The organism is Bradyrhizobium sp. B117, assembly GCF_038969555.1.
In the GTDB taxonomy this organism is placed as follows: Bacteria; Pseudomonadota; Alphaproteobacteria; order Rhizobiales; family Xanthobacteraceae; genus Bradyrhizobium.
In genome coordinates, this window is sequence record NZ_CP152414.1 from 3,166,903 (window position 1) to 3,221,956 (window position 55,054).

Genomic DNA, 55,054 nt, shown 5'->3' on the forward strand with positions numbered 1-55,054 from the left:
AAGTGGGTCCGGTCCAAAGCCGAAAAGCCGATTCAAACCGGCTCCAACGAGATTTCGCCCGACGGAAAGACTTTCACGGTTACTACCGAGGGCACCGGCGCCAACGGTCAGCCCATTAGCAGCGTTGCCATCTACGAAAGGCAGTGAGGAACGTGCCTGGCGCTGCATCGGGCAAGCCGATGCAGCGCATCCGCAACTTCCTGGGCCATTGGCAGGCAAGTATGATCGTGCGCACGAAGTCCAGACCGGGGCAGCACCTAAGTCTGCTTAGGGTCAAAGGCTGGCCCGGCGTCTCCAGGATGACTTTCCGCTCAACCCTCGGAAGCGGACGGTGCGAGGCCGAGAGCGGTGGTCAGCAACGGGCCGATTTTGTTGCAAAAGGCGGCTGTAACCGACGGATGTCTTTCGGCCATTCGGTAAGGCGGACCGGCTTTGATCCGCCGTCCCTGACGCTCTCAATGCAACTCCTACGCTACGCAATGCACAGGGCATGAGCGGGTGGTGGTCGCGCAACGAACAACGCGAGGCGCCTCAGATTTTGAGCGATGGCGGCCAGAACAAACTCGTCCTGGGCGCCCCGTGGGCCACGAAGCCGAAGTCGACCGAGCCTCAGGATGCGCTTCAAGTGTGCAAACTGCATCTCGACCTTCTTGCGCTGACGTCGCGACGTCTCGAAGCCCTCGGTGCCAGCGAACGACCGGGCGACGTCCCGGGCGTGCTCATGTATGTCGCGCGGGATCTTGCGCGATGGTTCTTTTGGACAGCACTGCGGTTTAAGCGGGCATGCGTCGCAGTCGAGCTTGCTCGCACGATACAGAAACGTTTTACCCTCGTGCACGGTGCCGCTCGTCCCGAGCCGCTTTCCGCCCGGACAGTGGTAGACGTCGCTGGTCGGATCATATCGAAAGTCACTGCGTGAGAAGGTGCCGTCATCTCGCTTCGACTTGTCGAACACGGGGATATGTGGCGCGATGCCCTTCTCCTCGACTAGCCAGTTCAGCATCGGAGCAGCCCCGTAAGCGGTATCCCCGACAAGCCGCTCCGGCTTGAGACCAAAGCGCTCCTCGGTTCGTTCGATCATGGTCTTTGCTGCACCGACTTCGGCCTGGCGAATGGCGCGGGACGCCTCGACATCAACGATGACGCCGAACTTCACGTCGATGAGATAATTGTCGGAGTAAGCGAAGAATGCTGGTCCCTTGTGAGCTCCGGTCCACTGGGCCGCGGGATCGGACAGCGAGATGAACTTCGGGACAACGTCGCTGGCCGCGCCCCACGCCGTATCGTCGAGGGTTGCCAGATACTCCTTCACCGCGCGGCTTGACCTCGCCGGATCGCGATCCTTGCGCCAATCCTGACCCGCAATCGAGCGCTGCTTGTTGGCGTCGGCAGCAATCAGGCTCGCATCGACGGCAAAGCCTTCGCCACCAACCAGACCCGCCAAAATGCACGCCTCGACGACGCGTTCAAACACGCGACGGAAAACATCCCCCTCGCGGAAACGCTCGTTGCGGGCCCGCGAGAAGGCCGAATGGTCTGGGATGGCATCTTCAATGCCGAGTTTGCAGAACCAACGATAGGCGAGGTTCACCTGTACTTCACGACAGATCAGCCGCTCCGAGCGGAGCGCAAAGACATACCCCAGGACCAGCATCCGGATCATCAGCTCCGGATCGATCGACGGACGACCCATGGACGAATAATGAGGAGCAAGTTCGCTGCGAAGCCAAGACAGATCGAGAGCAGTGTCGATCTTCCGCACCAGATGATCTTCGGGAACCGCGTCGCTGAGATGAAACTCGTAGAACAGTTGACCTTGGTCACTCTTCAGACGGCCCATCATGGATCGACCTCGTCGCGATTCGCGTCAACACAACGGAATCACGCTTGCCGGCTCGTCTCAACTGACTTTTGCAACAAAATCGGCCAAGGGGAGACATTTCGAGGTGGCCCCTCGCCTGCTATAATTCCGCGTTAATCAGCGATCACGATAAGTCCCGAAGAGGTGTTTAACCCTTATGTAGGAGGCAACAATGAGCGATCCGAATTCGGTGATTGTGAAGATTTTGCGCAAGGAAACATTCCTTCCGTATTTGCGGTCCTCGACGCGAGCATCACCTGGCACGTTCCCGGTCATAGTCTGCTCTCAGGCAACTATACCGGCCACGATCAGGTCGGAGGCTTCTTTCAACGCACGATGGAGCTTTCCGGAGGCGCGTTCGGAATTGATGTTCACAATGTGCTGGCTGACCACGGTCTCGTTGTCGCCTTGGTCACTGTGAAAGCAGAACGAAACGGGCTTTCCGCGTCGTTTCCGGAGATCCACGTCTGGCGGATGAAGAACGGAAAGGCGACCGACTTCCGCGAGTATCAAGGCGATGAGCAGCGGGAGGACCGGTTCTGATCCTGAGACGCTGGCTCTCCTTTCCGGCCTCCCTTCGGAGTCAAAAGCAGCGGTCGGCCGCGAATTCTTATGGTCTGGTTGACCCTCCACAGGCGACGTTGCCACGGCCAGTCGGGTGTTCAGTTGCGAGCCACAAACGGACTTTGAGCTTAGTCGCTAGCAGTCGATCCAGACACCAAGAACTCATTCAGCAGGTGCCGCTTGATCCTAATCGGTTCACGCTCCCCTTGCGAAGCCAGCCAGAGGACGCGCTCGGCCACTTCCACGGCAGATCGCTGCTGCTGACGAGTGAACGACGGGTGGGAAAGAACATCATCTAGAACGTTGCGGAGCATATCTACTGTCGCTGTGTCGTATGCCATGCGCCAAATATCCCGGTCGTCGAAACAATATGCGCCGTAGCGATGGCGCGAGGGGAAAGGAAGTGAAGCGTCGCCGGGCTCGAAATATGCGTCCCGGCAGCGCCTATTCTCTAACTGGGTGCCGAAATACCAGCTACCTCGAATTGTGCAACGGTCATGCCACAGGTTTGTGACGCGTCTGCCGTGCCGCAGCGCTAAGTCGGAGGTCAGCTCGCAATCTCCAATTCAACCCGCTGGCTCTTCAAGGTCCGCGGTTTTTCATTTCCCGCGATGTACACGTTGGCGTGCATTTGGTTCCCCGTAAGTCGTTAATAAAATTAAGAAATTCTTGCCCCGCATTCGACTCGAGTGTTGCGCCTCGGTTACATCAACCTGCAGGCGAAGCGGGTAGCATTGATTCCTCGCGTGGGCCTCGTGCCTTTTTCGAACTTCTTTCTGGGGAGATTTCTCGTAATGAAAAAGCTCTTAATTGCCGCCGCGGGGATGATGGCAGTGGGTCTATCTGCTCCTGCGTCGGCGGCTGACATGGCGGCACGCCCCTACACCAAGGCGCCCCCGATGGTCTCTCCAGTCTATGACTGGACTGGCTTCTACATTGGCGCCAACGGCGGATGGGGCCAAAGCCGCGGTTGCGTGGATTTCGTAACTGCTCTCGGAACAGTCGCAGGTCGTTGCGCGGATCGCTCCGGCGGCCTTGTCGGCGGACAGATCGGGTATCGCTGGCAAACCAACCAGTTCGTTTTCGGATTGGAGGCGCAGGGCGATTGGGCCGACATCACGAACACGCGCGTGAGCCTAGTCGATCCGCTCATTTCGACCACAGGGAAAACCGACGCTATTGGGCTGTTCACGGCTCAACTCGGTTGGGCGTGGAACGCCTCGCTGCTCTACGTGAAGGGTGGTGCGGCCGTGACCCACAATCGTCTTGATGTCTTCAACAACTTCACCGGAGTGGGCCTGGACTCGGCAAGTCATACGCGCTGGGGCGGCGCCTTGGGCGTCGGCTGGGAATATGGCTTCACGCCCAACTGGACGGTTGGTGTTGAATACGACCATCTCTGGATGGGGAATGACACCCGCACATTCGTGGGTGCAGGCTTGGTCACGCCCGGTGGTGTCACTCTCGTTGGCGAAAGGTTCAGCCAGGACGTCGACATGGTCACCGTCCGGTTGAACTATCGCTTCGGCGGTTACGGCTCTCCGACCAGATACTAATCGCTTCGTCTGCGCCAACCAAAGCCCCGGCGCGCCGGGGCTTTTTTGGTTATGAACTGCTCGCGATTGCTGCATTTGCGATGTCTGAGTTGGGTCAAAGGCTGCCTTCGAAGCCGGTCCGACAGTGGTCAGCTTTCCTTCGGCAAGCAGACGTCGCTACGCCCTGGGCTTGGTCAGTCGGGCCATCAGGAAACATTCGAAAGAACGAAGCCGCCCGCTAGGGCCGCGCGGCCTCCAAGAGGCCAATCGAAGTCGCGTTTGAGACGCTTTACTGCATTCTCTTTGAGCTTATGACGATGAAGTAGACCGGCCGCCGGGCTTCGTCGGCAACTTCGAGTGACCACTCCTGCCCAGGTCGAAACTTTCCGTCCACGTCGTGGAAGATTGCACCAGCAAACTTTATTGCTTCCCGCCAAGCAGCCTCAGCATCCGGCAACTCTTCCCCTTCGGTGTCGATGATTGGTTTTGTATCGTGGACGTTGAAGAAGTATCTCGGCATCAATCGGCCCTCGTTCGGGTCATTACTCACTGAGGGGGTGGAGCGCGACCTTTTGCGCCTCGAGGTCGGCTACCATTTCCATTGCCGCCACCTCCAGCTTCCGGTCGAGCAGGCGATAGCGAGCAATCTGGATGTCGAGTTCTACGCATTTGTCGCACATGAAGTTCTCCCAGCGGGTGTGCAACAGAGCAGCAGTTAAAGTCGTTCCTACACTACGCTCGACCATAGCAGACTGAGGCGGCTACTCGTCCTCTTCCGTCTTAGGCGGTGGGTGCAGTTTGTTGCCGAGAAACGTGCTCGGAATGGGCAACCGGAGAAGCGCCAGCGACTGCGCACATATTTCCCTGGTTCGCTCAATCTCTTCGGCGATGAGGGCGGTCTGAACTGAAATTTTTCGAGAATACTCCGATATAGCAGCACTCCCCTGTTAGCAGGCGGGAGCGCGCTGGGTCTCTCAGCCACCGACACCTACGGGCAGAGCCGAAGCCGGTGATGAGGACCAGCCGCGTCGAGGAAGTTGCTGGGCTTCAAGCCTCTGTCGGCTGGCTCCGCCGGTTGCGGTTCCAGCGGGAACGGCTCTTGTGTCTTCCGGCCTAGGAAAGTGTCAGGCTTGTGGAGCTTCAACGTCTCAAGGCTCTCCCGGTAGGCCCTAACGTAGCGAGCGTAGAGCAGTGCGTACCGCCCGTGATCCACACGGTGAGGCAGGTATACTTTCCGGGAACTGTGGTCTGCCATGCGGTCGATCCTAGCACCAGGGCGGCGCTCGGCGCCCCCCAAAAACGCGAAGAACTCAGAGCGAGCAAATCCACTCCGCTTATCCGCAAGGAGCGGGCCTCCGCCAGACGAGGCACAACTTCGCTGAAGGGCCATAAGCTGTCTTTCAAGTATGCGAACTACAGCATTGGTGTCATATCGCACACAAGATCCTCCCGAATTCCTAATTCACTTTAGGAACGACCAACCCGGCGGCCGATTGCAGATGAGCGACGTCAGTTCCGCGACACGCTGGCGTGCCGACACGTTAGTGCCGCAAGGGTACAGCCTTGCACGACATGCAAACCCACCTAGAAAAACTCCTCACCGAAGCGGAGGAGTGCGCGCTTATCAGCAGACGCCATGCAGCCGACCAATCGAAGAAGGAGTTGTTTGCTGATCTCTCCTCAAACCTATTGTGGCTCACCACCAAGGTGGAACTCGCCATCGAAGAGCGTCAGGACTGGTCTAACTGGTAGTGTGCATCGGCGAGCCTTTCCCGCGTCTTGCATTGACGCTCGGAGAGTATGTCTAATCGCGACAGGCGATCTGTAGTCAATGATCAGGTTCTTCCCTTCAATCCGACCATGATCGCGCAAACTTCACTGTTCGGCCCCTCTGCCCACGAATGCGCGGCGAGACAAGCAGTGCCGCACTACCCGCGATAAAATCCCGCCGGTTCATTCGATCCTCATCAAAAACTGAGGGTCGTCGGTAGTTGCACAGGTGCGAACGCTGCAACGCGAGTGGGTCAGGACTGCTTCGGGTCACGAGCGCCCCTCGGAAAGGAAGACTAGTTGCGTCCGATCTACCCCAAAAAGCTGACCTGAATTTTCAGCATCTTCATTGGCCGGACAGCCCTAACAACCTTACTACTATTTCCGCAGATTGCATCGTGCGCCGTAATTCATCACTACATTCCCGGGTTCTGACTCGGCTTACTGTACGAATTTTGAGGCAATTCAGCCACTCGTGTTCCACCAACCTGGCCGCCGACAACCGCTGCGACGAATATGACGGCGGCCAGTAGGCATCCGCCCACAAATCCGTAAAAGCGCCAGTCCTGATGATTCATGATTGCTCCTGACGGCTAACGCTGCGACGGGAGAAATGTTCTTAAGCACGACGGTGGAGCATCGGCCCAGCCACGGGTGGTCTGGCCCTAATTTGACTGCTTTGGGTCAAGTGCGAAGAACTCAGATTGAGCAAATCCGGTCCGCGCGGGCGCAGTTAGCGGACCTTCGGCAGACGAGGCGCAACTTCGCCGATGGGGCACAAGCAGAACTTGGTCCGATGGCCAAGCAGCGGGCACAATTCGATGGCAGGCACGGCAGCCCAGGCACTTTTCGCGCTGTGCAGACGGGTATTTATTTGGTTAGGCTGAAGCAGCGTTCAGACTGGAACAAAGAGTTCGTGTGCGTGGGGGACTGGATGGAATTCGAACATGACATCACGAAAGTCAGCGGAATTGCCGCTGTCTCGACCATTCTTGACGTGGTGAGTCGAACGACGGGCATGGGGTTTACCGCAGTTGCCCGCGTCACCGAGGACAGATGGATCACCTGTGCATCGCGAGACGACCTCGCCTTCGGGCTGAAGCCGGGCGACGAGCTGAAGATCGAGAGCACGATTTGCCACGAAATTCGCCAAAGCCGCGAGGCTGTGATCATCGACAATGTCAGCGAGGACTCAGAGTACTGCAACCACCATACTCCGGCTCAGTACGGTTTTCAGAGCTATATCTCGGTCCCGATTGTTCTTCCGGATGGCTCATTCTTCGGAACGCTCTGTGCAATCGACCCGAAACCGCGCAAGCTAAATACCCCTGAAGTCGTTGGCATGTTCAAGCTGTTTGCGGAGCTGATTGCAGCTCATCTCGACGCAGCCGAACGAATGGAATTGACCGAAAGCAAGCTTGCAGCGGAACGGAAGAATGCGGAGCTTCGTGAGCAATTCATCGCCGTCCTCGGCCATGACCTCAGAAATCCACTTGCCTCGATTCAGGGCGGCCTGCGGCTCTTAAACAAGAAGGTCGATCAGGAAGGGAAAGATTGGATCGCGCTTTTGCAGGGCAGCGTCAATCGGATGGCGGGTTTGATAGACAACGTCATGGATTTCGCCCGCTTCCGCCTGGGTGCCGGGATGCAACTGAGGTCCGAACGCCAGGACTTGCGACCCATCATAATTCAGATCGTATCCGAGTTCGAAAGCGTGCACTCAGAGCGCCGCATTTTGTTGGATGTTGACGCACCAGCGGCGGTAAACGTTGACGCGGGTCGATTGAGCCAGATGATATCCAATTTGCTCGGCAACGCGATTACCTATGGTGCGCCCGACGAGCCCATCAATATTGTTGCGAGGTCCAGTGATGCGGGCTTTAGGATCCAGGTGATCAACAAGGGACCGCCGATCCCAGCGCAAGCGATGCCGCACCTTTTTACCGCCTTTCACCGAGGTGACGTTCTGCCTAACCAGAAGGGATTGGGGCTTGGTCTCTATATCTCACAGGAAATCGCAAGGGCGCATGGTGGACAGATCTCTGCCACTTCGACGGACGACAGCACGATTTTCACGGCAACCTTTGCAGCACGCACCGACCAACAGAAGCGATGAAGGCGCAGCCACTCTCGTCGCAGAAGAGTGAGCATTCACCCAATACTTCCCCTCGGTCACGAGGGGGCTTGTGACGGTACGCTGCCCTGCGTCCGGCTTTGGGCTCAGGCCAGCAGCAGACCACCACGGCGCACGTTCTCAAGGAACCTCTTTGCTACGCTTTCGTTGTGCCGTCTTAAGAACGGCAAAGGAACACGATCATGGACCGCGAACATGTGAAGGGCGCTGCCGACAAGGCAAAAGGCGCGATCAAAGAGGGCGCTGGCAAGCTTACCGGAGACAGGGACCTCGAAGGCGAAGGCAAGATGGATAAGGCTAAGGGATCGGCCCACCAGGCTGCAGGAGATGTGAAGGACGCAGCGCGGGACGCCGCTGACGCCCTCAAGAAATAAGTAGAAGAAGGAAGATCGATCTTGGACTAGCCGCCTCGGGGCGGCCTTTTCTTTCGCCCTAGATCAGAACTGATCCTGCACCCGGCGGTAGGCGGGATGCTTCGGGTTCTTGCTCTTGATCCAGTGGTCGCAGTGGCCCTCGCGATAGGCGCGATCAACCTGCTTCGAGACCATGCCCTCCAGCCCCATGATGCAAGCGTGCCGGAACAGGTCGGGTCCGATCCCGCCCTGCTCGAACGGAGCGGCGGCAATGCCCTCGGCTCGGTTGCGCAACAGCCGCGCAAGGTTCGTCTTGCGGAGTGAGAGCGGCAAGCGGCGATAGTCGTCACCATCGGCGCTCAGGATGTCGAAGGCGTAGAACTGCACCTCGTGGTCGTGCTTGCGCGAATGCAGCGCGCTGAAGTCGGAATTGCCATCGACGCCGAGCACGACCGCCTCGCCATCAAGAATGAACTGCTCGCTGCGGAGCGTCAGCGCGGTCTCGACAATCCAGGGATAGCGGTCGGTCCAGTCGTTGCCGCCCGGGGTGATGAGGCGCACGCGCTTGCCCTCCCGCATCAGTTTGATGCGGTAGCCGTCGTGCTTGATCTCGTGGAGCCAGTTGTCACCAGTCGGGACTTTGATGCCCTTGACCGGGAGGGCGAACTCAGTACGCGATACCATAAGCCGCGATCTATGTACCGGGGCGGGACATCGCAACGCGCCCGGCCGATCCGCTCTTTGACGAAGTCGGTCAGATCGAACACGAAGTCCTGCACGTTGCAACGGTAGTGCCGCGCTGGATCGATCATTGGTGCGGTTCCCATTTTTTGTGTGTGCCGGGACGAGTACATGGCGAAAGTTGCCTATGGGTCGCATCAGCAACGAATTTCTGCACCGCCGACAAAACGCACGTAGCTGGATCGAGCTATCTCGTCTCACGGCGTCACCATCGAGCGCAGCTCCCATCACGGCGAGACAGGCGATGGGCAGGTCAGAGGCCCGCAGGAAGGCCGCACTGCGCGCCGGGAGCGCTGGACTACTGGGTGAAGGGATTTCTTCACCTTGATCTATGAAACACGCGAACTGGCCATAGTCGGGACCGTTTCGCGCTGAAGAATGAGACCGTCGCCGCTGGGGGCCAAACGGAGACAATCCGATGTACACTCGGACACTTGCTGCAGCGCTCGTGGGAGCAACTCTGTTCGGCTTTAGCGCCGCGCACGCCGCGCCTAAACCGAAGGCGAAGGCGAACCAAGCGGGCGCGGTCACCGTCACAGTGACGAACTCGCGCAAAGCGGATCTGATCCAGCTAGAGGCGACCAAGTCCGGCTCTGCAGACTGGAAGGAAGTGCTCGGCCCGCTGAAACCCGGCAAGCAAGCGTCGGCTAAACTGCCACAGGCCAGCGATTGCCGCTTCGATCTGCGCGGGAGGTTCGACGACGGCCAGTTGGCGGATGCTTCCGGCATAAACGTCTGCGCCGATAAGACGCTTAACCTGACCGATTGACACGGCGCACCGCATCAGCAGCACGACGCTAGGCATCCCGCCAATCCAGGACGGGCGCATTCGCATCGAGAAGCTCAACGCGCCGTTCCTCTACCAGCTGAAGGCGAGCGGCCCGGAGTTCGGCGCTGGGATCAAGTATGCGGTCGAGAAAGGCTGGCTCGAACTCCACGAGAGCGGCACCTATGTGCGCCTGCTGACGCCGGGCGACGAGCTGCTCTCCGGAAAATAGGAACGACGGATGACGGACCGCATCTTTTGCTCAAACTGATTCGCCGCTGAGCCAGCAAGTGCGGCCCCGGACCAACAGACCCCCTCCAGTCGCTGCGGTCGGGGCCGCTTCAATCTCACCAACACACGTTCACTGGCCTGAGCCTCCAACCCCAGCCAGTCCAGACGCGACGCCATCGCGTGCAACCGCCATACGCTGCGTAACTCCAACCCGGCGTTCCCCAGCCGGGTCCCCAGCCAGGTCCTCCCCACCCCCAGCCAGGTCCCCAAGCTGCCGCGCTGGCGAGCCCAAGGCCGAGACCTATGCCCACAGCTGGTGTACCCCATCCGCCGCCGCGCCAACCGCCGCCATGCCAACCGCCGCCGTGCCATCCTCCATGAAAGCCGCGTTGGGCGGACGCTGCACTGGGCGCCAGGGCAAGCACCGCTGCGACGCTAAGAGCGAAAAACGCCTTCTTGATCATGACGACCTCCGGATTGAGTTGCGCGACTTAAACGCTTCGCGATCCCCTTTGTTCTGATCGCGCCCAACGGCGAACCAGCAGGAACAACACACGGGGGGTGAAATTTGGTTGTTAGCCCTTCACACGGGCTGGCATGAAGGGTTGGCAGGACGGGTCCCCCCGGGTCAAACGGAGCCGTCTTTCATCTAGCCGGTCGCCTCGAATTTAATCTCCAATCCGGTCCATTTCGTACAGACGAAGAGAAATCTCGGGCTGAGATTACTGCCAGCGCATGCGTTGGGTTAGCGTGCACGGGCCCCGGCTCGTCACCTGCCAGCCCTGGAGATGGGCTTGGGGCCGTTCCGACCTATGCTCTACACGTGCGAGCCGGGCACAGCATTTAAGGGAAGCACGTGCGCCGCTATTCGAGGCTAAAACGGTCGGGCAGGTCGCATTCAACCGCGATGAGTTTATGAAGATCGCGCTTGAGGAGAGCGAGGCGGAAGGGAAAGCCTAAATGCCGGTCCGAACTACCAAAGCGCCTGCTACTTGAACAGATCGAGCTGCCTTGTGTCGGGCGGCCCCCCTGAGGGGCGCGGTGGCGGCCTGAGTGTTTTGGTCGCCTCTCGAATAAGCCGCACGAACACCTGAGTGTCGAGAAAATAATTAGGATAGGCTTTCCGCACCGCGTCAGAGGAAACAACCGAGACAAGGACGGCCTCCGCGCCGGGGATGCCTTTCAGCCTGCGCTCGAAGTCGAGATATCTTTGATTCGCCAGCGTCGATTCGCCGAACTTAAAGGTGGTGACCTGGACCGACATCAACGCGGGGGTTCATCTCCAACAGGAAATAGTGATTGTCGCCTCTGTTGTGCTGCGGGCTGGACAACAGGTTCATGGCGTGCCCGTAGGCCTCCAGCCGCTTCGCCAGATCGAGCCGACGCACGTAGTCGCGCATTTCGTGGACGAGTTCACGATAGACGTTGGGCGTTCCCGGAACGGGCGGCGTGCCTTCCCGCAATGCAAAGGCGCTGCTGGCCAAAAGCAAAGAATCGCAGCCAATCTTTCTCGCCTTGGCTGGACTTGAGCGCCCGCTGCTGGAGTGTGCCCACGGTCTCGACGGCCGTTGCCCACGCATGCTGCAGTTGCGACCGAGTCTGGACTTCGATCTTTAGCGTGTTGTAATCGACCGGGTCCCGAGGTCTTGCGGCGGCCTTGGAACGGCAGTGCCGGCCCGCACGTTTTTGAACTCGTTGCTGACAGGGTAGGCTGCCCGTCGTCGGATTTTTTGTGAGTTGCGTAGTGGCGAGGCGTACCAAAGCACCTGCGATGCCGGGCTTCATCAAGCCCCAACTTGCCACGCTCAAAAGCAAGGCGCCCTCAGGAGAAAATTGGCTCCATGAAATTAAATATGACGGTTACCGCATCCAGCTCCATATCGACGGCGATGGCCGCAAAGCATTTACCCGCACCGGCCTGAATTGGATCAAGCGTTTCTCCGTCATCGCCGGCGCTTTTGACCTTCCCGGTCAGGCGATCATCGACGGCGAAGTCGTTGTCGTGCATGACGGCCGGACCAACTTCTCCGAGTTGCAGGCTGACCTCGCCGGAGGCAATCAGGATCGCCTGTTGTATTACGCCTTCGATTTTCTATGGCTCGATGGCAAAGACTTGCGAAGTGCGTCGCAGCTCGCACGCAAGGAGCTGCTGCAGGAATTGTTTGATACTCACAAAATCGAGGCACCTGCGCTCTACAGTGAACATGTGATCGGCGATGGTAACGAGCTGTTCGAGGCCGCAAGCAAGCTGCACTACGAAGGTATCTTATCCAAGAAGGCCGAGGCTCCATATCGCTCGGAGCGCACCGAGGCTTGGCTTAAGGTCAAAACTATACACAAGGGTACATTCCCGGTGGTTGGGTTCATCAAAGACCCGTCGGGAGTAGCCGCGCTGTACCTTGGCAAGCAGCAAGGCGAAGAGCTGGTTTACGTGGGCAAGGTCGGCACCGGCTGGTCCCGCACGACATCTGCTCAAATCCGCAAGGCGCTGGACACGGTGGTGAGCCCAAAAGCCAAGCTAATAAAGCCTATCAAAAAGCCTAAGGCGACGTGGGTCGAACCGGCATTCTACGCCGACATCGAGTATCGGGACATCACCTCGGAAGGCTTGCTGCGCGCAAGCTCGTTTAAGGGACTGAGTAAAGGAACGCGCCGTTCCTAGCTGAGTTCTCCTCTTCAAATAGGGAGGACGAGCGTGACCGATAACCTAACCAAGCGTGGTCAGCCCGACCGCAGCAAGATAAACATGCATGAGGCTCACGAGGTGAAGTACTGGACCCACGCGCTTGGCGTGACCCGCGAAGAGCTTCAGAAAGCAGTCGATAAGGTGGGCAACTCCGCAGCTACGGTGCGCAAGGAGTTGGGCAAAGAGGCAGATGCGCGATGAGGACCGCGAATGGCTGCTATTCTACATCGACATCGCGATAGCCGTTTGCATGTCTAGCCTTATGATATGCTTCGCTCGCATGGTCGTGGGGCTATTCTTTGGCTGACGATGATGGCGTGCATTGGTGGGATGCGGGCTTTGACCCGTCGCTAGGTCTCGGAGTTCAAATCGAAGGGAAAGAGCCGCATTGCGCGGCGCAAGCTGAAGAGGGCTTAATAACCGTCTTCGTCCATGTCGTACCGCCAAGCAGGTCGGTGAACGCATCAAAAAAGCCCACCATTCGCGGCGGGCTTATTTGTTTAGATCGTCCGCAATCACCCGATACGTAGGTTCTCCGCTGAAGCCTTGCCGGAGCGGCGGTCCGCCACGACCTCGTAGCTGACCTTCGCGCCCTCCGCCAAGCCGGTGTATCCGGCTCTTTCTACTGCAGAGATGTGGACGAACACGTCCTTGCCGCCATCCTCTGGCTGAATAAAGCCATAGCCCTTGGTTGCGTTAAACCACTTTACAGTACCCATCGCCACTTACGCTCTCCAAAAACGTTAGAAAGGAGCGAAAGCTAATCGGCTTTTTATGAAGGTTCAATGACGGCTGCAGGTATTAAGAAACCCGATGCGGGTGGCCCTAAACGCTCGGCCGAGTTTGGAGCTAGTGGCTGTCGGTCGCCGGGTGCGCGGTATCGAACATCAGCAAGCTCGTGAATTGGCAATTCAGTGCTGCTGGGTGCAAACCTAAGGTGACAGTATCGACCCTCCGGCAGGGCAAGCATCGATAGGCATATGCAGCCGGCAAGTTTGCGATCTCTGGGAGCATCGCAAGGTAATCCATAGGCTGCCTGCATAGCCTGCAAATAAGGATCGGAGGATTGTCCCGCGTCATCGCAATGCCCGTTTGAAAGCGGGCAGCATAAGTTCCAACGGTGCCGGCCGCACCTCCGGTGGACTACTGATGCCTATCGAAATTCGGCGGGGCTTAACTGCGAGGTTGATCGCCACGTTGTTAAGAAATTGGTCATTAGTGACTGGCACGATCACTGCGCTGGCCGCCATTTGCGACAGCGCGTTCTGAAGACAGTTTGATATTTCACCTCGCCCGGTTGGCGGTCTCTTGTAGGAGACACGCGATGTTTAAGGGCTTCGCGGCAGCGGTTTTTGCGGTCACGATTGTGGTGCAGCTAGACCAATACCTAACCAGCGGTCGTTATACCGAGGGGGCCTCGGCGATGCTGCAACAGATCAGGTCCGCGTTCGGGTTTGGATAAGTCCATCTGGGACTACTTTGGGGCACGCCATGGATGGTATCGCATGGGATGATCTCGATGAGGATGAGCAACGCGCAATTGCGGTCCTCGGGGCGGGGCTCTCGATCGAGCTGTGTGACCCTATGGCTCTCCTGACCTTGAGGCGGATCGGCCTGATCGTGGGATCGCACTTGACGGCTGCCGGACACAATTTGCGGAGAGGCGTTCTAACAGACCAGCTCGACGAGGGTGATCGGCCTTCATCACTTGAACTGCCAGCGAGCCGCGCAGGAGATTGCGAATGCGCTGAAGCCCTTAGCTCCTAATAAACTGGCATCCCCTCGGTCGAGAACCGTTCGTGTGGATAGGGCACCGCCCATTTTGGCAGCCGCGCAGCCTCAAGTTGGTCCCACACAAGTATTCCGATCACCGGGTAGCGACTTTCACATGACCAGCCCTGCTTCGCTTCTCAGCGGTGAAAATGCCGTCGCCTTTAGCCTCCAGCTCACGAGCATATGCCTGTGAGAGATGGGTATCGCCGCGCGTTATGCGATAGTCGATTTGGAGGTCTCGTCCGAGCTTCCAGCCCTTTTCCCCAAGAGGACCTTCAAGAAGTTAGCCTGCGCTGGCTCCGCAATAAGGGCTCCGACGCGTCGCACGCGGCCTTGCGCACTAGCTGGGTAGAAGTTGGATAGCAACGAAATGCCTATAATAAAATCCCGCCTCTTCATACATGCCCCGCTCTAGGCGCTTAAATAGTACCGAGAAACAAAAATGGCGGCTAGGGGCTCATGTCCGCTTCAAGTCAAAAGGCGACGAACTCAGGTTGAGCAAATCTGGTCCGCTCGGGCGCGATTAGCGGCCCTTCGCCAGACGAGGCGCAACTTCTCAGATGGGCCAAAAGGGGCATTCCACACCGCGCGGTGATGGAACTGGAATGAGATCAGAGTTTGCCGTGCACGCGCTCATAGGGGTAGGCCCATGATACGACAGGCTCTCTCTATCCTTTCGAGGTGTTCCGGCGTGTAAATTTTAGCAAGCTTGGGAACGAGTGTGGAAACACGCACAGCCGGCCTCGCTTCCGTCAGACGTGCGCCGATCATCCGGGCTTCCTCGACCCTGCCAGACAAAGCGTGACATGCCGCCAGAATGAATTGAGCGTTTAGATAATTGGGCCGGTGCAACACAGCCGACTTGGCCCAGGATGACCCGTCCTCGTATCGATCTGTCAGCAAATGCGCACACGCTATTCCAGTCTGCATCAGAAAGAGAAACGGATCCTTGGGGCTTAACCGCACCCCGGCATGGAATTGCTTGAGCGCGGCATCGACATTGCCGCGGCGTATGTGTTCCCAGCCGATAGTATACCGTGCAACAGCCAAATTTGGATCGAGCTCATGCGCCTGGAAGACGAGGGCCACGCCCTCGTCGATCTCATACAGCACGGCGGCAATAGCCTGCCCGACCCTCACAAGGACAGTTGGATCATCCTTATCGAGCTCAATTGCGCGTCTTGCCAACCGTCGCGTCTCGTTGCGTTTCTGCTCCGCATCGCCCCTCCAGCCGAAGACCTTTCGTTGCAGGTAACAATAAGCACCAAGCGCGTATGCTGCGGCCAGTCCAGGATCGATTTCGACAGCAAGTCGGATCAGCCCGAGCGCTTCAATGTTTTGTTCGCGGGTGAATTGATAGAAGCTCGAGAGTGCACGAAGATAGTAGTCGTAGGCCTGAAGATTTTCCGTCGGAACGCGTTTCGCGCGCTCTATCTCGGCGCGCTCCAATTGAGGAAAGAGTGCGCCAATCACGCTACTCGTCACTTGGTCCTGCAGATCGAAGATATCGTCGAGCTGGCTGTCGAAGCGGTCCGCCCAAAGATGGGCGCCCGTCGTGGCCTCGATCAATTGCCCGGAAATGCGCACTCGGTTGCCGGATTTGCGCACACTGCCTTCGAGAACATACCGAACGCCCAGCTCGCGTCCGACCTGCCTGATGTCGATAGACTTACCTTTGTAGGTAAAAGTGGATTGCCGCGCGATGACAAACAGTGATTTGGAACGTGAAAGGCCGGTGATGATGTCCTCGACCATGCCGTCGGCGAAATACTCCTGCTCCGCATCGGAGCTTAGGTTAGTGAATGGGAGAACGGCGAGCGACGGTTTGTCGGGAAGTGTGAGGGCAGGCTTAACCGTCTCACTTTCGATTTCGGAGACTGCCTCGCGGCAAGCGCTGTGGGCTTCCTGCACCGTACCAATAAAGCGATAGCCCTTCCGCGGCAGCGTCTTGATAAGACGCTGTTTCTCCCCAGAATCGCCAATCGCGGATCGAGCGGCGTTTAGTCGGGTCGTGAGCGCGGCATCCGATACGCACCGCCCCCTCCAAATGGCTGTGATGAGCTCGTCCTTGCCAACTACTCGCTCGCGGTTGCGAATGAGATAGTCGAGCAGGTCAAAGGTCTGTGGCGTCAGGGGGACGACGTTCGTGTCGCGGTATAGCTCGCGGCGGCCGCAATCCAGTTCGCAGTCTTCGAAGAGATAGCGCAAGACGCGAAATCCCTTTAAGCGGCCTTCGGTTCGGCCAGGTAACACCCGGAAGGTAAAGAATAGGCTGCCCGTAACGAAAATGTAAGCGGCAGGTAAAGCGTGTCGGGCCGGTTCTTGCACCTTGTCCGGTGGAAAACAGGGCACCCGAGGATGCGGCAACCTAAGTGATCGGGAGCTGACGGATATCGAGATCACGTATGGCGAATCAACTACGTGCCCTCGAGCTGTAATATTGCGCCGCGAGGCATACGATTAGTCAGATGATATCGACCTCCGGCGGCGGTACATGGTGCGTCTGAAATTGTCCAGTGCGGGCCGAGATGTAGCCGGGATATCGACTTCCGCTTTGGGTCTTGGCCGTGTAAAAACGATCTCAAAGGGCGTCGGTCCCGGAAGCGGGGAGCCGCGTGTGTCTCAGGCCCCGATCGCAGCGATCAGCGGCTTGATCCCGACGATGTTCATGACCCGTGTCAGATTATAGGCCAGCACCGAGAGTGCCATTTCGGCGGCTACTTTTGGAAGCGTTTTGGTGAGGAAGTGTGTCGCTCCCATGCGGGCCTTCATCGTGCCGAACGGATGCTCGACTGTCTCTCGACGCTGGCGCATGGCTTGTGGGTTTGCATCGAGACGCTGCTGCACAGCCTCGAGCAGATGCTCATGCTCCCATCGTGGAATCCGCCGCTCTGGCCCTGTCGTGCACTGCGATTTAAGCGAACAATTTTGACAGGCCGTGGTCCAGTAGCGCCGTAGCCGCTTCCCGTCTTCCTCGCTCGTGAAGCGATAAGGCAGTTGCTCTCCAGCTGGGCAGCGATAGGCGTCCTCTTCAGGCAAATAGACAAAATCCTGCTTGCCGAAGCGCCCATCTGACTTGGCACCCGACGTCTGTGGCTTGGGCAGAGTTACCGTGATGCCGGCCTCGTGGCACGCGAGGATCTCCACGCTGCTGAAGTAGCCGCGATCGGCAACGGCCTCGAGCGCATCGGTCTGGAGCACTTCTTTCGCCTGCTTTGCATATTGGCCAATTGAGCCCGATCTGAGCCGCTGTTCGTTACCTCATGGGTCACAATCAGATGGTGCTCGGTATCCACGGCGACCTGCACATTGTAGCCGACGACGCCGGAGCCGCGGCCGCTCGTCGCCATCGAGCGGCTATCGGGATCAGTCAAGGAGATTTGCTGGTCAGGCGATGCAAGCATCTGCTTCTCGTAAGCGGCAAGCTTGCCCATTTCCTCCTTCAGCTTCGTCAGCTTTTCGGTAAGCCTCTCACCTTCGTGGCCAGGGCCTCCGTCGGCTCCTGCCGGTCGGCCGTGTCAAGTTGGCCTAGATACCGCGTGACGCTCTCCTCCAGCTGGGAGCGTCGCCGCTCCACCTTCGCCCGGGTGAAGTTCCTGTCCCGGTTGTTCACCGCTTTGAACTTGCTGCCGTCGATGGCAACGCTCGCCGTCGTCAGGAGACCCATCCCACGGCAGAGTTCAACGAAGCGCGTACACACCCTGCGCAGCGCCAGGCCATTGTCCTTGCGGAAGTCGGCAATCGTCTTGTGATCGGGAGTGAGCCGACCCAGCAGCCACATCAGTTCGACATTGCGTCCGGCTTCTCGTTCGAGCCGCCGGCTCGACTGCACCCGGTTCAGATAGCCATAGATGTAGAGCTTCAAGAGAACCGAGGGATGGTACGATGGCCGACCGGTCGCCGCCGGCTCAACCTCGAAGCTCATCTCGGCCAAATCGAGCGCATCGACAAACGCATCGATCACACGGACAGGATTACTCTCGTCAATGAAATCATCGAGGCATTCCGGCAACAGCGTGCATTGCCCACGATCCGCCTCCTCAACGAAGCGCCTCATCGATTCCCCCAAAAAGAATCACCGGAGAATCATAGCAGCGGCACAGCGTTTTCACACAGCCAGGGTCAAAAGCAGCGGTCAGCCTCTCAGTTGGACGGCGTCCGGTTTCTCTCGGAGAGCAGGCATGGCAACGGCTTCCGTGGTGTTCAGCTCCGGGCCATGTGTGGACGTGCCGTCGCGCCGTCCGAGCAGCCATGTGCCTTATTTCACAGTCGGGAACGATGTGCAGTGCTAGTCTCGTCTACGAGGACCGGCAGAATGCTTGTGGAGGATCAAGCCATGCAAAGCAAAAGCGTCGGTGAACACGATCCAGAGGTGGTCTTCCGCGATGGCGTTGCATATTTCCGCAACGCTTCTTCTGCGCAAGAAAGAACTTCGATGCCCCGGGATCTCATCCGAGACCCCCCCGAATGGGTGCAGGCACTTGTTGGCAAGTCTGCCTCGGTCGCGGAGTTTCTGGCGGTTCTGGGCGATCGGGCGCGAGACGCCCGTACCATGGATCAGCGTAAAGAACTCTTCACGGTGTTCGAGCAGTTCGCTCTGTGGCGAGAAGGTCGGGACGCCGCTGACCTCATTCTCGGCCCAGACTTCGCCTACAAACTGACGCTCGACTACGAACCGCATGTCGCCGCGCCCGTCGGGTTAAGGGATCCGGCCATCATTGTTTCCCCCGCCGACGTTCCAGTAATATTTCCAGGCGCCAATCCGGGCGTCTGGCTCAATCCCTGGCAAGATGAATTCGTCTGGCCCGAAAAAGAGCTGCAGCCGCGCCACATCGATCGTCGGATATCCCAAGTGTGGCTTAACAATTGGCGGCCCTTCGTCGAGCTGTTCCTGTTCGACGGCCCCGACCTGCAAGGCCGGATGGCGCGCTTCGCCCGGATGTGGACTCCGAACGCCGATTTGCCGATCGAACTCGACGAGCAGTCGTTGCGGGGTCAGGCACGCAGCCTGCTCGGCGGCGAGTTCAACACGTCCGGTCGTCGCTTCAGCGCATCCGCGCGGCTCGCTCAAGCAGCAGAGCAGTGCTTCGTAAGCGCGGCGGCAGCTTCCGCTTACGGCACGGCGACCTTGACGCGCGCCCCCCAATTCTCTTGGGACTACGACCACTGGCTGAGAGAACCGCCGGGCACCCCCACAAAATATTCTATTAATAAGAGAGCCGCATTGCGCGTTCGATGGGATTTCCAAATCGACGACATCGATTACGGAATCACGGTTGGAACAATGACTGCCGAAAACACGTTTTGGTGCCCTGGCGATTTGCGTCCCATCCAATGGGACGGAACCTCGATCTCGAATGATGTTCCACCTCCTTGGCGAGGCGGCTCTCATGATTTCCCGCCGCCACACCGCTGGGGAATGCTGCTGATTTACGCTGTCGGGCTCGAGTTTGCTAAGCAACTCCAGGGCCTTCTTCTTGACCTTGCCGGTTCACCCCCGAATTCGATGCTCGTCTTGCCGGGCCAATCGACGGCAATTCCTCAGGCACCTCAGCATGACCTCAGAGAGGTCGGGCAGACCACCGACGACGCGACAATCGTGTTCTTTTCTTAGGAATGACTGTAAGCGACGACACAAGATGATGACGGGCTATGTCCGGTTCGGGTCAACATGCGAAGAACTTAGGGTGAGCAAATCTAGTCCGCTATGCGCCGATAAGCGTCTCCCTCCGGTGAGGGCCGCCTTGTCGGGTTAATACCAGTGCTGTGTAACAGCCCTTATGGACAGCAATAAGTTCAGTGCTCAGATTGAACGGTTCGAGGTTGTCGAGACTGGCCGTCGCCGTCGCTGGACCGATGATGAGAAACTCAAGATCGTTCTGGAGAGTTTGCAGGCCCCGCGCGCGGTCTCGTCGACAGCACGACGATACGGCATCTCGCGCTCGCTCCTGTTGACTTGGCGACGATCGTTTGGGACGCGGACGAGCAATACTGAACAACCTCAGCCAGCGTTTGTGCCAGCGATGGTGATGCCGGACCAACCGCCGGCGCCGCCAGTAACTTTAGCGGGGCCAGCGAGCGGACGCATGGAGATTGTCGTCGGCAAGGCCTGTCAGGTGATCGTGGACGCCGGCGTTGATATGACCGCGTTGTCTCGCGTATTGGATCTGCTGGAGCGGCGATGATCCCGATCGCGGCAGGGGCGAGGATCTGGATCGCAACCGGTCACACTGACATGCGCAAAGGCATGCAGGGTCTGGCATTGCTGGTGCAGGAGGGGCTGGGGCGGGATCCTTTTGCCGGCGACGTCTTTGTGTTCCGTGGTCGTGCTGGCACCCTGATCAAAGCCCTTTGGCACGACGGTATCGGGCTGTCGCTCTACGCCAAGCGACTGGACCGTGGCCGCTTCATCTGGCCGGCGACGGTGGATGGCGTGGTATCGCTGACCGCAGCTCAGATGGGCTATTTGCTGGAGGCGATCGACTGGCGCAATCCCCAACACAGCTGGCGGCCGCAGAGCGCAGGATAGGTTGCGCAATAGTCCCGTGAGATTGCAAAAAGCGCACGCCAAATCGTCGCTTTTGTGATTCCATCGGTGCATGGGTGACGGTCCCCAGAAGCTGCCGGAAGACATTGAGGCGCTGCAAGCGGCGTTGCTGGCGACGCGCGCCGAACTCGCCAGCGTTCGCGCCCAGCAGTCCGACGACCATGCTCTGATCGCTCACCTGAAGCTGCAGATCGAAAAGCTGAACCGTGATCGTTATGGCCCTCGCTCGGAGCGTACCGCAAGGCTGCTGGATCAGCTCGAACTGACGCTGGAGGAGCTCGAGGCCTCAGCGACTGAGGACGAACTCGCTGCCGAAATGGCCGCGGCCAAGACGACGAAGGTGGCCTCGTTCACGCGCAAGAGGCCGTCGCGCCAGCCGTTCCCGGACCATCTGCCTCGCGAGCGGGTGCTCGTGCCGGGACCTGTGGCGTGCGCCTGCTGCGGCGGAGCGAGGTTGTCCAAGCTCGGGGAGGACATCACCGAGACGCTGGAGGTGATCCCGAAGTCCTGGAAGGTGATCCAGCACGTCCGGGAGAAGTTCAGCTGCCGTGATTGCGAGAAGATCAGCCAGTCCCCGGCGCCGTTCCACGTCATCGACCGTGGTTGGGCCGGCCCCAGCTTACTGGCGATGGTGCTGTTCGAGAAGTTCGGCCAGCACCAGCCGCTGAACCGTCAGGCCGAACGCTATGGCAAGGAAGGCGTGCCGATCAGCCTGTCGACCCTCGCCGACCAGGTTGGTGGCTGCACTGTTGCGCTGACGCCCTTGTTCCGGCGCCTCGAGGCCCATGTGCTGAGTGCCGAGCGATTGCACGGGGATGACACGACGGTGCCGGTCCTGGCCAAAGGCAAGACCGACACCGGCCGCATCTGGGTCTATGTACGCGACGACAAGCCTTTTGGCGGGCAGGCCCCGCCGGGAGCAGTGTTTTATTACTCGCGCGATCGCGCGGGCGAGCATCCCCAGGCCCATCTGGCCGGCTACAACGGCATCTTCCAGGCCGATGCCTATGGCGGCTATGGCAAGCTTTACGACCCGAGCCGCAACGTAGGTCCGATCCTGGAAGCGGCGTGTTGGGTCCATGCCCGACGACCGTTCTTCGTGATGGCTGATCTGGCGGAGAATGCGCGCCGCAAGGTACAAGGCAAAAAGCCAGCGGTGATCTCGCCTCTGGCACTGGAAGCAGTCCGTCGGATCGACGCCTTGTTCGAGATCGAGCGAGGCATCAACGGCGAGACGCCCGAACGGCGCCGGGCCGTCCGCCAGGAGCTGAGCGCGCCGCTGATGGCCGATCTGAAAGTCTGGATGCGTGAACAACGCGCCAAGCTCTCCCGGCGCAACGACGTTGCCAAGGCGATGGACTACATGCTCAAGCGCTGGGATGCGTTTACCCGCTTCCTCGACGATGGCCGCATCTGCCTGTCGAACAACGCCGCCGAGCGAGCCCTGCGCGGCATCGCCCTGGGGCGGAAGTCTTGGCTGTTCTGTGGCTCCGACCGCGGCGGCGACCGTGCCGCGATGATGTACAGCCTGATCGTCACAGCCAAAATGAACGACGTGGATCCACAAGCTTGGCTCGCCGACGTCCTGGCACGCATCGCTGCACATCCCGTACAACGGCTCGACGAACTTTTGCCCTGGAATTGGCGCGACCGAAATAAGCAAGTCAACCAAGCAGCCTGAGTGACCGCTACGCGGTCCTCACCGGATGCTTACCGATAAGCAGACCTCCGCCACTTGGCTGATGGGCCAATTGCTGCCGCTCCAAACGTGCATTCGCGGAAGGTGCCAGGCACCTCGACGCCCCCGAATTCCGGCTCAGCAACAACGGGACGTTGGCGAGCTTAATGTTGTGAACGCGTAAAGGGGACAAAGCGCACGAGGGCGACGGCGCGCGTCGTCGTCTTGTCGGGCGCGATTTTTTCGACGACCGTGAGCTGCTGAGTGGTGTAACCGGGCCCCACCGGCATAACGAGCCGGCCACCTACTTTAAGCTGTTCAATCAGGGGCGGCGGTGGCTGCCCGAGAGCGGCAGTCACGACGATGGCGTCAAAAGGACCGCATTCGGGCCAGCCGTCGTATCCGTCGCCAAGCTTGACGCTCACGTTGTCATACGCAAGGTCCCTTAATGTTTTCGCGGCGGTCTCGGCCAATTGCGGGATGATCTCGATGGTGCAGACCTTTCGCGCCAGGTGAGCAAGGACGGCGGCCTGATAGCCCGAGCCCGTCCCCACTTCCAGCACAACGTGATCGGGCGCGACCTCGACCAACTGGGTCATCAAAGCCACGATGTACGGCTGCGATATGGTCTGCCCGAGGCCGATCGGCATCGGTCTGTCCGCGTATGCGATGGAGCAAGGTTGCTCGGGGATGAACAGATGGCGCTTCGTTTGCGCCATGGCCTTAAGGACACTCTCCGACAGGCCTTGCTGTCCCAAGGCACTGGCGGCGGAACGGGCGTATGCCCGGATGGTTTCGACCATGGCGGCGCGCTCGCGGACGCATTGCGCGTCCTTGGGTGCGTCTTGAGCGGTCGCTTCCCGGGCCACGACAACCACGGCAAACACGAGCGGCAGCAAGGCTCTCATCGTGCGCTCTCCGAGAAGTAATCGGCTCACATCGACCGATCGAGCGCAATGAGCCGATTCGACGCATCACCTCAGCGAAACACGGCGTCCGGCGAACGACCGCAGTGCGTCATGGGCCCTCCAGCGGTCACGATCCATCACTGCATCTCGCAGGACACGCATTGCCGCCTCACTGCTCTCAACCGGATTCCTCACGTAATGTCCGTTGCGGGTCAAAAGCTGCCTTGCCCGCTCACATCGCCGGTTCAGGTCACCTACGGGAAGCAGACCTCTAGGCGCTTTGAGCTAAGGTCAGGCACGGGCCGATTTTGTTGCAAAAGTCAGTTGAGACGAGCCGGCAAGCGTGATTCCGTTGTGTTGACGCGAATCGCGACGAGGTCGATCCATGATGGGCCGTCTGAAGAGTGACCAAGGTCAACTGTTCTACGAGTTTCATCTCAGCGACGCGGTTCCCGAAGATCATCTGGTGCGGAAGATCGACACTGCTCTCGATCTGTCTTGGCTTCGCAGCGAACTTGCTCCTCATTATTCGTCCATGGGTCGTCCGTCGATCGATCCGGAGCTGATGATCCGGATGCTGGTCCTGGGGTATGTCTTTGCGCTCCGCTCGGAGCGGCTGATCTGTCGTGAAGTACAGGTGAACCTCGCCTATCGTTGGTTCTGCAAACTCGGCATTGAAGATGCCATCCCAGACCATTCGGCCTTCTCGCGGGCCCGCAACGAGCGTTTCCGCGAGGGGGATGTTTTCCGTCGCGTGTTTGAACGCGTCGTCGAGGCGTGCATTTTGGCGGGTCTGGTTGGTGGCGAAGGCTTTGCCGTCGATGCGAGCCTGATTGCTGCCGACGCCAACAAGCAGCGCTCGATTGCGGGTCAGGATTGGCGCAAGGATCGCGATCCGGCGAGGTCAAGCCGCGCGGTGAAGGAGTATCTGGCAACCCTCGACGATACGGCGTGGGGCGCGGCCAGCGACGTTGTCCCGAAGTTCATCTCGCTGTCCGATCCCGCGGCCCAGTGGACCGGAGCTCACAAGGGACCAGCATTCTTCGCTTACTCCGACAATTATCTCATCGACGTGAAGTTCGGCGTCATCGTTGATGTCGAGGCGTCCCGCGCCATTCGCCAGGCCGAAGTCGGTGCAGCAAAGACCATGATCGAACGAACCGAGGAGCGCTTTGGTCTCAAGCCGGAGCGGCTTGTCGGGGATACCGCTTACGGGGCTGCTCCGATGCTGAACTGGCTAGTCGAGGAGAAGGGCATCGCGCCACATATCCCCGTGTTCGACAAGTCGAAGCGAGATGACGGCACCTTCTCACGCAGTGACTTTCGATATGATCCGACCAGCGACGTCTACCACTGTCCGGGCGGAAAGCGGCTCGGGACGAGCGGCACCGTGCACGAGGGTAAAACGTTTCTGTATCGTGCGAGCAAGCTCGACTGCGACGCATGCCCGCTTAAACCGCAGTGCTGTCCAAAAGAACCATCGCGCAAGATCCCGCGCGACATACATGAGCACGCCCGGGACGTCGCCCGGTCGTTCGCTGGCACCGAGGGCTTCGAGACGTCGCGACGTCAGCGCAAGAAGGTCGAGATGCAGTTTGCACACTTGAAGCGCATCCTGAGGCTCGGTCGACTTCGGCTTCGTGGCCCACGGGGCGCCCAGGACGAGTTTGTTCTGGCCGCCATCGCTCAAAATCTGAGGCGCCTCGCGTTGTTCGTTGCGCGACCACCACCCGCTCATGCCCTGTGCATTGCGTAGCGTAGGAGTTGCATTGAGAGCGTCAGGGACGGCGGATCAAAGCCGGTCCGCCTTACCGAATGGCCGAAAGACATCCGTCGGTTACAGCCGCCTTTTGCAACAAAATCGGCCCCAAGCTGAATACCACGAGAGCCGTCGCGACGTCTTTTGTGCTGTCTGAGTTAAGTCGGACGCCGCCCCACAGATAAGCTGGCGCCCACTTTTGACCCGAAGGCGATATGCAGACTAAGGATTTCGACGGACGAGAGTTCTAGTTAAGCTTCGAGATAACCCGGCCCACCGAAGGTGAGCCGGGCGCACAGAGCGTTAGCGATTTTGGAGTTGTTGCTGGATGATCCGGTTCAGTCCGGCGCGTACCTTGTCGATATCCATTCCTTCAACCAGCGCCTTCTTCTGCTTGAGTCCGTCCATCATGCCTTCCAGGATATTCGCCGGGTTAAAGCTCGGCGGGAATGAACGCGGCGGAAACTCCTTGAATGTCGCCACGAACTGAAAGACATCCTCCATCATCCCATAGGCCGCGCCTACATGGTTCAGATTCCAATCCCAGAACGTATTGGAGGTGATGTCCGCTCGCTCGAACGGGTCCTGCATCAAGTTGAATATCTTTTGCAGTCGCAGCGTCGTGAACGGCTCTGCCCAGACGCCCATGGTGCCTTCCTTTCGCTGCTCAGAGAACACATACTTATAGTCACCCTGTCTGAAGCAGACGAGCAGGCCATCGTCGTCGGAGTAGAAGAACTTGTTGCGAGCGCTCTTGGTACCGCTATTGTTGGCGGCGCTGCCGCTCACATTGCGTAGGAATTGCGACTGGTCGTAGCCGTCGAGGTGCACCTTGTCGCTGATACCATTGGCGGTATAGCCGGTCTTGAGCTTGTTGACGATGTCAGGCTCGCCCGCGATGGCGCAGAACGTCGGTATCCAATCGTTGTGGCTCATAATTTCGTTGGTGACCGTACCAGGCTTGATAACGCCCGGCCATCGGACCAGGCAGGGCACGCGGAAAGCGCCCTCCCAATTGGTGTTCTTCTCGGACCTGAACCAGGTCATGGCGCCGTCCGGCCATGTATTCATGTGAGGTCCATTGTCGCTTGAATAGACTACGATGGTGTCGGTCGCGATCCCCATGTCGTCCAGCGCCTTCAGCAGGCTGCCGACGGTGTCGTCGTGCTCCATCATGCCGTCAACATATTCGCTGTCGCCATGGGTGTAGCGGCCACGGTGTTCTGATCGAACGTGAGTTCGCAAATGCATGCGGGTGGAATTGAACCAGACGAAGAACGGCTTGCCCGCGGCTTGTTGCCGTTTCATGTAGTCGATGGCCGCGACCGAGGTCTCGTCATCGATTGTCTCCATGCGCTTCTTGGTCAACGCACCGGTATCTTCGATCGTTTGCTTGCCGACCTTGCCGAAGCGTGGATCGACGGTGGGATCGTCGTGGTCGGTGGCCTTACACCTGAGTACGCCACGCGGACCGAACTTGGCGCGATAGGCTGGGTCCTTGGGATAGTCCGGCAGCTCCGGTTCTTCCTCGGCGTCGAGGTGATAGAGATTGCCGAAGAACTCATCGAATCCGTTCACGGTCGGCAACGATTCGTTGCGGTCGCCGACATGGTTCTTGCCAAACTGCCCGGTCGCATAGCCGAGATTCTTCAGCAGGCCGCCGATCGATGGATCGAGCTGGCTCATGCCCATCGGCGCGCTCGGGAATCCCACTTTGGTTAGCCCGGTCCGAATTCCGTGCTGTCCCGTCAGAAACGCCGCCCGGCCCGCGGTGCAGGACTGCTCGCCGCAATAGTGCTGGAACTTGATGCCTTCGCGGGCGATGCGATCAATGTTCGGCGTCTCGTAGCCCATGAGGCCACTTGAATAGGCACTGATGTTCGCAATGCCGATATCATCGCCCCAGATGACGAGGATATTCGGCTTGCGCCCAGGTGCGGTAGCCTCGGCCGACGACGCTGCGGTCGGGGCCTTCATCGGCCTGCGCCGCGATCATGTCCTGATCGAAATCATCGCTTCGTGTCCCGACCGGTCGGACGGCTCAGAAAAGCCCCGACATCGAGACTGGGTTCGCGACACCCGGCGGGCTTTCGACCCAGTCGCGCTTCCGGGCGGGTATCCGAACCTGCTTGGACCAGACGGCGTCGACCGCGCAGCGAAGTGCTTTGGCACCAACGTCGAACGACTGGCCAGGGTCAGGCAACTCTACGACCCAGAGAACGTCTTCTGTTCGGCCATCCCGCTTCCCATCGGCTGCCGCCCGGTAGCCGTGGAATGACCGGTGCGTGAGCGTCCGGCGCGCTTCTCACCGGCATGGGGATGCTCCTGTCTTGGGCGAAGGTTGCGAACCCCTCATCTCAAGACAGGACGCCTCGCCGCGCTATCCTCTCAGCCGCGCTGCCGGCTACAATGCCCTACCGCGCGAGCACTTTAGTCCTGTGACCCCTACCGGAAGTCGATGGGCCCAATCTGTCCATCTGCCGTTGGCAGGTAGTCACTCGCAGTGCGGCTGCAGGTTGAGCTGCCGAAGAAGGGGAGCAAGTCCGTCTGAACTGCAATTTTTCACTTCACTCACTTGCCTTGGCTTCTCGATCGGACGCGTCTGTGATGTCGTCGCATCGGCGGTACCGCGGTTTTGGATCCTGTATCTAGAAGCCGTCGGATCATGCCAGTGACGAGGAATGAACTCGGGCTGCGTTCGATCCGCCTTGGGTTTGGCCAGCGGCGGAGCACTGGCGATCCGGGGTGTCGTTACGGGCGGCTTATCCGCCTTGCTCGGCGCGATTGCTTCGGTGTGGATCTGAAGCCGATCGCTTTTGTTGCCGCTGACCGCCGGAAAATCCGACGCCATGTCAACTTCGATAGCTGGCGCAGGCGCGCGGCTGGGGCCGAGCGGAGAAACCACGCCGACCACGCACATCATGCAAACCGCAACAATCCTGATCATGTCGGTTGGTCCCGACCGTGGCTCGACCTAAGCGTCACGTCGGAATTAGCCTAGAATAAGACTGGTCTAGCTGTTCCCTGCAATGGAATGCCTAGGTTGCGAGCGCCATACCTGTGCCGAATTTGTTGGTGCGGTCCTTTTGAAATCTATCGAGTGTTGCAGCCGGGCTATTTCCAAGAGCACATTATTGCCCAATATCGATATTAGCCGGTCAGCGATTCGACCAGCGGAGACCGGGTATTGGCCGGCTTAGACATGGGTGAGGCGTGGCTTTCGGACCTTGCTCGCAAGGTCTTGCTTTCCCCTTCGCGCGCCGCGACATTGATTGTTTGACCTAGCAACGACAAACTTTGCCGAAAGGCGCCCAGCGAAATATGCGTTAAAGTCTCTGTCAGCCGCCGCCATCAAGGCTGCCCTACGGTCAACAATCGCCCCTCCACGCGGGCGGGCGGGGGACTGGGGTGCGCGCGTGATTGGAGGCTGACTGATCTCGCTGAGGTCGACCTGGATCAACGTCTTGCCATCATTCGAACGGGAGCGCGGTAATCGATGTCGCTTCGCGAGCGCTCTTGCAGCGCCCCGAGAGATTTTCAGCCTTTCGGCGTAAGTAAGCACTTCGATGGGCATGTGTATTTGCTCCCGTTCAATCGGACGGTCACCACCCAGAGTGGCGAACATCAACGGCGGATTAAGGGGTGGTTTACCATGAATAGGCTCGGTACGGCTCGCCGCGGTGAAGGAGCCTTTCTTGCGCGTCGCGCGGCTCCTTCAGGCTCTCACAAGCGCCCTGGCGAATTGCCAGCCGCCATCTTCCGATCCGCCCATCGCTTGATCCCGGCAACCGTCATGGCCTTGAGGAACGGATTGGCGTTGACCAGCTTTTCGCGTCTGGTCCGACCTGTCGCGTCAGCGGCGGCCATTAGGGAGGCAGCATCGGCATCTTCTGGGGCGGACAATAGCGCCACGGCGCCCGCCGGTCCCGCGAAATGAGCAAGGTAGAGAGAACCGGGTGTGATCGGCAGACCGCGCTTGTTGAGGATCGCGGCATATTCCTCGACTAGCCGCACGGTGATCTCTCGCGCAAGCTCGGGATTTCGCCGCAAGTCCAGCACGTCCTTGTCGCTACGACCTTGGATCAGATCGCGACGGTGCCTTCGGACGGCTTCAAGCCACGTGTCATCGAGAAACTGGGCGGCGCCAGTCGCGCTCGACCGCCGGTTCTTTTTATTCGGGTCACCATTGGACTCGGCGATGATAATGCGCTCGACCAATGCCTTGGCAGTCGTCTTGTCGATCGATTTCCCGTTTAAATGCGCGTCGTGAAACAGGATGAAACTTGCGACGGAAGCCAGGCCGATCGCCACTCCAAGAGCAGCCGTGATGGTTTCCCCCGACAGCCATCCCGGCGCGGCGACAACGTACGCACGCTCGTCCGGGCGAGGGGGGCGGATTTCGTCCTGACGGCGTGTCTCTGAAGCATGACCAGGGCGCCGCGCGTTGCCGTCGGCCATCTCGATGAAGAGGAAACGTGGGGCTAAGTCTGGCATCATGTTGGCAGGTTCAATGCTCGGAGTAACCCGTCGGAGATACCCGACGGGCAGGTTTTGAGCTCGGCGACCGGTTTGGCGCGATCGAGTTTCGCAGTCGCCTTGGAAGTTTCCTGCTCGGGCCGAACTCTGGGCACCGCGACAGCGGATTTTCCTCCTCGTGCGCTTCGCTTGTGTTGCTCGACGACCTTCGAAGGCTGTTGCGCAACGATTGAGGTTTGATCTGCCGGATGCGTCGCTTTGCCCAAGGAGATGGGCTGTGGTGGTGTTCCAAGCATGTGCGGGATTTGGAGGCGGTCGGCCGTCGTCAGCGTATCGTATGAGCCAACGGCCGTCTGGGCAGGCGGTTCGTTCACGGGCCTTGTCGTGCGCGGCGAGGTCTCGAACTCCATCACCGCGAGCGTACTGCGGCCAACAAGGATGAGAGCCACGCTCATCTGATTTCACGCTGTCCCAGGAGGAAGCCGCGCTCAAAGCCCGCAAGAAATGAGGTCTCGAAAATCGGAAGCGATCGCAGACATCCAATGAGGCGGCTTAGCGGCAGAAGCGAACCAGCCGGCGCGGATGATCGGGACAGGGTTAACGCGGATCGACTGGCTGCGCGGGGGCTCGGGTACCTGGTCACCAGGCGGTCAGACGCGCCGCTCGAGCACATGATGGCGGACATCGCGGTCGATATCGTCCTGCAGCCGAGCTCCTGTACCGGGAAGGTTGCGTGCGGCAGTTCGAATGGCGGGTAAAGCGAAAGCCGAGCGCGAAGAGGAGATAAGGCAGCACCAGATCGAACTTGAGCGGCAAGAGCGAGAGCGCCAACACAGTCTCGAGAAGGCCCGAATTGACCGCCTCCTAGACGAAGCCGCGACCTTACGGCGCGCCACCGACATCCGAGCCTATCTCCATGCGGTCAGACAGGCAACTGGCCGGGTGGAGTTGCCCTCGTCAGACCGGACACTCGGCTGGTTGGAGTTGCAATGTACTCCCGCGGTGAGCGGTAGCCCAGCCGGGAGTGCGGGTGGTCCGAGTTGTAATCCTCCATCCATTGGTCGATCCGCTGCAGGGCGGTGCTCGCGTCAGGGATCGGGTTCACACCAACATAGTCACGCTTGAAGGTCTTGACGAACGCCTCGGCCATGCCGTTGCTGTCGGGGCTTTCGACTGGCGTGAAGCAGGGCTCAAGGTTCAGGGCGGCGGCAATCTCAAGGGTGCGATAGGCGGCGAAGATGGATCCATTGTCGCTCAGCCATTGCACCTTGGCGCGGAGCCCGGATGTCGGCGAACCGCTGTTCGACACAGTGGACCATCATGTCCCGGATGATCTCCCCGGAGATCCCAGCCGTTGTGGCCACCCAGCTGATGACCTCGCGGTCGTGGCTGTCCCGGGCAAAGGCAACCCGCACGATCTCGCCATTCCAGCAGGTGATTCCAGCGCGTCCGAACACCAACGCTCGTTGGGGCGGCTTGTCATGATCGTTCCGTCATGGGTCCGCGGGATGGTTGCACCGTCTGCGCCCTGACTGCCGCCCTCTCAGCCGGCAACTCGTCTTCGGTTGCGGTTGCTTCCAGCTCTTCGAGCTCAAGCTCCATCTGCTCCAAGAGCCGTGCCTTGCGCTCCGAGCGGCTGCCGTAAATCTGGCGACGCAGCTTCTCGATCTCGAGCTTGAGGTAACGGATCAGTGCCTCGGCCGCCTTCGCATTGGCAGCTTCCGCTTTAGCGTTCGCCGCAACCGCCTCCGCTTCCAGGCGCGCGGCTCCAGGCAACCGGCCTCGATGCTCGGGGTCGCAAGCAGTATCGCTACCATCCCAAGTGGCGGGAGCTCCCCGATCAGAACAAGTACGAACTCTCGACGGATTCTAGGAGAGGCGACGTGATCGTCTTGAGATGCGCGTAACCCCCAGCGCGCCGAGTGCGGCTGCAATTTGCGTCGTGCCGACCCCGGTCATGATGAGCAGCATTTCCAGCATCGAATTCCTGCCCAGCTCAGGCTTGGGATAGTAAGAACTCGTTAAGATCTTACCTTGCACACCTGTGCATCCGTAGCGCGGCAAGCTGACGAAAGTACGTAACAACAAGGGTGCATCACTGATGAGGACCATCCTGTTGGGCGGCCTGCTGCTGCTCGCCGCGAACGCCGCCGACGCCGCCGAGATGCCTTCGATGTTTCACGGGCGATGGTGCGGCGAACCGCACATGATGAAGCACTGCGGGAAGGATGAGGAAGGCATCCAGATCACCGCGCGCGGCTTTCGCTACGAGGCCGGAGCGGCTGGGTGCAGACTTGTCGGGCTAAGGCCGCAACGGCCCACACGGGGCGAAGTCGAGTATCGCGCGACGTTCGTATGCGGCGGCGAGAGACCGCCTGACCACCGAGAATACTACTGGATCGGTTTTTACGATGATGACCGAAACGAGGGTCTGTTCCTGCTGAAGACCGAAAAGACCTTCGGGAAGTCCAATTGAAGAGGCTGACCGCGGTGCTGCTCTGATCGCCTCCGGTGAGGCGATTCCTCAGCAGCGCCAGTTCTACACGAAACCCACCCCGTGGCAGCAGTTCCTAAGTGCCAAAGTGGACAATTCTCGCTTTAATCGTACGACACTCGGGCGCAGTTTTCGTTTGGCGACCCAATTGCTCGCCGAAGCCCAGAGGTGCAGGCGCTTGGCTGCTTCCATCACCGATCCGCAGATGGCTCACCGCTCTGGCGGAAAAATACGAACGCCGGGCCAATGCATCGCCGGACCCGAAGGACGGGAAGGGCTGAGGCCTCAGGCCTCTCCGGAGCCCGAGAAGAGCAGTGTCGGCGGCATTGCGCGAGGCGCCGGTGTCAAACGCCATCCGGAACTGCCCCCTTTGCGTCATGAAGAACTGCCCCCACCCTCGGGTTCATGATGTCAGTTGAAGGTTGGCTCCGCCGCTGACGGGACGGAGGGAGGCGGAGCCGACCGGAGGGCCGTCAGCGGCGGGCGCCTTGATGAGGCCGCTCTTTCGCTTGGCGCGGAGCCGATAGCTGCCCGCCGAGCGGCTTCAACCGGTGCGCCTCGTCACGCGCAAAGCGAGCGATCGGCGCCTCGCCGGTCGTGCCGTGGATGCGCACGTTCGCCACCTCACGCTCCCACTCGGCGAGATGCGCCTCGAATGCCTCCCAGCTCGCGAAGGAATGCCCCGCGATCGCGTTCTTCTTGACGTAGCCGACGCCACTCTCCGTCTTGCCCTTCGTGCGCGCCCGATACGGCGCGCAGGCGCGAGGACGGAAGCCCCAATGCTTCGCGAACGCGATGAGCTTGTCGTTAAACTGAACCGACCGGCTCACCGCGTCGTGGCGCGCCACGAGCGCGCGTGGATTGTCCATCAGCACTTCCTCCGGCACGCCGCCGAATGTCGTAAATGCACTCTCAAGCCCGGCGAACCAGTGCTCTTGCTTCTCGGCCCGGAACGCACGGACATGCAGCCGCCGCGAATGCCCGAGCGTCGCCACGAACACGAATGCTTTGATCTTCACCCCGCCGATCTCGACCAGACGCTCGCCAAAGTCGATCTGCAGCTGCCGGCCCGGGGGCGTCTCAAACCGCGTCGTCGCCAGCGCTTCGGCCTTCAGCGCCTGGCGATAGGGCTGCACGGCGCGTTGCAACGTTCGCCGGCTGACTGCCACGCCTTGCTCGGCCAACAGGTCCTGGCGCACCACATCCGCATTGCCGCGATGCCGAATGAACCTCTCGCGCAGCCAACCCTCGAGGCCATGGAGTCGTTTTGCCCGCTCAGGCGACTTGAACGGCTTCACCCCGCCCGCCGTCACGTAGTCCTTCACCGTGTGATGGCTGCAGCCCAGCTGCCGCGCAATCCGCTTCAGACCCCACCCGCACGCCCTCAGGCGCAACATCTCCGCCACGTCATCCGGCGTCTTCATCACCTGCCCCCGTGGATCAATCCACGACGAGCCTTCCGTGATTCGTTCCTCGTTCATTCGTTCTCTCCTCGGCTGTCCAAGGAGGGGCAATTCCTCGTGACGCCGAGGGGGCAGTTTTCCATGGCGCGCGACAGCCGGCGCCCGTCCGTACGTCGATCCGCTGCTTCTGAGGTCGTACCGTTTTGCCAAGTCGAGCAGGCGCCGCTTCGTGAACGGATCCGCCTTCTCCGCCAGGTCCCGCGCCCGCTGCGCGAAGCCCCTGTAGAAATCTTCCACGACGCCACCCCCCGCAACATCACTGAGAATCCGATTTCGGCGAAACCGCCCGTCTGCACGCGCGCCGCGAGCCTCCGGCAAGCGCCGCAAGCGCATTGCTACCGCGCGCTGATTGCGCAAGCCAACAACAACGGCCCGCCGTCACCGTGCGGCGGGCCATTTCTGAACGCTAACGTGGGTTTGGACGTGGGATGATTCCGTAAAATCTAAAATTATACAATAAAATCAATGATGCTTGGCGGACACTCTCTCCGCCAGGAACTCTCTACAGGCTTCCACTCACGTATATAGCAGTTACAGATTCCGGCGACCACGGGGGACATGTAATTCTCAAGTAAAAAGGCCCCAGCTCAGTTGGGGGCAGAGTGAGCTGGGGCTAGCGAGCGCCCTTATTCAGGGACTCGGGAAAACTAGGCAATACGGCTCGGAGTACGGATGGCGGATATACCGCCGGCGGGCGACGCCGCGGGCGGGACGTCGGCCGACCATCGATGGTGCCAATGGCTAGCTGCGGATCGCTTCGCTGAGGCACATCAACAACGAAATCTCGGTGATCGGGGCGTCGTTCCGAGCGAGAAGGCGCGGGAAATGGCTACAGAGACTCTCCAGGCGCGGGCTGACGCTAGGGCTCAGACTTGGCGCCGATCATCAGGGAGCTACAGGTGGCCGGCAAAACGAGTCTGAGAGCCATTGCTCAGGGGGTGAACGAGGCAGGGATTCTAACACAAGAGCAATGGTCTGCGGTCCAAGTACAGCGCGTATTAGGCCGATTTAATGGTGGCCGAAGTCTGTGGCCGCCGCCGGGCTCTAATACATTGTCACGGCGGCGGTGTTCATTTCCCGACAAGAACACTGCGTTGTTTCAGCCGTGTTTCGTCCCGCAAGGGAAATGCTGTTCCTTGCTAGAAACTTAGGCCATGTGGCTGGCTGCTGCTGGCGCGCCTTCGCCCCAAGCAAAAGACCGGGCCCGCAATCCCCTAGGTCGGAAGCTCAGCTGCGGGTGGGAAAAAATCGCGCAGCGCGTTGTTCGCCGGAGGCTAGAAACCGGATGGACTGAATCGCTTATACGGTTATCGGTCTGTTGCTGCTCTTTGTGGCAGCTAAGTTGTTCTGGAAATGGCTCCCAAAGTAACGGTGCGGCCGTTTCGATCCGCTGATTGTGGTGAAACGGACTAAATTTGCTCACCGCGAGTTCTTCGCTTGTTGATCCCACGGCAAAGAAGCTGGGAATGCCGCGCCGGGTCCGATGTCAGGGCTAGCCTCGACCTGCTTCCTCGTAATCTAGGCTGGCTCTTTGACCGGTTGCAGCATCCAGGTCTCACCTCTTGCGCCAAAAAAGCACATCGCTTGCAAAACTGCGCCTGAGCTACGCAAAAGCTGTGTGAGAGCGCTCCAAATCGTAGCTTGACTCAACGACTTCATAGCTGAATTTGAGTAAGCGGAGCGCATTTCGCTATCATAACGCTCTTAAGACTCGCTCTCGCTTACGATCTCGCGAGAACCGACCTGCCAGGGCGAGCTAGACATAGCCGCTCACGGTTTTACGTAAGTCCAACCCGTCTCCTGCAGTTCCATCACCCGCACCACGCCTGACTTTACCACCTGCGCCTGAGAAACAATCGGTATGTCCTTGTGCTCGGCTTCGTGCATCTTTTCTTGGGTGTTACCGCAAGCCTTGAATGATACCTCCGGCATGCTCAGCGCCATCTGCTCAATTCGAGCTTTCACCGGCGACGTATCATCGCGAAGCATATGCAGTCCGGGCCCGAACGTGATCACCTCGATTTTAACTTTCTCCCCGAGCTCCCCATAATGTTGCGTAACGTTCGCGGCGTTGTTCAACGCGAGATTCATCGCGCCAGGGTCATTCGTGTTGACCTGAAGGATCAAACGGTGCGTTTTGGAATCCGCGGCCATCGCCTCGAGAGAGGGTCGCTTCCGCGGCTGCTTGGCAGCGAACCGTTTCGTCGAATTTTTCACCAGCGATCGCCCCTGCGGGGCTCGATTGGTCTTGGTCTTATCGGAGGTCGGAGCTGAGGGGGTTGTCAGCGCCGGGTACGGGGCCGGCGTCATAGTTGTCGGCTCGGAATATTGGCCTGACGGTCTCCAGTATGAGCCGGCGCCCGTCGTTTTCGGCATCCAGTATCGTCCGCCTTGCTCTGCCGCCGCCATCTGAGCGGCAAGCAGGACCGCGAAGGCTCCTAAAGCTGCGGCTTTCGCAATGCGCTGCGACATGCTCATCGTATTTCTCCCTCGTAGTTTTGCTGAGATAGTCAAATAGCCAGGCGTTTCGCGCGGCATATTGCCCGGCATCGCCGTCATCCAATTGAGAACATGTGATGGGCACCGAATTCGGCGCCCGGCTTCGTATCGCAGACCCGCCTACCGGGCTACGCCTCGTTGATGAGGTCGCTAGTCGCATGATTATCGCCGCGGCCTCCGATTGTCGGTTTAGCGTGGCCGCCACTGCAACTGGTTGAGAACCCGCGTCTAAATTCGCTCGACTTTCGTTCATGATGGTGAGCTTGCGGGCGAACGCCTTGCTCCCGTTCCATCGATCAGTGACTTCCACGAATCGCTGCAAAGTCACAGCAGTGTTACGAGCGGGGCTATACGCTGTCCTATGCCTCTTAGGGAGAACTCACGTAACCATTTCGGGGTAGGCTGCGAACCCGCCAGCCTCAAGAGACATGTTCCGCGTGTCGCGCGGCGAATTTGGACTTTTGATCCAGTGGAGTTGGCGTATGGAGAATTCCACATCCAACTTGCGCGGAAGTTGGAGTGGCGTTCGACCTGCTCCGCGGCAAAGTGGTTGTGGAAATATCTTTAGTGGGAAGACTTCCCGAAATGGTCGTAGGTCCGATAGAGGACTTTGTGCATCGTCATTCATGACTTCCGAAGGGGATCCACTGTAGAGCCTGTTCTCGGCGATCCGCCCGTGACTTGGCTGTGCGTCCAGGAGGGCATCTCGAAACTCGAAGTCTCTAAGAATGATCACAGCGGTTCCGACGGTCGCTCTTTCGGTGCGACACCTGCCGCAAAGTAAGAGATCCTTCCGTGTCGATGAAATCGAGCGGCCCTTAAACGCAAGACAATTTGCCAGAGCCGCGCGGACGAGCGAGGAAAGCCCTTCAAAGCGTGCGAACGAGACGCGCCGGCGTTCATGATATCCGCCGGATCAAAGGTGACCTTGATAGGGCGCTTCGCAGCGATGCCGCCGACATGGCCGTATCGCTCCAGTTCCGCCTTTAGACGTCAGGTGCGGCGTCTGAGTGATCCGCTCGACGATGAAGGCGCGGTGCGGATCAAGGAGGGGGGTGCGGACACCGCGCATCTTGCCAGGCGCAACCGAGCCGGTGCCCGCGCCGCTTTGACCACTTCACAACCGACGAGACCGCAACTCCCACGGACCGGCAGCTCGCGCCCACCAAAACCGACGCCACCACACGCTCGCGAAGATTCAGGGAAGGAGGTGGGGTTTTGCGATGCTGGCGCCTGCAATCCAGTCAGCATCTTGAATCAAACTCCGCCAAAGAGGTGAGGGCCGCCTGCCGGACGGTGTCGTTTTGGAGAGCAGAGCATGCACGGCACACGTTCAGCGGCTCAAGTTGGGTCCTTTCCTCCTCACTCGCTGAGCGGAGACGGAAGTAGGCGGTGGTCGGCATGACCGACCTACAGTACTCGCTTGGAGGCGCTCGGAGTGCTGGCGGAACGGAGAAGCAGGCCGACAGTTCGTCAACAGGGCGGGCGGATCACTTGATCCGACTGGTCTGTGCGGCCAAACTCCGCTTTCGGATCCAGCTCCGATTTGAATTGCGCTTTGGCGCCGCGTTCGCGCGCCATGCAGGCTATAGAGCAACCGATAAGGCTCCTGTGCGCATTCCCGCACCAATCGCCTATATAGTCCTCTACGTCGCGCTATACGCGGCGTTCGGCGCCGCATCTCCATTCTGGCCAAAATTCTTCGAAACGAGAGCTCTGGCGTCTCAGCACATCGGTCTGATCCTCGCTGCCGCAATGCTGATGCGGCTCGTTTCCGGACCGTTGCTTGCTAGGCTGGCGGATCAGCTCGGGTCATTGCGCCTCGTGCTCGCAGGCTGTGCTGCCGTGGCGGCCTCAGCAGCCGTCGCATTGCTCTGGGCCGATAGATACTGGTGGCTGCTTCTTGTCGCGTTGGTTCAGGCTGCCGCTCTCGCCCCTACCACCTCGATCGCCGATGCGTTATCGGTCAATACAGCGAGGCCTCGCGTCGCCGGAAGGCCATTCGAGTACGGGTGGATACGGGGGGCTGCTTCCGCGGCTTTCGTCCTGGGAACACTGGTGGCCGGACAACTCGTCGGCCCGGCCGATCTCACGCCGGTTATCTGGATGAACGCTGTCTTCCTGATCGGCGCCACCGGCGCCACTGCATTGCTACCTCGCCAAGCCCGATCGCAGAGGTCGCCGTCCTTCGCTGTGTCAGGGCTGAAAGCGCTGATGAGCGTGTCGCAGTTTCGCATCATGATTATCGCATCGATTGATCTATGGCAGTCATGTACTGCACGATGCATTTGCAGTGATCAGGTGGAGCGATGCGGACATCAGCACTTCGGCGATTAGCTTTTTGTGGTCGGAAGCGGTGGTCGCTGAAGTGTTCGTGTTCATGCTGACCGGTCCGGCACTCCTGGATAGGTTTGGCGTGCGTGGCGCGGCTATCTTGGCAGCTGCGGCTGGAATCGTTCGCTGGTCCGTAGCGGGCGTGACGACCTCCGTGTTGCTGCTCTCGCTGATACAGCCGTTGCATGGATTAACGTTCGCTCTGCTCCATCTCGCTTGCATGCGGATGATGGGAACACTGGTCGCACCAAGCGTCGCCGCAAGTGCGCAAGCTCTCTATGCGTTTGGCTCAGGATCGCTAACGGCAGTACTGACCTTGTTGTCCGGCGCACTGTATGCTTCCTATGCCGGGGCGGCGTTCTTCCTCATGGCGGCGCTCTGCATCATCGCGCTCCCATTAGCTTGGTTTGGCTTCGCCAATGGGAGGGACTGATACCTCGGTCGAGCGAACGGGGGCAAGGATCGCCACTCTACGCTCCGCCGAAAGCGCATCCGTCGGCAGTCGGACGAGCTGCGAGTTCAGTGGCCGGTTTCTGTCGTCATGGGAGCCTTGCAGAAAGGTGTCCCCATCGAGAGCTCGTCTTCGATCTCCGCTATGTCAATCTTTCGCCGATGTCCAAGCGAGGACCGTTGCGGCTCAACTAAGGAGCCGACTTCGCCCGAACATGAAACCAGTCGGTGCGAACCTTCTGGCCACGTCGAGCGCGTGGTTCTCGCTGCATTCCAGCGCGATCTTTTGGGAAAGCATAACATCTCCGACCGGTGCCACGCGGCATGAAACACAGGCCGTGCATCCGGCGGCCCTTTTCGTCGAGCTCGCAGACGTTCGTCGACGCGCCCGCGTAGATCCTATATTTCCTGCCAGTATCGCCGCCGGTGACCTCGAAGTAACCGTTTTCCGTGAACTGTGCACGTTGGGCCGGCGATAGCCACGCCCGCAAGAGCTGCAGCGAGCGGCCCTCCGGAGTCCTCTCGGCGCCGTGTCTGATGAAGAGAGCCCGAATTGCTCTCGCGCCGGCGTTCTCGCGGGCGAGATGATCTAAAGCCCAACGTTGCGCGGTCCAATCAGCCGCCGACTAGCCTGGGGAAGAACAGGGTCTCTTCCGCGTTCGGATTAAACGATCGCATTTGCGATACTTGCCCCGGACCTGACCGGACTACCGCGGTAAAGCCGGCATCGAGCAGTTCGAAGATACCGTCGCTCCGCCTTCGCGAGCTCTCGTGCCTGGTCTGGGTTGAAAAAGTGACGGCTGTCACCAACACGGTCCATCACGAATCTGGATCGCCATTATCGTCTTCCTTGGAATGACGATGGCCAAAACTTGATCCAAGTATCCGCCCGAAGTCGCGTAGTTTCAAGACGAGAAGAGGTCATCGCAAGCTGGGTCGCCCGAAGAAGGCTGTGGGTGACGCGCCCGCGATAGTCGCAGAATGCACACCAACAGTGAACCGACTCCTGGGTTGAGCGCTTCGACTGGATCACCGAAGCCAACTAGGAACCGGCCGAAAAAAGGATGGTTAGTTCATTAGATGCCTTGCGAGGGTCTACCATGGCGATCGATGCTTTTAGAGGAACAACGCCGCTGTTTCTTCCCGAACGCTTTTTCGTCGGTCGCCTAGAAGGTTGGGCTGTGCTAGAAAGTCTAGTTGGCGGACTACTGAAGCGTGCGACAATTGCTGGTCACGGCGAGCTAGATGCGGATACTGGTACAGTATTGTTCATTGAGTCATATACGTTCGACGATGGTCATAGCGACACTCTGCATTGGACGATCCGAAAGGGTGAGGAAGGCAAGTACACCGGCTTGGAAAACCGACTGGAAGGTGAGGCCATCGGGGAGCAAGCCGGATGCGCGTTCCACTGGAGATACACGCGCGATACACCGCAAGGGGGCGGTAGATCGTTCACGCTTAATTTCGATGACTGGTTATATGCAATCGATGAACGAGCTTGCATAGTCCGCGGCCGGGTTGGCCGTGCTGGCATCCCGTTTGCGACCGCGCACGTAGCTTACCGAAGGCTTTAGCCTTCGCTCTTATCCTCCACTGCCACAGGAGAGAGCAGGGAGGGGCTCAGCTCAAATCGAACCGCGAGCGCAGACTGGGACTGCCTCCTGGAAAGCGCGCGTCTTCGCTGCTCTGCCCTGTGGCAATCGCCCTCCAAAATCTATTCTGTTCATCGCGTCCAGCCAAAGACGGCCGGCCTGGCGATGGCGCTCGTCCTGACCGTGCCGAACGTCGACTTACAACTTTCATCGCAACCTCCAACTTCAGGGTGTTGCGACGATCGTTTGAATCCACCCAGTAGCAGCGAGCAGTTCCAGCGTGGGTTTTCTCTTTCCGTGTGAGGACGATAAAAGACGCTGCTGGTGCCAACTTGAGAAGCATGATTTCGGCGTCGCCTGGCTGTCCCATTCAACGCACCGACAATCTTGATGGCGCAGGCAAGTTCCAACGCACCGTTCCGAGCATCCGACACAGGACGCACTGAACGAGGTGCCCGCACAGGAACGCTGCCTGGCGCTTAACGCTTGATAGCTTGGAGAACCTCGATCGATGCGCCGCACCAGAATCCGGCTCAAGCACCAGATATCCGGCCAAGCCGGCCGACGTGGTCGGCGGCTTAGCACCGAGGAAGACGAAGAAGGTATTGAGGACTGGATGGTCGGTGGAGGCGACAGCACGCCAGCTTGAACCGCAAATAGTCCCGGAATTGTTGCCACAAGCTCTGGTCAGGCGATGGCTCGTCGCAAAGGGTCCTCGTCCTGGTTCGAGCGCGATTCAGCGGGCTAGCCGCTTAATGGTCTTGGCCGCACGGTTAGGCCCATGCCAGCCGAGAAACTTCAGCTCCTTGTTCTCCAGCGCGTTCGTCGCGCGAAAGAACTGTTCGAGATCATCGCGCGCATGGGACGGAAGATTGCGGATATCTTTGAGATCGGTTTCGAGCGGGGACCTGTCAGGGACCGCAAACACCCGGTCGTTGCGCTTCGTCTTGCCCTTTTTCTTCTGCTCGAGTTCGAGAATGCCGACCGGGCGGCAGCGCAGCACGACCCCAGGATAGGTCTGCGCGTCATGCAGGATCAGCACGTCCAGCGGATCGCCATCCTCGGCCTTGGTCGAGGGAATGAAGCCCCAATCGTAAGGATAGGTCAGCCCCGCCATTAGCGGCTTCGCCAAGGCGAAAACGCCAAGCTTGGCATCGAAATCGAGTTTGCACGAACTGCCGCGCGGCGTCTCGACCACGGCGAAGACATTGTCGTCGTCAGCCCAGCTCGGCAGTTTTGTCAGATTGGTCATGGCGGATGACTTTGGCCTCGAAAGGAGAAGCGGGCCCGACGGAAGCTTGATCCGCCAGGCCCTGCCAGATCAGGCAGCTGTACAAGCCTTCTTGTTGACGCCCTTGCGCAACGCAACTGTGTTGAGCTTGGTGTTCGCCGCCTTCTCTTCGTTCAGGTTCGTGGTCAGGAAGCGCACGATATCGTCGTGGCCGAGCTCCTCTGCCCAGGCGATCAAGGTGCCGTAGCGGCATATCTCGTAGTGCTCGACGGCCTGCGCGTTGGCGACGATCGCCGCATCCAGCACCGTCTTGTCCTCGATCTCGCCCGCCGTCTCGTCGGCTTCCTTGATGATCCCATCGATGGCCGGACATTGCGTGCCGCTCAGCGACTGGCCCAATTTCTCGAAGGCCTTTTCGAGACGCTCGATCTGCTTGTTGGTCTCCTCGAGATGGTTCTTGAGACCTGTGGCCAGATCACGGTTGGTGGCCTTGTCGATCATTTTCGGCAATGCCTTGGTGATCTGCTGCTCGGCATAATAGATGTCCTGCAAGCCATGCAGCAGCAGATCATCCATCGTCTTGATGTCTTTGGTGAATAGTCCCATGACGTCGCTCCTCGAATTCAAAGCGATGGAACGGCGGTGATACGGCTTTGTTCCTCGCGCGTTTGCCCCTGCCGGATGGGCGAATGGGGGCCCGGGGTTGAGCGGCCCAACAGGCTGTCGCGCGCCGAGCACCGCAGGAACCCGCGTCAACGGCCCGCGTTTTGCCTCTTTGGGTGGAGTTCAGAATGGTTAGCACCTCGCACTGGATGGAGACCGAAATCCTGCCGGAGGCGGGCGCGCTCAGAGGCGACGTGAATTGCGATGTCGCCGTGGTCGGCTCCGGCATCGCCGGGCTCTCGACAGCGTATGAACTCATGAAGCGCGGCCGGTCGGTCGTCGTCATCGACCGCAAGGGCATCGCCAGCGGTATGACGGCGCGCACGTCGGCCCATCTTGCGCCGCTTTGCGATGATCTGATGAGCGAATTCAAGAAGCTGCGGGGCGCCGATGTCGCCAAGCTGTTCTACGAAAGTCAAGCCGCTGCCGTCGATCGGATCGAGGAGATTCAGGCCAGCGAGAAGATCGCCTGCGATTTCTTCGCCTTGAGGGCTATCTGTTTCAAGGCAACGGCATGCCGGCCGATATATTCGATGAGGAGTTAGAAGCGGTACGCGAGGTGGGCGCGCCCGTTCATCGGCTGGTCGGCGTGCCGCTCAAAGGCTGCGAGAACCGGCACGTCCTTCGGTATCCGCGCCAGGCAAGATTTCATCCCCTCAAATATCTCAGGGGACTCGTCGCCGCTTGCGCGAGCGGCGGCGTTCGTTTCTTTGCGAACAGCTCGGTGGAAGAAGTTGCCGAGAAGGACGGCGCGGTCAGTCTGCGAACCTCTCAAGGGCAAATCGCGGCCGCGCATGCCGTGATCGCGACCAACGCCTCTATCGCCGACCGCTTTCAATTGCACACGAAGGTGGCCCCCTATCGCACTTACGTGGTCGCGTTTGCCATCGCACGGGGCGAACTTCCCGATGCGCTCTATTGGGACACCGAAGATCCCTACCACTATGTGCGGCTGCAAACCGGTCCAGACGATCATGATTTTGTTCTTGTCGGCGGCGAAGACCATAAAAGCGGCGAGGCCAACGACGCCGACCAACGCTTTGCCCGTCTGGAAAGCTGGGCACGCGACCTGATCCCGGCTTTGGGCCGCATCAACCATCGCTGGTCGGGCCAGGTCCTCGACACGATCGACTATGCCGGCTTCATCGGCCGCGAGCCCGGCAGCGAGCGCATCTACCTCGCGATGGGAGATTCAGGCCAAGGTCTGACCCATGGCGTGATGGGCGCGATGCTGAACACGGCGCTCATTCTGGGCGAAGATCATCTGTGGAAGTCCGTCTATGCGCCGGATCGCAAGCCGCTCGCAGCGGCGCGGAACTTCCTGCGCGAGAACATGACGATCCTGCAAAATCTCGCGGAATACGTCGCACCGGGTGAAATCACCTCGCTCGAAGAGCTTGAGCCGGGTGAGGGCGCTATCCTCCGGCGGGGACTCGAAAAGATCGCCGCTTACAAGGACAAGGCCGGCGAATTGCATCTTCATTCGGCCAGTTGCACCCATATCGGCTGTCATCTGCACTGGAACAGCTTTGAGAGCTGCTGGGACTGTCCGTGCCACGGTTCGATCTTTGCCCCCAACGGACAGCCGATCAATGCCCCGGCCGTGTCGGCTCTGCGCCCGGTGAGGGTCTAGCGGGGTAAGGCACCTGGGAGCGTTCCGCCTTGAAGGACGACGACATCGAGCAGGATGATCTGCGCAGCCCGCGCACACCGTGGGCCGTCCTGCCGCCGCCGCCGATTGAACCGATCGCTGATAGCTTTCGTTGCGAGGTTCTGATCATCGGCGCCGGCATCACCGGCGCGCTGGTGGCTGAGCGCCTGACACGGCAAGGCCGCCAGGTTGTCATTATCGATCGCGAGCTGCCGAGTCTCGGCAGCACGGTGGCCAGCACCGCCATGCTGCTTTGGGAAATCGACAGGCCGCTGTTCGAACTCGCGCAGCTCTATGGCTTTGAGAAGGCGGCGCGTTGCTATCGGGCCAGCCGCCATGCCGCGCAAGGCCTACTGTCGCTGGTTGCGCAGTATGGAATTGCCTGCGAGATGCGGCCACGTCTTTCGCTCTATCTCGCCGTCGATGACAGTCCGAAGCTTGTTCAGGATGAATATGCGCTGAGGAGCCGCGCCGATCTGCCATCCCTCTATCTCGATCATGCCGAGCTGCTGAAGCGCTTCGGCATCGCGCGGGCGGGCGCCCTTTTGTCAATGGGCGCGGCTGATGCCGATCCGGTGTTGCTCACGCATGGCCTGCTTGATATCTCCCTCCGGCGCGGCGCCCGCCTTTTCAAGGCCAATGCGGTTGCCTTTGATAGCGCGGCTCAGAGCGCAACCGTCGGCCTTGAAAGTGGGCTTTCAATCGATGCGCGCAATGTCGTCCTCGCGACCGGCTATGTGATACCCGACATCGTGAAGCCCACAGCCCAACCAGCTTCCAGCTGGGCCATTGCGACCCGGCGGCAGCCAGGCAATCTGTGGCCAGAGCAGGTGCTGATCTGGGAAGCGAGCCGGAACTATCATTATGCGCGGACCACCGCTGATGGCCGCATCATCCTTGGTGGCGAGGATGATCATGCGCTGATCGAGCCTGACGCTCGTAATGACGCCACGCCGGCAAAGGTTGATGCGCTCAAGAATTATCTGAAGGCACTTTGGCAGCAGGCGTCGGACCGAGTTGACTTCACCTGGTCGGGCGCTTTCGATACTACCCGTGACGGCCTGCCGTTGATCGGCGCGTTGCCCGGCTGCAAGAATATCTTCGCTGCCTTTGGCTATGGCGGCAACGGCATTACCTTCAGCTTCCTCGCGGCGGAACTTCTGGCGGCCTTGCTTGCCGGAGGCTCTGCGCCCCTGTTCGATGATCTTGCGATTGACCGCGATATTCCCGGCTAACGACGCGCGATCAGGCAGCCCAGCATGAAGGCGACGAGCAGCGAGGGCAGCGGGGCCTCTCGCACCACATCACGCAGAAATGCGAGCGCCTGGCCTGGCGGCTGCCCTTCCTCCAGGCTTTGCCGCACCGTGCGGGCGGTCTCACGCACGCCTTCCGAAACGTCCTTCACTTTTGCCAAGGCGTCTTCGCTGTCCATTTGATCCTCCTCCGGCAGGCCTCCCGCACAATGAATGTGCCGGGCAACCATCCGTTCCCGCAAGCATCAGGTACGGATCGTTTTGGCCGATGAATCGGGAAGCCGAATCTGAGCAACCAATTGGCGCGCCCAACCTTCGGCCCGCCACAGCGACACTTCGCCTCGATAGGAACGACCGCAGCGCCGGGCCGTTCGGGACTGATCTCCCTTCAAGCCCGAGGCTCTTCCATGTAGCACCACGTCAAGAAGTTGATGTTCACCGTCCGCGTCGACGAGCCGGACCCGCGTTTTGGCAACATGCTTCTAGAACAGTTCGGCGGCGCCAACGGCGAACTCGCGGCCGCCAGGCAATATTCGATCCAAGGCCTCAATTGCGAGGACCCCGATCGCGAGGACCTCCTGATTGGATATTGGCACCGAAGAGCTGGGCCATCTGGAAGTCGTCGGTACGTTGGCACGCATCTCAAGCCGGCGAAGTTCGATCGCCAAGCGGCCGAGGCCGATCCCCTGATCGCGATCGCAGGTGGCGGCGGAGTGAACCTCTTCAATTCCCAAGGCAACGCTTGGACCGCCGACTACCTCAAGATCACCGGCGAACTCGATGTTGACCTGCGCAGCAATATTATAGTTGCAGTTCTGAAATGGAACAGAGCGCGTCTTGCAGGCACTGTGAACGCTCTGGCCAAGATGGCTATCATTGGTCGTCTCCGAAGAACGGGAGCGGACACCATAGGCGGCGGAGCGGAGGCGCAGTGTGAACTGGGTCTCACATGTTGCGCGATTTACGCGAGCTGGTCCGGCCTGGCGGCTGGCAACCGCCCGCGCAGCAGTCGTTATCGTCCCATGGAGGACGAGAGAGCCAAGCTGCTGACCAAGGCGGAAAGATAGGAGTAAGCAGAGCGACCGTCTGGCGGCAGGCGCTTCGACTCATCCGACTCCCAAAATCTGAAAACGCCGCTATGCTGGGGTTTTCCCGCCTAGGGGCAAATCATGTTCGATACAGCCACCACCGCTCTTTTGCGCGCGGTCCTCGATGAAGTCTGCGAGAGCGTTTCGCACCGCGAGATCGGGGGCGGACGCACGTCGCATCGAAGATCCTGGAAGCCGCCACCAAGGGCGAAACCTCGCCCGAAAGTCTCCGACAGGTCGGTCGCGCAGCGCTCTCCCGCGCGCCCACGATGTGGCGCTGACCGGGCGGCCGCGGTGAACTTCCAGGTCACGGTGCTGAAGATCCTGGTGAGCTATCCATGCGGCTTCGCCGTGATGGCCGACCTCAAGCGCGACATGGCGATCCTGGCGACCAGCGGCCGCGATTGGGCTGAGCGCACGAAGCGGCTCGCCTCGCGCATTCCGGACCTCGACATCTTCTCCCAAGGCTTGGTCGAGCGCGAAAGCGGCGGTTGGAAGATCACCGAGAAAGGGCGGGCGGTGCTGGAATTCATGGAGGCCCGCCCCGGGACCGATCGGACGATCGAGGCGCCTTCGGTGGAGACCATCGCTGCCTGCGCTCCCGCAACCGGCGGATCGGGCGAAGCGGCGGCGAGAACGCCGCGAGCGTCGGCGCGAGGCGCGCGAACGAGCTCGGGCAAGCGCTTCCTGAACGGGTACGGCCAACGCATCTTGCGTTCGGACGACTTCGCCAGGTCAAGGCCGGCCGTCGTCACGGCTTCCGCGGCTCCCCGCAGGAAACAAGAGGAACGAAGCGCACCTCCTCTATCCTGTCCTCGACGAAACGCCCCTCCGGCCCGCGTGTCAGCTTCGTCAGCCACTGCACATCGTCAGGATTGCCGAGCGGGATGAGAAGTCTTCCCGACGGAGCCAGTTGAGCCTTGAGAGCCGCGGGTATCTGCGCGCCGGCGGCCGACACCACGATCACGTCGAACTCGCCGCCATCCGGCCATCCTGCGGTCCCGTCGCCCTGACGCAGATCCACGTTGCGGCAGCCGAGATGCCGAAGGCGAGATCGGGCGCGCTGCACCAATGCTTCATGGCGCTCGAGCGCGCAAACCTCCCGCCCGAGCTTGGCGGCGAGTGCCGCCAGATAACCCGACCCCGCGCCGATCTCGAGAACCCGGTCCGACTTGGCTATCGCGGCAGCCTCGAGCATCCTGGCGACGATGTAGGGCTGAGAGATCGTCTGCCCTTTCGGGATCGGTACCGCACTGTCTTCGTACGCGGCTTCCGCGAACCGCCGATCAAGGAAGATTTCGCGGGGGACCTGCCGCATCGCAAGCAGGACCCGTCTGCTGCGAATGCCGCGGCCGGCAATCTGCACGTCGACCATCGCGTCGCGGAGGAAGCGGGACCTCCTGGACCGTTTGCTCTCCTTGACCGCGCGCACGACCTCTCCATGCATGAACAATTTCGCTCCATGGGAAACTCGGAGGCCAGCGACTTGCTCCTTGACGCGAGGGTGGGTGCCGCTCGCGCCCCGAGCGAGATCGCGGAGCTGAAGTCAGGAACGCGCTTGCAGAGGAACGACCGCCTCTGGATCGAATTGGTCTCGCGGAAGCCAGTCCGGAGAGAGCTCATGAAGTAAAGACGCCGCTCGTCGGGTCTTCATGATTCTGGGAGGAGACCCAATGAATTGGGTTGTGTCGGTGCTAGTTTTTGCACTTGTCGCCTCGACCTCCGCGGTCTCGGCGCAACCGGTGAGATGGACGACCTATTCCATCGCGCAGACCGGTACCTCGGTCGATTTACCGGCCTCGATCTTTACCGAAGAAGCCGGCCGGCCGGATGGCTACGGACAGCGATTTCGGACGGCTGATGGCCGAGCCGACCTTACGATACAGGCCGCACCCAACGTCTCGAACGATTCACCCGCCGCGTTTCTCGCAAAGAAGCATCCCCCCGCGCGCATTCAGTACAAGCGAACGACGCCTCGGTTCTTTGCCGTGTCCAGCTACAAGGCCGACAAGGTCTGGTACAACCGGTGCAACTTCTCGAGCGGACTGATCCACTGCGTCCTGCTCAACTACCCGGCGAGCGAAGAGCGGGAGTGGGACGAGGTCGTAACGCGGATCAGTCTGTCGCTGCGCGGCAAATAAGTCGTGCGGGTGCGGGATGGAGATCGCGCCTGCCGGCGAGGGCGCGTAGCTGCGAGAATACCGTGGTTCCGGAGAGGCCGCCGCCTTTGGCTATCCTCGCGAGCGCTAGTTCTGAATAGCGGGTCGTGAGACCTTTGGCTATCCGCGACAGGCGCCGTAGTTCAACGGCGGGCGACGGTCCCTGCAGTTCAATAGGGCGGCAAGGCTATCGTTTCTCCGACTTGCCCGCGGCTCGCCGATCTGTGGTTCACGCGGTAGCCGCCGCCCGCCCGGCGTCGGTGATGCGATGCTCGATATCTCCGGATGGAAGCGGTTCGGTTTCCACGAGACCGAGCTCCACCAGCCGCGCCACGATTTCATGGTCGAACGTCGGCGGGCTGACCCAGGATTCACCGAGGAGCTTCCTCAGAAAATCGCGCTCCAGATCGGTCAGCTCCATGCTCTAACTCCGCTCGCCGACTTCGTCCGGCACATTGCGGCGCGTCATCCGATCCGGCCGCTTCATCCCTGGGAAATCAACTTTTCGCCTCGGATTGTGCCAGGAACAGAGGCATCGTGGCCCCGTTGATTCCCGAAGACAACACCCAGGAGGTCAACATGACTATGGAAGATCGCGAGACGTTCAGCCTGATCGGCAGCGACAAGGTCGAGGGCACGAACGCGTACGACGCGAAGGGCGAAAAGGTCGGCTACATCGAGCGCGTCATGATCGACAAGATCAGCGGCAAGGTGTCGTACGCGGTGCTCAGCTTCGGCGGCCTGCTCGGCATCGGCGACGATCACTATCCGCTGCCATGGCAGACGCTGAAATACGACACCAACCTCGGCGGCTATGTAGTCAGCGGCATTTCCCAGGACCAGCTCCGCGGCGCCCCCAAATACGCCGACGAGAGCAGTTGGAATTGGAGCGACCCGGCGACGACGCGCTCGGTGAACGCCTATTACGGTGTGCCGGTGGCTTGACACGGCGCATGGTGCTTGGCTGGCTGACGGTGGAGGTTGCTCTTCCGCCGGACTGCGGACCAGCGCACTGCCGCACGCGAGACGACCCGGCTCGGTCGCCGAGGAGATTTGACGGTGAGTGACGCCGTTCGTGTTCTGGTCGTGGAGGATGAAGCTCTCATCGCTAGCTTCGTCGTGGACGCCCTGTCCGACGGCGGTTTCGAGGCCTGCTCGGTCCATTCGGGGGAAGAGGCCATGTGCACCTTTTGCGATGGCCGCGAGGGATGTCGAGTCCTGCTGACGGACGTCAACCTGGGTGACGGCATCAGCGGCTGGGAGCTGGCGCAGCAGATCAGGGAAATCACGCCTGGCTTTCCTGTGGTCTACATGACGAGCGCCAGCGCGCCTGACTGGCAGTCGCAGGGCGTCAACGGCAGCGTCCTGATTCAGAAGCCCTTTGCGCCGGCGCAATTGGTTGCCGCCGTCTCGCAGCTACTTGATACCGGAGCCTCGCCGGCTTGAACCGGAATCGTGGTGAGTTTCCGATGCTTCGATCGTGCCCACATCGGTTGCTGCTGATCGTTAGCGTTCTTTGACTTGGTGTGCGGCCGCGGCGCGCGCCCCCGCGACCAGCATCCAGTCCCGCAGCAGGCCTCTGTCCTCTCTGGAAAACGACGCACGCCGCTTGAGATCCTCCAGCGTCTCGCCGGGATGGCATCGCTCGAAATCCTCGCGGATTAGCGACTCGAGGTAGGTCCGGTCCCAAGCGCCGGCTGAATCGAGATGCTGGTGCGAGTAGGTCTTCATGGTTGCCGTTTCGGTGCACGCGCAGTCGAGGGCGTCCGGTGCGGCACAACGGTAAGATCGATTGTTGGTTCACAAATGGGATCAGTCCGTCGCGGACGGTTTCGCTGGCAGGGCGTCGAGGCGGGAACCTGTGCAGGTCCAGGCCGTTCGCAACCACGGGGGACTCGCTTGAAGGAGCCGTCACGATGATCGAAACCGAGACCCTCTTGAAAAATGCCCCCGCTGCGGCGATTGGCCGATGGCCGCGAGCCTGCAGCGGACGTCATCCGCGCAGCCGGATGTCCGGTTCAGGTGTCCAAGGTGTCACGGTGACGAGGCGGGCCGGCTGCGGCGCCCGTTCGTGCCGCGCGACCCGCCTCGGACTCTTGATGCGGCCTGAGATGAAGATCCGCTCCCATTCCGAAAGCCACATCGTCGAACTCGAAGACGGCTCGCGCTGGCAGATCTTTCCGGGCGATCTCGACCTGACGCTCGACTGGAAGCCCGAAACCGAGCTGACGGTCGTCGAGGCCAAAGACGAGGTCGCCACCCACGAACTGCTGGGGGCTGGCGGGAAGGTGCGTGTCAGGCCCGTCGGCGACAGTTGGCCTGCGAAGGACACCAAGGATGCGCTGAAGGACGGATGACGCGCTTGCGGTTACGGAGGAGGCCGCGACCCGCCTGGAAGCGGGCTGGAATTGCCATGGAAGACGAGAAGACTAGATTGCTCGCCGAAGCCCAGAGGTGCAGGCGCTTGGCCGCTTCCATCACCGATCCGGAGGTGATCGAGCGGCTCGCCGCCCTGGCGGAAGAATTACGAAAGCCGGGCCAATGCTTCGCCGGACTCGAAGGACGGGTAGGGCTGAGTCAAATCTCGCCGGAACCGGAGAACAGCACGTTGGGCGGCGTCGCCCGCGGCGGCGGAATGGACCTTCCGACGGGAGATCCGGGTGTGCTCTTGGCGTCGTACCTCTTGGCCAGATCGAGCAGTCTTCTGCGCGTAAACGGGTCTGCCTTGTCCGCCAGATCCCGCGCCCGCTGCGCGAACCCGCTGTAGAACTCTTCCATGACGCCACCCTGCAACAACAGCACGGACGCCGATCTTCGACGGTCTTCGGCGTTCGCGTCAAGAGATCGCTTGTGCCCGCAAGGCAAAGGGCACTACGCTGATCGCGGCGGGGGAAGCCAAATGTCGATGCTGCATCCTATCCGGAAGCCGTGCCCGCACTGTGGGCGGCCGATGAAGCTTGTTCGCGACGCGGCCGCCAGAGGCGGCGAGCGCTACGTCTGTCCCGAGTGCGACGACGACCCGCTGCACGATCCCGCCGCCCGGAAGTGGGTGGACGGCCCGCTGCGGCCGCCGGCGAAATAGGGGTTTCCGGAAGGACGGTCTGGTCTGACGGCCAGGAAGACGCTGGGACTGGCAAGTTCCTCGTAGCGCACCAACTCCATTATTGTTACCGAACATGGGAGGTGCGAGGTGTCGACTGTCGCAAACCTGCTCGCGCAGATCGAGACCGCGCTGAACTTGCTCGAATCGGGAAATGCCGCCCCGCGCGAGGAATGATCTGGCCGCGCCGGTCGCGGCGCGCGCCGAAAGCGTGGGCGCCCAGGAACGGCAGCCGCCGCAGCCGGTTTTCGTGAATGCCGCGCTATTACTTCGATACCTCCGACAACGAGAACTTTGTCTTCGACGACGTCGGAGTGGAGATCGCTTCGTTCGAGGACGTGAAACGGGAGGCGTCCCGGGCCATGGCGGACTTCGCCAAGGACGTACTGCCAGGGTCCGAGGTTCGCAACTTGGCGATCGAAGTTCGGGGTGACGCAGGGCCCGTTCTCCGCGTGGGCCTTCGCTTCAAGATCGAGCAGCTGTGCGCTGACGCCGGGGCCGGGCGATACCCCTTGCAGGGTGAAATGCTTCCGCCGCCCGTCGGCCATGTCGGAACCGGACCGCCTCGTTCGTCTTGAATCCAGGCCCGCCCCCAACGGAGTTCTGCGTACATGGCCCCGCGTGCCAACTGGAAAGGCTTCCTGCGTCTGTCCCTAGTCACCTGTCCGGTCGCGCTCTATCCGGCCACCTCCGAATCCGAGAAGATCAGCTTCAACCAGCTCAACCGGCAGACCGGACATCGCATCAAGTACCTGAAGGTTGATGCCGACACCGGCGACGAGGTGCCTAACGAGGACATCGTCAAGGGCTATGAGCTCGACAAGGGCCAGTACATCGAGGTCTCGAAAGAGGAACTCGAGGAGATCGCTCTGGAGTCCACTAGCACCATCGAGATCGACGAGTTCGTTGACAAGGCCGACATCGACCCGCGCTACCTGATCCGCCCGTACTACGTCCGCCCGGACGGCAAGGTCGGCCACGACGCTTTCGCGGTAATCCGCGAGACAATTCGCGAGATGGACAAGGTCGCCATCGGCCGCGTGGTGCTGACCAATCGCGAGCACATCGTCGCCCTCGAGGCAATGGACAAGGGGCTCGTCGGTACGCTGCTGCGCTATCCCTACGAAGTCCGTAGCGAGCAGGAGTATTTCGACGAGATTCAGGACGTGAAGGTCACGAAGGACATGCTGGATCTCGCCAAACACATCGTGAATCAGAAGGCCGGGCGGTTCGAGCCGGAGAAGTTCGAGGACCACTATGAGACCGCGCTGATCGACCTCATCAACAAGAAGCGCGCCGGCAAGCCGATCACGCCGAAGGAGCGTCCAGCATCGACCAACGTCGTCGATCTAATGGAGGCGCTGCGGCGGTCCGTCGGCAACGAGGCCGCACCGGCGAAGGCCGCAAAGCCCACCAAGAAGCCGCGAAAGGCGGCCGCCGGCCAGAAGGAAATGCTGATGCCGATCGAGGGCAAGAAGGCGGCGAAGGAAGCCACGGCGAAAAGGCCGGCCAAATTGCAGCGGAAGTCGGCGTAATCTTCTGACTCACCAAGCGGATTGGAACGAATGGGTTCGCGAAGCGTCGAATCCCTGCCCCCGGCCCCCCAAAAGCCCCGCCGAGGGAAAACCTACCCCCTAGGTTGGCGGTCCGAATGCGCAACATAGCGCAAGGACCGTTTGCGCCCGAAGGAGGGAGCAATGAACAATCGCACCTCAAACCGGAGGATGCCGACCGCGGCCCAACGGGAAGCCCAGAAGGTGTTTCGCGACGCGCGCGCGGAGCCACCGGTCTCCGAGCACGAACGCGACCAACAGGCATTCCATGCAAACCGGGAGCGCCTGAAGGCGGAGCGGATCGCTCGAGAGGCTGCAGCGGAACAGAAAGCCGAAGACCTGATTGGCTTAAAGGTCCGACGATTAGCGCCAGCGGGCTCCCGTTCGATGGAGGACGATTGCGACGTCCGCTTCCCACCAACGAGATGAAAAGCGGATGCCCACTCAATTCCGCCCCTGCGGGAGCGAGTGCTCGAGGAAAAAGCGCAGCATTTCCCTCGTTGCATCCGGCCCGTCCGGATCAGTGTAGGAGCCGGCGGGGCTGCCTCCCGACCATGCGTGTCCGGCTCCGTGGATTTCCCAGTGTTCGAGGATTCCGCGCCCGCTGGCATCGGTGTGGACCGTGCGAGTGTAGGCATGCCCTCCAGGTACCCGCCCGCGATGCACGTTGGCCTTCGTGCGGGATCCGCCGATCGACTGTCGGACGATCCGATCGCCGTTTTTGGAATGCACGGTGGTGTCGCGATCGCCGTGAAAGACGATTGTCGGCACGGGCGGACCGTCGCTCGGCGCTGCCTCAAGTCCGCCACCTTGCTTCATGGCCATCAGTGCGGAGGGAAGGTCGCTGGCTGCTCCGCAGGCCAGTCCGGAATGAACGCCGATCGCCGCGTACAGATCGCCGTACGTCGATCCCATCACGGCCGCGGCCGCGGCCCCGGCGGACAGTCCGGCGACGAAGACGCGTTCCGGATCGACCGAATAGTCCTGCATGATCTGGCGGGTGATGCCGGCGATGAGCGAGGGCTCGCCTCCGCCGCGCTGTTGGTCGGCCGGACGAAACCAATTCCAGCATTTCGCTTGGTTTGCGTCGGCCCGCTGCGCGGGATAGGCGACGAAGCAGGTCTGTTCTTCGGCGATGAAGTTCATCCGCGTGCCGGCGGCGAAATCCTCCGGCGACTGCGTGCAGCCGTGGAGCATGATCACCAGCGGAATGGCCTGGCCATGATAGCCGGTCGGGATGAAGAGCCGGTAGGTGCGGCTTCCCGCGGCGTTTGCGTAGACGCCTTCAACGAACCTGGCGCCGTCCGGCACGATGTCCGCCATGGGAGGCGGCGCACGCCTCAGGGCTCCTCCCAGTCCGAGCCCCTGGAGGTTTTTGGCGATATCCACTGCCGGCTGGGCCACCCGACGCGGACGCCTCGTCTCGGCGGCGTTCGCCTTGGCGTCGATAGTTGGCGGCTCTCGTCCTGCAGAAAGGGCGGCGTGGTCGACCGTCGGTGCGGTAGCGCCGCGCTCTTTCTCGCCCCGAAGCATGCGCTGAAGCAGCGCGGTGGCCTCGACGAGTTGGCCCGAGCGTGTGAGGCGTGTGGCTTCGCGAATGATGTCCTGGTTCAACATGACCTTACCTCGTCCTGTCGGCGAGAGCGGACTTGACCGCCGGACTGGCATGCAAGGCCCCCAGCACAGAGACCGATGCAATCGTCGCGCGGGCCAGCTCGGGCGTGACGTCCTGCGCGATG

General features: G+C 60.4%; 53 protein-coding genes and 8 pseudogenes (2 of these 61 running past the window's edge). 32 read left to right on the plus strand and 29 right to left on the minus strand.

The annotated features are described in order from the left end of the window. Positions 1–147, plus strand: partial view of a hypothetical protein gene (locus AAFG16_RS15495; RefSeq protein WP_283085325.1) — the final stretch only. 336 nt of this gene lie to the left of the window's left edge; the window shows 147 of its 483 coding nt (coding positions 337–483); the start codon falls outside the window, past its left edge; the stop codon is at positions 145–147. Between the two features lie 325 nt (positions 148–472). Here the strand turns inward: AAFG16_RS15495 and AAFG16_RS15500 are convergent, their stop codons facing one another. Next, entirely contained in the window at positions 473–1,843 is a 1,371-nt protein-coding gene (locus AAFG16_RS15500; RefSeq protein WP_342739683.1) for an IS1182 family transposase, read from the minus strand. 162 nt (positions 1,844–2,005) lie between these two features. Here AAFG16_RS15500 and AAFG16_RS15505 point away from each other — a divergent pair, with 162 nt between their 5' ends. Next, positions 2,006–2,404: a nuclear transport factor 2 family protein gene (locus AAFG16_RS15505; RefSeq protein ID WP_342739684.1), complete on the plus strand. Its 399-nt coding sequence runs from the start codon at positions 2,006–2,008 to the stop codon at positions 2,402–2,404. An 815-nt stretch (positions 2,405–3,219) separates the two neighbouring features. After that, positions 3,220–3,981: an outer membrane beta-barrel protein gene (locus AAFG16_RS15510; RefSeq protein WP_283086895.1), complete on the plus strand. Its 762-nt coding sequence runs from the start codon at positions 3,220–3,222 to the stop codon at positions 3,979–3,981. Positions 3,982–4,249: 268 nt separating this feature from the next. Here the strand turns inward: AAFG16_RS15510 and AAFG16_RS15515 are convergent, their stop codons facing one another. Continuing rightward, a complete protein-coding gene (locus AAFG16_RS15515) occupies positions 4,250–4,480 on the minus strand; it encodes a hypothetical protein (protein ID WP_283085323.1) in 231 nt (76 codons plus the stop codon). Between the two features lie 22 nt (positions 4,481–4,502). Next, positions 4,503–4,640: a hypothetical protein gene (locus AAFG16_RS15520; RefSeq protein ID WP_283085322.1), complete on the minus strand. Its 138-nt coding sequence runs from the start codon at positions 4,638–4,640 to the stop codon at positions 4,503–4,505. An 892-nt stretch (positions 4,641–5,532) separates the two neighbouring features. On the opposite strand from AAFG16_RS15520, the gene AAFG16_RS15525 reads away from it, so the two are divergent. The 3 genes from AAFG16_RS15525 (at position 5,533) to AAFG16_RS15535 (ending at position 8,238) form a co-directional block, all read left to right on the plus strand. Beyond that, positions 5,533–5,712 carry a hypothetical protein gene (locus tag AAFG16_RS15525; RefSeq protein ID WP_283086894.1) on the plus strand — a complete coding sequence of 60 codons (180 nt, stop codon included), beginning with the start codon at positions 5,533–5,535 and terminating at the stop codon, positions 5,710–5,712. Positions 5,713–6,526: 814 nt separating this feature from the next. Further along, positions 6,527–7,846, plus strand: coding sequence for a GAF domain-containing sensor histidine kinase (locus AAFG16_RS15530; RefSeq protein ID WP_342739685.1), 1,320 nt, complete (start codon positions 6,527–6,529; stop codon positions 7,844–7,846). A gap of 200 nt (positions 7,847–8,046) precedes the next feature. Continuing rightward, positions 8,047–8,238: a CsbD family protein gene (locus AAFG16_RS15535; RefSeq protein WP_283085321.1), complete on the plus strand. Its 192-nt coding sequence runs from the start codon at positions 8,047–8,049 to the stop codon at positions 8,236–8,238. Positions 8,239–8,301: 63 nt separating this feature from the next. Here the strand turns inward: AAFG16_RS15535 and AAFG16_RS15540 are convergent, their stop codons facing one another. After that, positions 8,302–8,901: a DNA ligase gene (locus AAFG16_RS15540; protein ID WP_342739686.1), complete on the minus strand. Its 600-nt coding sequence runs from the start codon at positions 8,899–8,901 to the stop codon at positions 8,302–8,304. Positions 8,902–9,376: 475 nt separating this feature from the next. Here AAFG16_RS15540 and AAFG16_RS15545 point away from each other — a divergent pair, with 475 nt between their 5' ends. Further along, a complete protein-coding gene (locus AAFG16_RS15545; protein ID WP_283085319.1) occupies positions 9,377–9,727 on the plus strand; it encodes a hypothetical protein in 351 nt (116 codons plus the stop codon). A 1,216-nt stretch (positions 9,728–10,943) separates the two neighbouring features. On the opposite strand, the gene AAFG16_RS15550 is transcribed toward AAFG16_RS15545, so the two are convergent. Both AAFG16_RS15550 and AAFG16_RS15555 read right to left on the minus strand, forming a co-directional pair. Next, a complete protein-coding gene (locus AAFG16_RS15550; protein ID WP_342739687.1) occupies positions 10,944–11,219 on the minus strand; it encodes a hypothetical protein in 276 nt (91 codons plus the stop codon). Continuing rightward, positions 11,194–11,439 (minus strand): hypothetical protein, encoded by a 246-nt coding sequence (locus AAFG16_RS15555; protein WP_283085317.1) that lies wholly within the window; start codon positions 11,437–11,439, stop codon positions 11,194–11,196. Before AAFG16_RS15555 ends, AAFG16_RS15550 begins: the two co-directional genes overlap by 26 nt. 260 nt (positions 11,440–11,699) lie before the next feature. Between AAFG16_RS15555 and ligD the strand changes: the two genes are divergently transcribed. Together ligD and AAFG16_RS15565 are read left to right on the plus strand one after the other, a co-directional pair. Continuing rightward, positions 11,700–12,617 (plus strand): non-homologous end-joining DNA ligase, encoded by a 918-nt coding sequence (ligD, locus tag AAFG16_RS15560; RefSeq protein ID WP_342739688.1) that lies wholly within the window; start codon positions 11,700–11,702, stop codon positions 12,615–12,617. A gap of 33 nt (positions 12,618–12,650) precedes the next feature. Continuing rightward, positions 12,651–12,842, plus strand: coding sequence for a DUF3606 domain-containing protein (locus tag AAFG16_RS15565; RefSeq protein WP_342739689.1), 192 nt, complete (start codon positions 12,651–12,653; stop codon positions 12,840–12,842). A gap of 314 nt (positions 12,843–13,156) precedes the next feature. Here AAFG16_RS15565 and AAFG16_RS15570 read toward each other — a convergent pair whose 3' ends face one another. From AAFG16_RS15570 to AAFG16_RS15580, 3 genes and pseudogenes are all read right to left on the minus strand, one after another. Beyond that, the gene (locus AAFG16_RS15570) at positions 13,157–13,366 is read right to left on the minus strand and encodes a cold-shock protein (protein WP_283085312.1); all 210 of its coding nucleotides are present in this window, start codon (positions 13,364–13,366) and stop codon (positions 13,157–13,159) included. A gap of 1,681 nt (positions 13,367–15,047) precedes the next feature. After that, positions 15,048–16,622, minus strand: a complete 1,575-nt coding sequence (locus AAFG16_RS15575) for a winged helix-turn-helix domain-containing tetratricopeptide repeat protein (protein ID WP_342739690.1) — start codon at positions 16,620–16,622, stop codon at positions 15,048–15,050. A gap of 414 nt (positions 16,623–17,036) precedes the next feature. Then, positions 17,037–18,471, minus strand: a pseudogene (locus AAFG16_RS15580) (IS1182 family transposase). A 279-nt stretch (positions 18,472–18,750) separates the two neighbouring features. On the opposite strand from AAFG16_RS15580, the gene AAFG16_RS15585 reads away from it, so the two are divergent. The 4 genes from AAFG16_RS15585 (at position 18,751) to AAFG16_RS15600 (ending at position 22,642) form a co-directional block, all read left to right on the plus strand. Further along, on the plus strand, positions 18,751–20,028 hold the full coding sequence (locus AAFG16_RS15585) for a hypothetical protein (protein ID WP_342739691.1): 1,278 nt from the start codon (positions 18,751–18,753) through the stop codon (positions 20,026–20,028). 166 nt (positions 20,029–20,194) lie between these two features. Then, a complete protein-coding gene (locus tag AAFG16_RS15590; RefSeq protein ID WP_342739692.1) occupies positions 20,195–20,599 on the plus strand; it encodes a transposase in 405 nt (134 codons plus the stop codon). Then, the gene (gene tnpB / locus AAFG16_RS15595) at positions 20,596–20,943 is read left to right on the plus strand and encodes an IS66 family insertion sequence element accessory protein TnpB (RefSeq protein ID WP_080134400.1); all 348 of its coding nucleotides are present in this window, start codon (positions 20,596–20,598) and stop codon (positions 20,941–20,943) included. Before AAFG16_RS15590 ends, tnpB begins: the two co-directional genes overlap by 4 nt. Positions 20,944–21,013: 70 nt before the next feature. Continuing rightward, positions 21,014–22,642 (plus strand): IS66 family transposase, encoded by a 1,629-nt coding sequence (locus AAFG16_RS15600; protein WP_194482923.1) that lies wholly within the window; start codon positions 21,014–21,016, stop codon positions 22,640–22,642. A 161-nt stretch (positions 22,643–22,803) separates the two neighbouring features. Here AAFG16_RS15600 and AAFG16_RS15605 read toward each other — a convergent pair whose 3' ends face one another. Beyond that, the gene (locus AAFG16_RS15605) at positions 22,804–23,547 is read right to left on the minus strand and encodes a protein-L-isoaspartate(D-aspartate) O-methyltransferase (RefSeq protein ID WP_342739693.1); all 744 of its coding nucleotides are present in this window, start codon (positions 23,545–23,547) and stop codon (positions 22,804–22,806) included. 385 nt (positions 23,548–23,932) lie between these two features. On the opposite strand from AAFG16_RS15605, the gene AAFG16_RS15610 reads away from it, so the two are divergent. Next, positions 23,933–25,303 (plus strand): IS1182 family transposase, encoded by a 1,371-nt coding sequence (locus tag AAFG16_RS15610; protein WP_342739683.1) that lies wholly within the window; start codon positions 23,933–23,935, stop codon positions 25,301–25,303. Between the two features lie 306 nt (positions 25,304–25,609). On the opposite strand, the gene AAFG16_RS15615 is transcribed toward AAFG16_RS15610, so the two are convergent. Beyond that, complete coding sequence (locus tag AAFG16_RS15615; protein ID WP_342739694.1) at positions 25,610–27,283, minus strand: arylsulfatase; 1,674 nt, start codon at positions 27,281–27,283, stop codon at positions 25,610–25,612. Between AAFG16_RS15615 and AAFG16_RS15620 the strand changes: the two genes are divergently transcribed. After that, a complete protein-coding gene (locus tag AAFG16_RS15620) occupies positions 27,183–27,584 on the plus strand; it encodes a BBE domain-containing protein (RefSeq protein ID WP_342739695.1) in 402 nt (133 codons plus the stop codon). The two genes, AAFG16_RS15615 and AAFG16_RS15620, sit on opposite strands and share 101 nt — an antisense overlap. A 216-nt stretch (positions 27,585–27,800) precedes the next feature. On the opposite strand, the gene AAFG16_RS15625 is transcribed toward AAFG16_RS15620, so the two are convergent. The 5 genes and pseudogenes from AAFG16_RS15625 to AAFG16_RS15645 all read right to left on the minus strand — a co-directional run. Beyond that, on the minus strand, positions 27,801–28,253 hold the full coding sequence (locus AAFG16_RS15625; RefSeq protein ID WP_342739696.1) for a hypothetical protein: 453 nt from the start codon (positions 28,251–28,253) through the stop codon (positions 27,801–27,803). A 776-nt stretch (positions 28,254–29,029) separates the two neighbouring features. Further along, a complete protein-coding gene (locus tag AAFG16_RS15630; protein WP_342739698.1) occupies positions 29,030–29,803 on the minus strand; it encodes a lytic transglycosylase domain-containing protein in 774 nt (257 codons plus the stop codon). Continuing rightward, positions 29,800–30,237: a hypothetical protein gene (locus tag AAFG16_RS15635; protein ID WP_342739699.1), complete on the minus strand. Its 438-nt coding sequence runs from the start codon at positions 30,235–30,237 to the stop codon at positions 29,800–29,802. Before AAFG16_RS15635 ends, AAFG16_RS15630 begins: the two co-directional genes overlap by 4 nt. 467 nt (positions 30,238–30,704) lie before the next feature. Next, complete coding sequence (locus AAFG16_RS15640; RefSeq protein WP_342739700.1) at positions 30,705–31,091, minus strand: integrase core domain-containing protein; 387 nt, start codon at positions 31,089–31,091, stop codon at positions 30,705–30,707. A gap of 218 nt (positions 31,092–31,309) precedes the next feature. Next, positions 31,310–31,540 (minus strand): annotated as a pseudogene (locus AAFG16_RS15645) (IS66 family transposase); the annotation flags it as partial. 343 nt (positions 31,541–31,883) lie between these two features. Between AAFG16_RS15645 and AAFG16_RS15650 the strand changes: the two are divergent. Then, positions 31,884–32,258, plus strand: coding sequence for a hypothetical protein (locus AAFG16_RS15650; protein WP_342739701.1), 375 nt, complete (start codon positions 31,884–31,886; stop codon positions 32,256–32,258). Between the two features lie 491 nt (positions 32,259–32,749). Here the strand turns inward: AAFG16_RS15650 and istA are convergent, their stop codons facing one another. Beyond that, on the minus strand, positions 32,750–33,757 hold the full coding sequence (gene istA, locus AAFG16_RS15655; RefSeq protein WP_342740912.1) for an IS21 family transposase: 1,008 nt from the start codon (positions 33,755–33,757) through the stop codon (positions 32,750–32,752). A 63-nt stretch (positions 33,758–33,820) separates the two neighbouring features. On the opposite strand from istA, the gene AAFG16_RS15660 reads away from it, so the two are divergent. Then, entirely contained in the window at positions 33,821–34,171 is a 351-nt protein-coding gene (locus tag AAFG16_RS15660; RefSeq protein WP_342741124.1) for a hypothetical protein, read from the plus strand. Positions 34,172–35,509: 1,338 nt separating this feature from the next. Here the strand turns inward: AAFG16_RS15660 and AAFG16_RS15665 are convergent. Together AAFG16_RS15665 and AAFG16_RS15670 are read right to left on the minus strand one after the other, a co-directional pair. Then, positions 35,510–36,217, minus strand: a complete 708-nt coding sequence (locus AAFG16_RS15665; protein ID WP_342739702.1) for a hypothetical protein — start codon at positions 36,215–36,217, stop codon at positions 35,510–35,512. 1,012 nt (positions 36,218–37,229) lie between these two features. Beyond that, positions 37,230–37,482: pseudogene (locus AAFG16_RS15670) on the minus strand (hypothetical protein); the annotation flags it as partial. Between the two features lie 157 nt (positions 37,483–37,639). On the opposite strand from AAFG16_RS15670, the gene AAFG16_RS15675 reads away from it, so the two are divergent. Further along, positions 37,640–38,575, plus strand: coding sequence for an MFS transporter (locus AAFG16_RS15675; protein ID WP_342739703.1), 936 nt, complete (start codon positions 37,640–37,642; stop codon positions 38,573–38,575). Beyond that, positions 38,532–39,005: an MFS transporter gene (locus AAFG16_RS15680; RefSeq protein ID WP_342739704.1), complete on the plus strand. Its 474-nt coding sequence runs from the start codon at positions 38,532–38,534 to the stop codon at positions 39,003–39,005. The genes AAFG16_RS15675 and AAFG16_RS15680 overlap by 44 nt, the downstream gene beginning before the upstream one ends. Positions 39,006–39,637: 632 nt before the next feature. On the opposite strand, the pseudogene AAFG16_RS15685 reads toward AAFG16_RS15680, so the two are convergent. Continuing rightward, positions 39,638–39,842 (minus strand): annotated as a pseudogene (locus AAFG16_RS15685) (hypothetical protein). 280 nt (positions 39,843–40,122) lie between these two features. Here AAFG16_RS15685 and AAFG16_RS15690 point away from each other — a divergent pair. Then, positions 40,123–40,599: a DUF3833 family protein gene (locus tag AAFG16_RS15690; protein WP_342739705.1), complete on the plus strand. Its 477-nt coding sequence runs from the start codon at positions 40,123–40,125 to the stop codon at positions 40,597–40,599. Between the two features lie 754 nt (positions 40,600–41,353). On the opposite strand, the gene AAFG16_RS15695 is transcribed toward AAFG16_RS15690, so the two are convergent. Both AAFG16_RS15695 and AAFG16_RS15700 read right to left on the minus strand, forming a co-directional pair. Next, positions 41,354–41,869, minus strand: a complete 516-nt coding sequence (locus tag AAFG16_RS15695; RefSeq protein ID WP_342739706.1) for an inorganic diphosphatase — start codon at positions 41,867–41,869, stop codon at positions 41,354–41,356. Positions 41,870–41,938: 69 nt separating this feature from the next. Next, positions 41,939–42,454, minus strand: a complete 516-nt coding sequence (locus AAFG16_RS15700) for a ferritin-like domain-containing protein (protein ID WP_342739707.1) — start codon at positions 42,452–42,454, stop codon at positions 41,939–41,941. 185 nt (positions 42,455–42,639) lie between these two features. Here AAFG16_RS15700 and AAFG16_RS15705 point away from each other — a divergent pair. Both AAFG16_RS15705 and AAFG16_RS15710 read left to right on the plus strand, forming a co-directional pair. Next, positions 42,640–44,144 (plus strand): annotated as a pseudogene (locus tag AAFG16_RS15705) (FAD-dependent oxidoreductase). A 170-nt stretch (positions 44,145–44,314) separates the two neighbouring features. Further along, complete coding sequence (locus AAFG16_RS15710) at positions 44,315–45,397, plus strand: FAD-dependent oxidoreductase (RefSeq protein WP_342740913.1); 1,083 nt, start codon at positions 44,315–44,317, stop codon at positions 45,395–45,397. Here the strand turns inward: AAFG16_RS15710 and AAFG16_RS15715 are convergent. Then, positions 45,394–45,594, minus strand: coding sequence for a hypothetical protein (locus AAFG16_RS15715; RefSeq protein WP_212454792.1), 201 nt, complete (start codon positions 45,592–45,594; stop codon positions 45,394–45,396). The genes AAFG16_RS15710 and AAFG16_RS15715 overlap by 4 nt on opposite strands. Before the next feature lie 252 nt (positions 45,595–45,846). Between AAFG16_RS15715 and AAFG16_RS15720 the strand changes: the two are divergent. The 3 pseudogenes from AAFG16_RS15720 to AAFG16_RS15730 all read left to right on the plus strand — a co-directional run. Next, positions 45,847–46,218, plus strand: a pseudogene (locus AAFG16_RS15720) (manganese catalase family protein); the annotation flags it as partial. 366 nt (positions 46,219–46,584) lie between these two features. After that, a pseudogene (locus AAFG16_RS15725) lies at positions 46,585–46,784 on the plus strand (hypothetical protein). A 13-nt stretch (positions 46,785–46,797) separates the two neighbouring features. Then, a pseudogene (locus tag AAFG16_RS15730) lies at positions 46,798–47,194 on the plus strand (hypothetical protein). Positions 47,195–47,254: 60 nt separating this feature from the next. On the opposite strand, the gene AAFG16_RS15735 reads toward AAFG16_RS15730, so the two are convergent. After that, entirely contained in the window at positions 47,255–47,935 is a 681-nt protein-coding gene (locus tag AAFG16_RS15735; RefSeq protein ID WP_342739708.1) for a protein-L-isoaspartate(D-aspartate) O-methyltransferase, read from the minus strand. A 241-nt stretch (positions 47,936–48,176) separates the two neighbouring features. Here AAFG16_RS15735 and AAFG16_RS15740 point away from each other — a divergent pair, with 241 nt between their 5' ends. After that, the gene (locus AAFG16_RS15740) at positions 48,177–48,644 is read left to right on the plus strand and encodes a hypothetical protein (protein WP_342739709.1); all 468 of its coding nucleotides are present in this window, start codon (positions 48,177–48,179) and stop codon (positions 48,642–48,644) included. 247 nt (positions 48,645–48,891) lie between these two features. Here the strand turns inward: AAFG16_RS15740 and AAFG16_RS15745 are convergent, their stop codons facing one another. Beyond that, positions 48,892–49,083, minus strand: a complete 192-nt coding sequence (locus AAFG16_RS15745; protein WP_342739710.1) for a hypothetical protein — start codon at positions 49,081–49,083, stop codon at positions 48,892–48,894. A 158-nt stretch (positions 49,084–49,241) separates the two neighbouring features. On the opposite strand from AAFG16_RS15745, the gene AAFG16_RS15750 reads away from it, so the two are divergent. Together AAFG16_RS15750 and AAFG16_RS15755 are read left to right on the plus strand one after the other, a co-directional pair. After that, positions 49,242–49,607: a PRC-barrel domain-containing protein gene (locus AAFG16_RS15750; protein WP_342739711.1), complete on the plus strand. Its 366-nt coding sequence runs from the start codon at positions 49,242–49,244 to the stop codon at positions 49,605–49,607. A gap of 114 nt (positions 49,608–49,721) precedes the next feature. Next, entirely contained in the window at positions 49,722–50,108 is a 387-nt protein-coding gene (locus AAFG16_RS15755; RefSeq protein ID WP_342739712.1) for a response regulator, read from the plus strand. A 60-nt stretch (positions 50,109–50,168) separates the two neighbouring features. Here the strand turns inward: AAFG16_RS15755 and AAFG16_RS15760 are convergent, their stop codons facing one another. Further along, entirely contained in the window at positions 50,169–50,393 is a 225-nt protein-coding gene (locus AAFG16_RS15760) for a hypothetical protein (RefSeq protein WP_342739713.1), read from the minus strand. 185 nt (positions 50,394–50,578) lie between these two features. Here AAFG16_RS15760 and AAFG16_RS15765 point away from each other — a divergent pair, with 185 nt between their 5' ends. After that, the gene (locus AAFG16_RS15765) at positions 50,579–51,019 is read left to right on the plus strand and encodes a hypothetical protein (protein WP_342739714.1); all 441 of its coding nucleotides are present in this window, start codon (positions 50,579–50,581) and stop codon (positions 51,017–51,019) included. 220 nt (positions 51,020–51,239) lie between these two features. Here the strand turns inward: AAFG16_RS15765 and AAFG16_RS15770 are convergent, their stop codons facing one another. Then, on the minus strand, positions 51,240–51,440 hold the full coding sequence (locus AAFG16_RS15770; RefSeq protein WP_342739715.1) for a hypothetical protein: 201 nt from the start codon (positions 51,438–51,440) through the stop codon (positions 51,240–51,242). 576 nt (positions 51,441–52,016) lie between these two features. Here AAFG16_RS15770 and AAFG16_RS15775 point away from each other — a divergent pair. The 3 genes from AAFG16_RS15775 (at position 52,017) to AAFG16_RS15785 (ending at position 53,744) form a co-directional block, all read left to right on the plus strand. Continuing rightward, the gene (locus tag AAFG16_RS15775) at positions 52,017–52,340 is read left to right on the plus strand and encodes a hypothetical protein (protein ID WP_342739716.1); all 324 of its coding nucleotides are present in this window, start codon (positions 52,017–52,019) and stop codon (positions 52,338–52,340) included. Positions 52,341–52,373: 33 nt separating this feature from the next. Continuing rightward, positions 52,374–53,297: a Ku protein gene (locus AAFG16_RS15780; protein ID WP_342739717.1), complete on the plus strand. Its 924-nt coding sequence runs from the start codon at positions 52,374–52,376 to the stop codon at positions 53,295–53,297. A gap of 162 nt (positions 53,298–53,459) precedes the next feature. Then, on the plus strand, positions 53,460–53,744 hold the full coding sequence (locus tag AAFG16_RS15785) for a hypothetical protein (RefSeq protein ID WP_342739718.1): 285 nt from the start codon (positions 53,460–53,462) through the stop codon (positions 53,742–53,744). 15 nt (positions 53,745–53,759) lie between these two features. Here the strand turns inward: AAFG16_RS15785 and AAFG16_RS15790 are convergent, their stop codons facing one another. Together AAFG16_RS15790 and AAFG16_RS15795 are read right to left on the minus strand one after the other, a co-directional pair. Then, a complete protein-coding gene (locus AAFG16_RS15790; RefSeq protein WP_342739719.1) occupies positions 53,760–54,932 on the minus strand; it encodes a PHB depolymerase family esterase in 1,173 nt (390 codons plus the stop codon). A gap of 4 nt (positions 54,933–54,936) precedes the next feature. Next, on the minus strand, positions 54,937–55,054 hold the end of the coding sequence (locus tag AAFG16_RS15795) for a CopG family transcriptional regulator (RefSeq protein ID WP_212496520.1). Its footprint extends 302 nt past the window's final position; 118 of the gene's 420 nt are visible here — the last part of the coding sequence; the start codon falls outside the window, past its right edge — the gene reads right to left on this strand; it ends in the stop codon at positions 54,937–54,939.

Excerpts from the sequence above, each read along its gene's own strand:
- AAFG16_RS15500 (WP_342739683.1), bottom strand. The coding sequence starts at position 1,843 with ATGATGGGCCGTCTGAAGAGTGACCAAGGTCAACTGTTCTACGAGTTT.
- AAFG16_RS15510 (WP_283086895.1), top strand. The coding sequence starts at position 3,220 with ATGAAAAAGCTCTTAATTGCCGCCGCGGGGATGATGGCAGTGGGTCTA.
- AAFG16_RS15515 (WP_283085323.1), bottom strand. The coding sequence starts at position 4,480 with ATGCCGAGATACTTCTTCAACGTCCACGATACAAAACCAATCATCGAC.
- AAFG16_RS15520 (WP_283085322.1), bottom strand. The coding sequence starts at position 4,640 with ATGTGCGACAAATGCGTAGAACTCGACATCCAGATTGCTCGCTATCGC.
- AAFG16_RS15525 (WP_283086894.1), top strand. The coding sequence starts at position 5,533 with ATGCAAACCCACCTAGAAAAACTCCTCACCGAAGCGGAGGAGTGCGCG.
- AAFG16_RS15530 (WP_342739685.1), top strand. The coding sequence starts at position 6,527 with ATGGCCAAGCAGCGGGCACAATTCGATGGCAGGCACGGCAGCCCAGGC.
- AAFG16_RS15535 (WP_283085321.1), top strand. The coding sequence starts at position 8,047 with ATGGACCGCGAACATGTGAAGGGCGCTGCCGACAAGGCAAAAGGCGCG.
- AAFG16_RS15540 (WP_342739686.1), bottom strand. The coding sequence starts at position 8,901 with ATGGTATCGCGTACTGAGTTCGCCCTCCCGGTCAAGGGCATCAAAGTC.
- AAFG16_RS15545 (WP_283085319.1), top strand. The coding sequence starts at position 9,377 with ATGTACACTCGGACACTTGCTGCAGCGCTCGTGGGAGCAACTCTGTTC.
- AAFG16_RS15550 (WP_342739687.1), bottom strand. The coding sequence starts at position 11,219 with ATGTCGGTCCAGGTCACCACCTTTAAGTTCGGCGAATCGACGCTGGCG.
- AAFG16_RS15585 (WP_342739691.1), top strand. The coding sequence starts at position 18,751 with ATGCAAAGCAAAAGCGTCGGTGAACACGATCCAGAGGTGGTCTTCCGC.
- AAFG16_RS15590 (WP_342739692.1), top strand. The coding sequence starts at position 20,195 with ATGGACAGCAATAAGTTCAGTGCTCAGATTGAACGGTTCGAGGTTGTC.
- tnpB (WP_080134400.1), top strand. The coding sequence starts at position 20,596 with ATGATCCCGATCGCGGCAGGGGCGAGGATCTGGATCGCAACCGGTCAC.
- AAFG16_RS15600 (WP_194482923.1), top strand. The coding sequence starts at position 21,014 with ATGGGTGACGGTCCCCAGAAGCTGCCGGAAGACATTGAGGCGCTGCAA.
- AAFG16_RS15605 (WP_342739693.1), bottom strand. The coding sequence starts at position 23,547 with ATGAGAGCCTTGCTGCCGCTCGTGTTTGCCGTGGTTGTCGTGGCCCGG.
- AAFG16_RS15610 (WP_342739683.1), top strand. The coding sequence starts at position 23,933 with ATGATGGGCCGTCTGAAGAGTGACCAAGGTCAACTGTTCTACGAGTTT.
- AAFG16_RS15620 (WP_342739695.1), top strand. The coding sequence starts at position 27,183 with ATGTTCGCAATGCCGATATCATCGCCCCAGATGACGAGGATATTCGGC.
- AAFG16_RS15615 (WP_342739694.1), bottom strand. The coding sequence starts at position 27,283 with ATGAAGGCCCCGACCGCAGCGTCGTCGGCCGAGGCTACCGCACCTGGG.
- AAFG16_RS15625 (WP_342739696.1), bottom strand. The coding sequence starts at position 28,253 with ATGATCAGGATTGTTGCGGTTTGCATGATGTGCGTGGTCGGCGTGGTT.
- AAFG16_RS15630 (WP_342739698.1), bottom strand. The coding sequence starts at position 29,803 with ATGATGCCAGACTTAGCCCCACGTTTCCTCTTCATCGAGATGGCCGAC.
- AAFG16_RS15635 (WP_342739699.1), bottom strand. The coding sequence starts at position 30,237 with ATGAGCGTGGCTCTCATCCTTGTTGGCCGCAGTACGCTCGCGGTGATG.
- AAFG16_RS15650 (WP_342739701.1), top strand. The coding sequence starts at position 31,884 with ATGAGGACCATCCTGTTGGGCGGCCTGCTGCTGCTCGCCGCGAACGCC.
- istA (WP_342740912.1), bottom strand. The coding sequence starts at position 33,757 with ATGAACGAGGAACGAATCACGGAAGGCTCGTCGTGGATTGATCCACGG.
- AAFG16_RS15660 (WP_342741124.1), top strand. The coding sequence starts at position 33,821 with ATGGCGCGCGACAGCCGGCGCCCGTCCGTACGTCGATCCGCTGCTTCT.
- AAFG16_RS15665 (WP_342739702.1), bottom strand. The coding sequence starts at position 36,217 with ATGAGCATGTCGCAGCGCATTGCGAAAGCCGCAGCTTTAGGAGCCTTC.
- AAFG16_RS15675 (WP_342739703.1), top strand. The coding sequence starts at position 37,640 with ATGACCGACCTACAGTACTCGCTTGGAGGCGCTCGGAGTGCTGGCGGA.
- AAFG16_RS15690 (WP_342739705.1), top strand. The coding sequence starts at position 40,123 with ATGGCGATCGATGCTTTTAGAGGAACAACGCCGCTGTTTCTTCCCGAA.
- AAFG16_RS15695 (WP_342739706.1), bottom strand. The coding sequence starts at position 41,869 with ATGACCAATCTGACAAAACTGCCGAGCTGGGCTGACGACGACAATGTC.
- AAFG16_RS15700 (WP_342739707.1), bottom strand. The coding sequence starts at position 42,454 with ATGGGACTATTCACCAAAGACATCAAGACGATGGATGATCTGCTGCTG.
- AAFG16_RS15715 (WP_212454792.1), bottom strand. The coding sequence starts at position 45,594 with ATGGACAGCGAAGACGCCTTGGCAAAAGTGAAGGACGTTTCGGAAGGC.
- AAFG16_RS15740 (WP_342739709.1), top strand. The coding sequence starts at position 48,177 with ATGAATTGGGTTGTGTCGGTGCTAGTTTTTGCACTTGTCGCCTCGACC.
- AAFG16_RS15745 (WP_342739710.1), bottom strand. The coding sequence starts at position 49,083 with ATGGAGCTGACCGATCTGGAGCGCGATTTTCTGAGGAAGCTCCTCGGT.
- AAFG16_RS15750 (WP_342739711.1), top strand. The coding sequence starts at position 49,242 with ATGACTATGGAAGATCGCGAGACGTTCAGCCTGATCGGCAGCGACAAG.
- AAFG16_RS15760 (WP_342739713.1), bottom strand. The coding sequence starts at position 50,393 with ATGAAGACCTACTCGCACCAGCATCTCGATTCAGCCGGCGCTTGGGAC.
- AAFG16_RS15765 (WP_342739714.1), top strand. The coding sequence starts at position 50,579 with ATGATCGAAACCGAGACCCTCTTGAAAAATGCCCCCGCTGCGGCGATT.
- AAFG16_RS15770 (WP_342739715.1), bottom strand. The coding sequence starts at position 51,440 with ATGGAAGAGTTCTACAGCGGGTTCGCGCAGCGGGCGCGGGATCTGGCG.
- AAFG16_RS15775 (WP_342739716.1), top strand. The coding sequence starts at position 52,017 with ATGCCGCGCTATTACTTCGATACCTCCGACAACGAGAACTTTGTCTTC.
- AAFG16_RS15780 (WP_342739717.1), top strand. The coding sequence starts at position 52,374 with ATGGCCCCGCGTGCCAACTGGAAAGGCTTCCTGCGTCTGTCCCTAGTC.
- AAFG16_RS15785 (WP_342739718.1), top strand. The coding sequence starts at position 53,460 with ATGAACAATCGCACCTCAAACCGGAGGATGCCGACCGCGGCCCAACGG.
- AAFG16_RS15790 (WP_342739719.1), bottom strand. The coding sequence starts at position 54,932 with ATGTTGAACCAGGACATCATTCGCGAAGCCACACGCCTCACACGCTCG.